Source organism: Oceanobacillus caeni (genome assembly GCF_019037185.1).
Classification (GTDB): domain Bacteria; phylum Bacillota; class Bacilli; order Bacillales; family Amphibacillaceae; genus Oceanobacillus; species Oceanobacillus caeni.
The window spans coordinates 1-57,671 of record NZ_JAHHXM010000018.1 but is presented as its reverse complement, the minus strand read 5'-3'; the positions used below and the strand labels follow the sequence as shown (position 1 = coordinate 57,671).

Annotated in this window: 48 protein-coding genes; 8 read left to right on the top strand and 40 right to left on the bottom strand. The window is 37.8% G+C overall.

The genetic code is table 11. From position 1 onward, the window contains the following. Positions 1-208 precede the first annotated feature (208 nt). The 3 genes from KM885_RS11055 to betB form a co-directional block, all read right to left on the bottom strand. A complete protein-coding gene (locus KM885_RS11055) occupies positions 209-394 on the bottom strand; it encodes a type Z 30S ribosomal protein S14 (RefSeq protein WP_145523593.1) in 186 nt (61 codons plus the stop codon). 670 nt (positions 395-1,064) lie between these two features. After that, positions 1,065-2,273, bottom strand: a complete 1,209-nt coding sequence (locus KM885_RS11050; protein ID WP_216883972.1) for an iron-containing alcohol dehydrogenase — start codon at positions 2,271-2,273, stop codon at positions 1,065-1,067. A 92-nt stretch (positions 2,274-2,365) separates the two neighbouring features. Further along, positions 2,366-3,835, bottom strand: a complete 1,470-nt coding sequence (gene betB, locus KM885_RS11045) for a betaine-aldehyde dehydrogenase (RefSeq protein WP_216883971.1) — start codon at positions 3,833-3,835, stop codon at positions 2,366-2,368. A gap of 232 nt (positions 3,836-4,067) precedes the next feature. On the opposite strand from betB, the gene cudC reads away from it, so the two are divergent. Both cudC and KM885_RS11035 read left to right on the top strand, forming a co-directional pair. Next, a complete protein-coding gene (gene cudC / locus KM885_RS11040) occupies positions 4,068-4,613 on the top strand; it encodes a choline uptake/conversion transcriptional regulator CudC (protein WP_204797717.1) in 546 nt (181 codons plus the stop codon). Positions 4,614-4,642: 29 nt separating this feature from the next. After that, complete coding sequence (locus KM885_RS11035) at positions 4,643-5,542, top strand: glycine betaine ABC transporter substrate-binding protein (protein WP_216883970.1); 900 nt, start codon at positions 4,643-4,645, stop codon at positions 5,540-5,542. A 379-nt stretch (positions 5,543-5,921) separates the two neighbouring features. On the opposite strand, the gene KM885_RS11030 is transcribed toward KM885_RS11035, so the two are convergent. The 18 genes from KM885_RS11030 to KM885_RS10950 form a co-directional block, all read right to left on the bottom strand. Then, complete coding sequence (locus KM885_RS11030) at positions 5,922-7,172, bottom strand: oligosaccharide MFS transporter (protein ID WP_216883969.1); 1,251 nt, start codon at positions 7,170-7,172, stop codon at positions 5,922-5,924. Positions 7,173-7,188: 16 nt separating this feature from the next. Further along, positions 7,189-8,175 carry a glycoside hydrolase family 43 protein gene (locus KM885_RS11025; RefSeq protein WP_216883968.1) on the bottom strand — a complete coding sequence of 329 codons (987 nt, stop codon included), beginning with the start codon at positions 8,173-8,175 and terminating at the stop codon, positions 7,189-7,191. A 720-nt stretch (positions 8,176-8,895) separates the two neighbouring features. Beyond that, positions 8,896-10,320, bottom strand: coding sequence for an L-arabinose isomerase (gene araA, locus KM885_RS11020; protein ID WP_216883967.1), 1,425 nt, complete (start codon positions 10,318-10,320; stop codon positions 8,896-8,898). Positions 10,321-10,358: 38 nt separating this feature from the next. Continuing rightward, positions 10,359-11,054 carry an L-ribulose-5-phosphate 4-epimerase gene (locus tag KM885_RS11015; protein WP_216883966.1) on the bottom strand — a complete coding sequence of 232 codons (696 nt, stop codon included), beginning with the start codon at positions 11,052-11,054 and terminating at the stop codon, positions 10,359-10,361. A gap of 22 nt (positions 11,055-11,076) precedes the next feature. Beyond that, positions 11,077-12,684 carry a xylulokinase gene (locus KM885_RS11010; protein ID WP_216883965.1) on the bottom strand — a complete coding sequence of 536 codons (1,608 nt, stop codon included), beginning with the start codon at positions 12,682-12,684 and terminating at the stop codon, positions 11,077-11,079. Between the two features lie 573 nt (positions 12,685-13,257). Continuing rightward, a complete protein-coding gene (locus KM885_RS11005; RefSeq protein WP_216883964.1) occupies positions 13,258-14,307 on the bottom strand; it encodes an aldose epimerase family protein in 1,050 nt (349 codons plus the stop codon). Positions 14,308-14,715: 408 nt separating this feature from the next. Beyond that, complete coding sequence (locus KM885_RS17915; protein ID WP_244986992.1) at positions 14,716-14,964, bottom strand: DUF6171 family protein; 249 nt, start codon at positions 14,962-14,964, stop codon at positions 14,716-14,718. Between the two features lie 6 nt (positions 14,965-14,970). After that, complete coding sequence (locus tag KM885_RS11000) at positions 14,971-16,134, bottom strand: family 43 glycosylhydrolase (RefSeq protein WP_216883963.1); 1,164 nt, start codon at positions 16,132-16,134, stop codon at positions 14,971-14,973. 27 nt (positions 16,135-16,161) lie between these two features. After that, positions 16,162-17,274, bottom strand: a complete 1,113-nt coding sequence (locus KM885_RS10995; RefSeq protein ID WP_216883962.1) for a GntR family transcriptional regulator — start codon at positions 17,272-17,274, stop codon at positions 16,162-16,164. A gap of 151 nt (positions 17,275-17,425) precedes the next feature. Then, entirely contained in the window at positions 17,426-17,635 is a 210-nt protein-coding gene (locus tag KM885_RS10990) for a hypothetical protein (protein WP_216883961.1), read from the bottom strand. Between the two features lie 116 nt (positions 17,636-17,751). Further along, positions 17,752-19,230 carry an alpha-N-arabinofuranosidase gene (locus tag KM885_RS10985; protein WP_244986991.1) on the bottom strand — a complete coding sequence of 493 codons (1,479 nt, stop codon included), beginning with the start codon at positions 19,228-19,230 and terminating at the stop codon, positions 17,752-17,754. An 11-nt stretch (positions 19,231-19,241) separates the two neighbouring features. Then, entirely contained in the window at positions 19,242-20,768 is a 1,527-nt protein-coding gene (gene arfA / locus KM885_RS10980) for an arabinosylfuranosidase ArfA (RefSeq protein WP_244986990.1), read from the bottom strand. Between the two features lie 40 nt (positions 20,769-20,808). Next, entirely contained in the window at positions 20,809-21,009 is a 201-nt protein-coding gene (locus KM885_RS10975) for a hypothetical protein (protein ID WP_216883960.1), read from the bottom strand. A gap of 400 nt (positions 21,010-21,409) precedes the next feature. Continuing rightward, entirely contained in the window at positions 21,410-22,045 is a 636-nt protein-coding gene (locus tag KM885_RS10970) for a YesL family protein (RefSeq protein ID WP_244986989.1), read from the bottom strand. A 24-nt stretch (positions 22,046-22,069) separates the two neighbouring features. Then, complete coding sequence (locus KM885_RS10965; protein ID WP_216883976.1) at positions 22,070-22,912, bottom strand: carbohydrate ABC transporter permease; 843 nt, start codon at positions 22,910-22,912, stop codon at positions 22,070-22,072. Then, the gene (locus tag KM885_RS10960) at positions 22,912-23,889 is read right to left on the bottom strand and encodes a carbohydrate ABC transporter permease (protein WP_216883959.1); all 978 of its coding nucleotides are present in this window, start codon (positions 23,887-23,889) and stop codon (positions 22,912-22,914) included. The genes KM885_RS10965 and KM885_RS10960 overlap by 1 nt, the downstream gene beginning before the upstream one ends. Before the next feature lie 415 nt (positions 23,890-24,304). Continuing rightward, on the bottom strand, positions 24,305-25,651 hold the full coding sequence (locus tag KM885_RS10955) for an ABC transporter substrate-binding protein (RefSeq protein WP_216883958.1): 1,347 nt from the start codon (positions 25,649-25,651) through the stop codon (positions 24,305-24,307). Positions 25,652-25,981: 330 nt separating this feature from the next. Continuing rightward, positions 25,982-28,552, bottom strand: a complete 2,571-nt coding sequence (locus KM885_RS10950; protein WP_216883957.1) for a LamG-like jellyroll fold domain-containing protein — start codon at positions 28,550-28,552, stop codon at positions 25,982-25,984. A 527-nt stretch (positions 28,553-29,079) separates the two neighbouring features. On the opposite strand from KM885_RS10950, the gene KM885_RS10945 reads away from it, so the two are divergent. Next, positions 29,080-30,078: an LLM class flavin-dependent oxidoreductase gene (locus tag KM885_RS10945; RefSeq protein ID WP_216883956.1), complete on the top strand. Its 999-nt coding sequence runs from the start codon at positions 29,080-29,082 to the stop codon at positions 30,076-30,078. Positions 30,079-30,168: 90 nt separating this feature from the next. Here KM885_RS10945 and KM885_RS10940 read toward each other — a convergent pair whose 3' ends face one another. After that, the gene (locus KM885_RS10940) at positions 30,169-30,435 is read right to left on the bottom strand and encodes a type II toxin-antitoxin system Phd/YefM family antitoxin (RefSeq protein ID WP_047185952.1); all 267 of its coding nucleotides are present in this window, start codon (positions 30,433-30,435) and stop codon (positions 30,169-30,171) included. Positions 30,436-30,767: 332 nt separating this feature from the next. Between KM885_RS10940 and KM885_RS10935 the strand changes: the two genes are divergently transcribed. Then, positions 30,768-32,126 (top strand): Nramp family divalent metal transporter, encoded by a 1,359-nt coding sequence (locus tag KM885_RS10935; RefSeq protein ID WP_186301041.1) that lies wholly within the window; start codon positions 30,768-30,770, stop codon positions 32,124-32,126. Positions 32,127-32,243: 117 nt separating this feature from the next. Here the strand turns inward: KM885_RS10935 and KM885_RS10930 are convergent, their stop codons facing one another. The 17 genes from KM885_RS10930 to cysK all read right to left on the bottom strand — a co-directional run bounded on the left by KM885_RS10930 (position 32,244) and on the right by cysK (position 53,742). Continuing rightward, a complete protein-coding gene (locus KM885_RS10930; RefSeq protein WP_216883955.1) occupies positions 32,244-33,038 on the bottom strand; it encodes an IclR family transcriptional regulator in 795 nt (264 codons plus the stop codon). 89 nt (positions 33,039-33,127) lie between these two features. Beyond that, the gene (locus tag KM885_RS10925; RefSeq protein ID WP_204797724.1) at positions 33,128-34,102 is read right to left on the bottom strand and encodes a hydroxyacid dehydrogenase; all 975 of its coding nucleotides are present in this window, start codon (positions 34,100-34,102) and stop codon (positions 33,128-33,130) included. 172 nt (positions 34,103-34,274) lie between these two features. Further along, positions 34,275-35,462, bottom strand: a complete 1,188-nt coding sequence (locus tag KM885_RS10920) for a thiolase family protein (protein ID WP_204797792.1) — start codon at positions 35,460-35,462, stop codon at positions 34,275-34,277. After that, positions 35,462-36,628 (bottom strand): acyl-CoA dehydrogenase family protein, encoded by a 1,167-nt coding sequence (locus KM885_RS10915; RefSeq protein WP_145542928.1) that lies wholly within the window; start codon positions 36,626-36,628, stop codon positions 35,462-35,464. The genes KM885_RS10920 and KM885_RS10915 overlap by 1 nt, the downstream gene beginning before the upstream one ends. 15 nt (positions 36,629-36,643) lie before the next feature. After that, positions 36,644-37,423: an enoyl-CoA hydratase/isomerase family protein gene (locus KM885_RS10910; RefSeq protein ID WP_145542926.1), complete on the bottom strand. Its 780-nt coding sequence runs from the start codon at positions 37,421-37,423 to the stop codon at positions 36,644-36,646. An 11-nt stretch (positions 37,424-37,434) separates the two neighbouring features. Further along, positions 37,435-38,280: a 3-hydroxyacyl-CoA dehydrogenase gene (locus KM885_RS10905; protein ID WP_216883954.1), complete on the bottom strand. Its 846-nt coding sequence runs from the start codon at positions 38,278-38,280 to the stop codon at positions 37,435-37,437. Next, the gene (locus tag KM885_RS10900) at positions 38,280-40,262 is read right to left on the bottom strand and encodes a TRAP transporter permease (protein ID WP_047185945.1); all 1,983 of its coding nucleotides are present in this window, start codon (positions 40,260-40,262) and stop codon (positions 38,280-38,282) included. Before KM885_RS10900 ends, KM885_RS10905 begins: the two co-directional genes overlap by 1 nt. 31 nt (positions 40,263-40,293) lie before the next feature. Next, complete coding sequence (locus tag KM885_RS10895) at positions 40,294-41,286, bottom strand: TAXI family TRAP transporter solute-binding subunit (RefSeq protein ID WP_216883953.1); 993 nt, start codon at positions 41,284-41,286, stop codon at positions 40,294-40,296. A gap of 54 nt (positions 41,287-41,340) precedes the next feature. Next, complete coding sequence (locus KM885_RS10890; RefSeq protein WP_047185943.1) at positions 41,341-42,009, bottom strand: 3-oxoacid CoA-transferase subunit B; 669 nt, start codon at positions 42,007-42,009, stop codon at positions 41,341-41,343. Beyond that, entirely contained in the window at positions 41,993-42,679 is a 687-nt protein-coding gene (locus KM885_RS10885; protein WP_060667711.1) for a CoA transferase subunit A, read from the bottom strand. The genes KM885_RS10890 and KM885_RS10885 overlap by 17 nt, the downstream gene beginning before the upstream one ends. A gap of 884 nt (positions 42,680-43,563) precedes the next feature. Beyond that, positions 43,564-46,767 carry an AAA family ATPase gene (locus tag KM885_RS10880; protein ID WP_216883952.1) on the bottom strand — a complete coding sequence of 1,068 codons (3,204 nt, stop codon included), beginning with the start codon at positions 46,765-46,767 and terminating at the stop codon, positions 43,564-43,566. Next, positions 46,748-47,458, bottom strand: coding sequence for a hypothetical protein (locus tag KM885_RS10875; RefSeq protein WP_047185940.1), 711 nt, complete (start codon positions 47,456-47,458; stop codon positions 46,748-46,750). The genes KM885_RS10880 and KM885_RS10875 overlap by 20 nt, the downstream gene beginning before the upstream one ends. After that, on the bottom strand, positions 47,403-48,827 hold the full coding sequence (locus KM885_RS10870; RefSeq protein ID WP_047185939.1) for a hypothetical protein: 1,425 nt from the start codon (positions 48,825-48,827) through the stop codon (positions 47,403-47,405). Before KM885_RS10870 ends, KM885_RS10875 begins: the two co-directional genes overlap by 56 nt. Next, a complete protein-coding gene (locus KM885_RS10865) occupies positions 48,803-50,113 on the bottom strand; it encodes a toprim domain-containing protein (protein WP_047185938.1) in 1,311 nt (436 codons plus the stop codon). Before KM885_RS10865 ends, KM885_RS10870 begins: the two co-directional genes overlap by 25 nt. Before the next feature lie 326 nt (positions 50,114-50,439). Further along, the gene (locus tag KM885_RS10860; RefSeq protein WP_060667714.1) at positions 50,440-50,799 is read right to left on the bottom strand and encodes a DUF779 domain-containing protein; all 360 of its coding nucleotides are present in this window, start codon (positions 50,797-50,799) and stop codon (positions 50,440-50,442) included. Between the two features lie 237 nt (positions 50,800-51,036). Next, complete coding sequence (gene exaC, locus KM885_RS10855) at positions 51,037-52,557, bottom strand: acetaldehyde dehydrogenase ExaC (protein WP_047186619.1); 1,521 nt, start codon at positions 52,555-52,557, stop codon at positions 51,037-51,039. 261 nt (positions 52,558-52,818) lie between these two features. Beyond that, complete coding sequence (gene cysK, locus KM885_RS10850) at positions 52,819-53,742, bottom strand: cysteine synthase A (RefSeq protein ID WP_060667715.1); 924 nt, start codon at positions 53,740-53,742, stop codon at positions 52,819-52,821. Positions 53,743-53,974: 232 nt separating this feature from the next. Between cysK and KM885_RS10845 the strand changes: the two genes are divergently transcribed. The 4 genes from KM885_RS10845 (at position 53,975) to KM885_RS10830 (ending at position 57,086) form a co-directional block, all read left to right on the top strand. Further along, on the top strand, positions 53,975-54,760 hold the full coding sequence (locus KM885_RS10845; RefSeq protein WP_060667716.1) for an ABC transporter ATP-binding protein: 786 nt from the start codon (positions 53,975-53,977) through the stop codon (positions 54,758-54,760). Beyond that, complete coding sequence (locus KM885_RS10840) at positions 54,744-55,511, top strand: ABC transporter permease (RefSeq protein ID WP_047186616.1); 768 nt, start codon at positions 54,744-54,746, stop codon at positions 55,509-55,511. The genes KM885_RS10845 and KM885_RS10840 overlap by 17 nt, the downstream gene beginning before the upstream one ends. Positions 55,512-55,530: 19 nt before the next feature. Continuing rightward, entirely contained in the window at positions 55,531-56,529 is a 999-nt protein-coding gene (locus KM885_RS10835; protein ID WP_047186615.1) for an ABC transporter substrate-binding protein, read from the top strand. A gap of 233 nt (positions 56,530-56,762) precedes the next feature. Beyond that, positions 56,763-57,086, top strand: a complete 324-nt coding sequence (locus KM885_RS10830) for a YolD-like family protein (protein ID WP_047186614.1) — start codon at positions 56,763-56,765, stop codon at positions 57,084-57,086. A 351-nt stretch (positions 57,087-57,437) separates the two neighbouring features. Here the strand turns inward: KM885_RS10830 and KM885_RS10825 are convergent. Beyond that, positions 57,438-57,671: zinc ribbon domain-containing protein (locus KM885_RS10825; protein ID WP_216883951.1), on the bottom strand; the 234-nt coding region annotated here is incomplete at its 5' end.

The following is a 57,671-nucleotide window of genomic DNA, read 5'->3' as shown; positions in this document are numbered from 1 at the left end:
AGCTGGACGTGGCCTTCCTTATGATAAGATTTAATAAGCTAAATTTTTATACATTCTTATCTCTTAAAAAATACTCAAGGCTTGCCTTCATCACCTAATTAAAAAGGGGTGTTCTGTCAAGCATCTAAAAAAAGCCTTGAAGACATATCAAGGCTTAACGAAATGATTTATATAAACATCCCTTATAGGGAAAAATTAATTCATTAAATTACCAGCTTGCTTTTTTTAGGCCAGGAATTTGACCCTTATTTGCATATTCACGAAGGCAGATCCGACACAATTCGAATTTTTTCAACACACTATGTGGTCTGCCGCAATGCTTACAACGACTATATTCACGAACTGCAAATTTTTGTGGCTTTTCCTGTTTTACAACTAAAGACTTTTTCGCCATGCGGCATCCTCCTTCTTTTTATGAATAAAACGTTATTATACCATGTTTTTCAATTTTATCTAGCGGCCAAATTATGGAAGCAACGTATTCATGGGAGAAGTCCTGCATCTAGCATTTAGTCACCTATCTATTTGGGAAATGAGTGACCCAATCCGGAAAAAGATCTCACTTTTGGTCACTCATCATGCGAATGAGTGACCGAACTCAGATAAAAAGTACCCTCTTGGTCACTCATCATGCAAATGAGTGACCGAACCCAGGAAAAAGGTACCCCTTTGGTCACTCATCATGCGAATGAGTGACCGAACCCAGGAAAAAGGTACCCCTTTGGTCACTCATCATGCGAATGAGTGACCCAATCCAGAAAAAAAGTACCCCTTTGGTCACTCATCATGCGAATGAGTGACCGAATCCAGAAAAAAAGTACCCCTTTGGTCACTCATCATGCGAATGAGTGACCGAACCCAGATAAAAAGTACCCTCTTGGTCACTCATCATGCAAATGAGTGACCGTATCTAGAAAAAGATCTCTCATTCGGTAAGTCATCAAAGAATGAATCCCATACTTCCGATCCTTATGGAAAGCATAAAAAAAGAAAGTGCAGTACTTCTAGTTCTCCCTAAAAGTACTGCACCATTCATTTAAAGTTCAACCTTATCCCCATGCGTCTTATAATGTCTTCGGCGTTAGATCAAAGCAACGTTTATAAATCCATTTGTAATTTTCTTCGGTTAGATCTCTCGGGTTCCCGATTGTTTGTGGATCTTTCATTGCCTCTTTTGCTAGACGATCAATCATCTCTGGTGAAACACCTTGTTCCTCTAGTGTTGGAACTTCTAAATCCTCAACTAGTTGATAAACCTCATGTACAGCTGCTTTTGCTGCTTCTTCGGTTGTCATTTCGAATGTATTTACACCTAAAGCTTGAGCGATGCGGGCAAACTTAGCTGGATGGCCTTTCCAGTTGTATTCCATAACTGGCCCCATCATTGCAGCAACACATTGACCGTGAGCAACTGGGATAATCCCACCTAATGTTTGAGACATCGCATGTGCTGCACCCGCAGATTCACTACCGTAAGATAATCCCGCTAGCATTGCCGCTTGTGCCATTCCATAACGTGCTTCAATATCTCCACCATCTGCATAGGCACGGCGAATGTATTTTCCAACGTACTCTATCGCAAGCAGTGCAACCGCATCTGTTACTGGTTGTGCATAATGCATGGTATAGCACTCAATTGCGTGTGCCAAAGCATCAATACCAGTCATTGCCGTAACATGTGGTGGCATGGAAACATGTAATTCCGGATCAATAATCGTTAAGTGAGCCGCAATTAATGGACCACCCGTATTGAATTTAAATTCGCGCTCTTCATCTGTGATAACTGCCCATTGTGTAACTTCTGAACCAGTTCCAGCAGTTGTTGGAATCGTGGTTAATGGTGGGATGCGATTTTCTAATGGTTTTTTTCCATCCGCTGCTTCGTAATCTAGTACGGAGCCTTCATGCGTTGCTTCTACACCGATTGCCTTCGCTGTGTCCATGGAGCTTCCTCCACCAACAGCAACTAATCCATCACAATTTTCTTCTTTATACACGTTAGATCCTTGCGCAATGAGACGTACAGGGGGGTTTGGTTCTACTTTATTGAAAAGTACCACTTCCACTCCAGCCTCTTTTAAGTGCTTTTCAATTGGTTTCGTTACGCCAGCATTATAAATTCCTGGGTCCGTTACAAGTAGTGCTTTTGTAACTCCAAGATTTTTAACTTCTTCCCCTACATACTTGATGGAGCCAATTCCGTGCTTAATTGCAGTTGGTAATTCAAATTGGTGAAATTTGTGCATATGTTCTACTTTCATGTTTAAACTCATGTTTATTCCTCCTAATAGTTACGAAATTCCGTATTCCTTTTGTGAACTTTAGCCTAATCTTCACGAACCCAATCTCAAACCCTACCAATCTTTTAAAACCAATTAATCGGCTGTGGGTCTAGATTTTGAAAAATATGTTTGGTTTCTTGATATTCTTCTAAACCTGTTTTGCCTAATTCACGACCGATACCAGATTGTTTATAGCCTCCCCATGGTGCATGTGGGAAGTAGACATTAAATTCGTTAATCCAAACGGTACCCATGCGCATCTTAGTAACACAACGTTCCGCTTTGGCAATATCTTTTGTCCAAACTCCACCAGATAAGCCGTAAATCGAATCATTTGCTAGTTTAATAGCTTCTTCCTCTGTTGAAAACTTCTCTACAGTAATAACAGGACCAAAACCTTCATTCTGTACGACATCCATGTCCGTTGTGCAATCAGTTAGAACAGTAGGTAAATAGAAAAATCCCTTTTGCAATTCTGGGTCAGTCGGACGTCCTCCGCCAACCGCTACTTTCGCGCCTTCTTTGATGCCATTTTCCACATAATTTATGACTTTATTTAAATGAGTCTCTGAAATAAGTGGTCCCATTTGGGTTGATTCATCAAAGCCGCTGCCAAGTTTGATGTTTTTCACGCGTTCCGCAAGTGCCTCAACAAATTTGTCATGAATCGATTCTTCGACAATGACACGAGTACCAGCTGAGCAAATTTGACCGGCATGGAAAAATACGGCATTTAATGCTTGATCAACTGCGGTTTCAAAATCGGCATCCGCAAAAATGATATTCGGATTTTTTCCACCGAGCTCAAGTGCAATTTTTTTCATATTGCCACTTGCCGCCCGCATAATCCCTTTTCCAGTTTGGATTCCGCCGGTAAAGGAAATAAGGTCTACATCGTCGTTAGCAGAAAGTTCTGCACCAACTTTATTGCCGGCACCAAGTACAAGGTTCACAACCCCTTTTGGCACACCAGCCTCTTCCATTAATTCAAAAACTTTCACCGTAGTGAGTGGAGTAATCTCACTTGGCTTCATGATTAACGTGTTTCCCGCAGCTAATGCTGGTGCTAGTTTCCATGAGGCCTGTAATAATGGATAATTCCATGGAGTTATTTGCCCACAAACTCCAACAGGTTCTTTCACTACTTTACTGATGGTATTTGGAATAGGAGAATCAATGATTTCTCCACCATCTTTATCAGCGAGCTCAGCATAGTAACGGAAGACACCAGCAATATCATCCATGTCACCACGACTTTCCTCTACTGTTTTACCAGTATCAAGGGATTCCATCTCCGCTAATTCCTCTTTATCCCTTTCAATTAACTGTGCAATCTTAGCAACGATACGCCCACGTTCTGTAGCGGACGTATTCGACCATTCGCCTTGATCAAATGCCTCCCTTGCAGCAGAGATTGCTAGTTTTGTATCTTCTTCCTTACTTTCCGAAACAACAGCAATGACTTCTTGATTATATGGGTTAATAATTTCTCTTACTTCACCAGAGAGGGCAGAAACCCATTCGCCATTTATGTAGTTTTTCTTGATATCCAATCTATCCCCTCCTCATCCATATTAAAATGATTAATTTTGTTAAGAAAAAATTTAACGTTCCGAACAAATTTAATTTAACATAAGCCATTTTCCTTTGTCAAAGGGAAAAGTTAATTTTTTTCAGATAATTCCCCAGATATAGCATTTGACATATTTTTATTTTTGTTTAACATTAAGTTTGTTAAGAAGAAATTTAATTTAATGAACAACGTTTTTATTTGGAGGATTTATATTGGATAAAGCACATAATGAGAGGGCAAAAGAAAAGTTAGAATATGCGCAAGATCAAGTGATAGAAGCAATTTCCGAAACAATGGATTTATATGGAGTTACTCCCGCAGCAGGAAGAATTTATGCCACGATGTATTTTAAAGATCAAATGAATTTGGATGAAATGCGTGAAGAATTAGGTATGAGTAAACCAAGTATGAGTACCAATGTTCGTAAACTACAACAAATTGAAATGGTAAAGAAAAGATTTCAACGTGGCACAAGAAAACATACGTATGCAGCGGAAAAGGATTTTTTCCATTCCTTTATGGCCTATTTTTGCCAAATGTGGGAACGTGAAGTGAAATTAAACATGGAAGCTATAGCAAAAGCAGAGAAACTTTTACTAGAGATTTATGAAGATGAGTCTATCTCTAATGATATTCGTAACGAGGCAAAGAAAGATTATGATTTATTGAATCAATCAAAAGTATACTACCGTTGGCTTGAAAAATTGGTAGAAAGTATTCGAACAGAGGAAATTTATACATTTATACCAAAAGAATAGAAATAATTTAAAGGGAGAGATGCTTAAACATGTATTTTAAAAAGGGGAAAATATGGCTTATCACAATCGTACTTATGATGCTACTTAGTGCTTGTGGAGGGGGAGACGGCACAACATCAGCAAAACAAAAAGATACTGCGTCAAAAAAGACCATTAATATTGGGCAAATCAGCTGGGCAGAAAATATAGCTGTTACGAATATGTGGAAAGTTATTCTTGAAGAAAAAGGTTATGAGGTCAATTTTCACCTGCTTGATATGGGGACCCAAATGGCTGCATTGGAAAATGATGCATTAGATATTAATTTGGAAGTGTGGTTACCTGTTCAAGATAAAGAATATGTGAAACAGTATAAAGATAAAGTTAACTTCTCTGAAGAAACTTGGTATGACAATGCAAAAGTGGGATTAGTTGTTCCAAGTTATATGGAGGATATCAATAGTATAGAAGATCTAAGGGAAAATCAGGAATTATTCCAAGGTGAGATTACCGGCTTTGACCCAGGTGCGGGTACCATGTTAACTACCGAAGAAGTAATAAAAGAGTATAATTTGGATTATGAGCTAATACCTAGTTCTGAACCTGCAATGCTAACAGAAATCGAGAAAGCTATGGAGGATGAAGAGCCGATTGTTGCACCGCTATGGAATCCTCATCGTATATTTTCAGAATTAGATTTAAAATATTTAGAAGATCCTAAAGAAGTCTTCGGGGGAGCCGAAAAGATTCACCATGCAACTCGTCATGGTTTTGAAGAAGATTTCCCAGAAGTGAATGAATGGGTAAAAAAATGGAAAATGGATGACCAATCCATCGGTGAGTTAATGAGCTATGTAAATGAAGCCGAAGAAAACGGAGAAGATCCAACGGTTGGTGCTGAAAAATGGATTGAAGATAACGAGGAATTGGTGAATGAGTGGGTGAAATAGAGCTGAGGTAACGGGTTCCTTGCCTCCGCTTTTTCTGTGAGAGCAGTTGCATTCAATTAAGTAGATAATCTTACCATAAAATAGTAGCTGATAAACGATGAATGTAGTACTAAAAGGAAGTAATTACCCCGTATTGTGAAGGGTGATTACTTCCTTTTTTTATGATGACAAGCACGATAAGACTGTTAATCCAGTTCAAACAAAACGAATAGAATAGTAAAGCGATTGCATCGTAAATCACCAAATATAATAGGAAATCTTTTAGCCTACTAATGCTTGATTCGACTTTTCCCAAAAGATTTTGAGCGCATCTTCATTGCTTAAAGTGCTCTATAATTTTCCACCTGTATCCGCTTTAATTAAAAGTTGGCAAACCTTATCATGATACAGATTGAAACTCTAATCTGCTATGGTGTTTCTTATCACTTACCATAATAATCCCACCAGCTATAACAAATACCAAAACCATGATAGACATTACAATATATGCATTTTGGAATCCCATAACTCTGTATAGTTGCCCCATAACAGAAGAGAAAATAGTTATACCAATCTGCTTTGCAAAGTTAAAACCAAGCATGTAAACTGTTGCCGATAGACGGACATCAAAAATACCAGTAATATATTTCATAATAGATACAAGCATTAAAGGCATTTCTATAGAAGCAAGTAATCTCCAAAATGCTAGCATCCAGATATCTGTAAAGAAAGCCGCTCCTAATACACGTACAAATAAAATTAAACCTGCTAAGATTAAACCATTTTTTGCTCCAATTTTATTAATAAACCATGGTGTTAACACCATAAAACCAGCCTCTAGAAATACCTGAACAGATGCAATTCGACTAAACACAAGTTCTCCACGTGATGAATCATTGAAAAAACTAGCAAAGTAATTTGGAAATTGCTGATCAAATACATCAAACATGGTAGCGCTACCTATTATTATAAGACAAAATCCCCAGAAACTCCTATTTTTAAATACATTCATTATATTTTCTTTAGTAACAGGGGATTCCTCTTCCTTTTCCACATTTGTTCTAGCCTTGGTGTCCTCATTCTTTACTTTAACTGTCCACAATAATACTCCAAGAATAATTGCCGAACAAGTTGCAGCCCAGAAAATACTAAATGGATTTCTAACAAACATGATTCCACCAATAAATGCTGCTGTTCCTCCAGCTAGTGACCCAAATAAACGAACATGGCCATATTCATAATTATTTTCACGTGTGGAACGTTCGATATACGCTTCAACAACACCTACACCACCGTTTAGACATAAACTTAAGTAGGCCCCACCAATAATCGCTCCAAATATTGCATTAAATTGCAGAAGTGGAAGAAATGCAAATTGAACAAACGGCCCTATAAATAAGAGACATAAAACAACAAAACCAAATAAATATTTTTTCAATCCTAGTTTATCTTGAATCACGCCATATATTGGTTCTAGAATTAGAGCGGTTACAGCCATAGCCGAGAAAACCAAACCCGAAACACTTGTATCTAAATTTGCTGTATTTTGTAGCCAAAATGGTAAAAAGGCAAATATTAATGCCCATATCATAAAGTAGAAAAAGTACATTCCGCCGAAATTCCAAAACTTAAGTTGTTTCAAGTTGTTCATTTCTATACACTCCTCATTATTTCAAAACTTCTGGTGTATCTGGTGTCCATCTTGTATCTGGTACTGGTTTTCCAAAAATCGGATTACCATTTTCATCCCAATGTAATTCCTGTGCCCTCGCATGGCGGTTCGGTTCATAGAGCGGATCTCCAACTAAGTCCGTGTAGTTACGCGCATGATAAACTAAAATGGTATCGTTACCATCCTTTGATACAGTAAAGCTATTATGTCCTGGCCCATATTGTCCATTTTCGGGACAGCTCTGGAATACTGGCTCTTGTTTCTTTTTCCAGGAATTCGGATTTAATAAGTCATCCTCTTCATTAGCTGTTAAAAGTCCCATACAGTAATCCACACCGGTAGCGCTACCAGAATAAGTTATAAATACCTTTCCATTCCTAATCAAAACGGCGGGACCTTCATTTACCCAAAATCCTTTGATTTCCCACGGAAGCTCAGGTTTTGTTAACATAACCGGATCTGTTGCAAGCGTCCAAGGATTTTTCATCTTTGCGATATAAAGATTAGAATGTCCCATAATATTTAAATCTTGTTGTGCCCATACGTAAAATTGTTCTCCCTTATGAAAGAATGTTGTTGCATCTAACGAGAACGTTGACATTCCAGTTTTAACTTCACCCTTTTCTTTCCAATCACCTTCAAGTGGATTATCAGACGCATTTTCAAGAACGTACATCCTGTGGTTAAATGTATCATCATCAATATTTTTATCAGGTGCTGCAGCAAAATAAATATACCATTTTCCATTTACTCGATGAATTTCAGGAGCCCAAATTAATTCACTTAAGTTCCCATTATCATGTTTCCACCAAACTGCTACTTCTTCCGCCTCTTGTAAATCATTTAGGCTTTTTGCCCTTCTTAAAACAATACGATCGTACAGAGGATAGGAACCTGTAAAATAGTAAAATCCATCTGAATGTTTATAGACAAAAGGATCTGCCCTTTGCAAAACGATTGGATTATTTATTTCTTCTGTCATAACTATCCACTCCTTAATTTCTATAAATGAGAAAGCGGTTTACATTTATGGAAAATAAAATCTACTAACACTAACACTATTAATCATTTTCCATTATACAATTAGATGTTGTAACCGCCTCTATCTATGAACTATATTAGCACTCGAACGTACAAGTGTCAACAACAATATAAATGATGTACGTACATATATAGATTTATTGTAATTATCTACTTCATTTTATATAAATATCCAAATAAACTTCCAATCATACAACTATATAAACACTTTTAAAGCACATTTTTAATATAAGTTACAATAGCATTTCGGCAAATTTGGATAACATCATATACGTATAGGTATTCATCGAAACATATAAACAGCAAATAATTCTATCTAAATCCAAAAAGCAGAGTGTGTTTTTATCCTTACACTCTGCTTAACAAACTATTTCTATGGAAACACTCTCATGATATCGAATAATCTTCTACCTACTTCTTCTAAACATTTTTCCTAAATGATGTTTAAATCATGCTCTAATTCATATTTACGTATGATTGCTTTGCTTATTTAATAGGTTCTTCCTCTAGAAAAATAGACCAAATCCAACGACCTTTATTATATAGCTTTGTAAATATATACAAGTAAAAAAAGCGCTATATCATATATAAGTTATTATATTGAAACACTATTTATATTCCCCCTCCAGGAAAGCATGACCTCCCCAGAGAGTGGATAACTTTACTTAATAACGACGTAATCTAAATCAACCAGTTTTGCATAGCTTACAATTTGATCCGTTGTTAAATTCAGTGATACGACTGTGTGATGACCACCGCCATTTTCGATCCAAGCTTTAACTCCATCATGGAAGTTTGGCTTCACTTCCCAAAGTACACGAGCAACCGGAAGATTTGGAGCTTGCGTAGTTGGCTCAAATGCAGAAACTTCATTAATTAGAAGTTTGAAATGAGTACCAAAGTCAGCCATAGAAACAACGACACCATCTCCAGCTTTTCCATCAAATACTAAACGGGCAGGATCTTCACGATCACCAATGCCTAATGGTGATACAATAATTTTTGGTTTGTTACTTGCTAAAGTTGGATCTACTTCAAGCATATGTGATTGTAGGATGGATTCTTGGCCTTCAGCTAATTCATAGGTGTAGTCTTCCATAAAGCCCGTAGATTGGTTATGACTCATCACTTTGAGTAAACGGTCAAGAGCCGCAGTCTTCCAATCACCTTCGCCTGCAAAGCCATACCCTTGCGCCATTAAACGTTGGACCGCAAGACCAGGAAGCTGTTTCATGCCGTATAAATCTTCAAAGTTAGAAGTGAAAGCATTATAACCTCCATCATCTAGAAAACGCCTGATAGCAATTTCATAGCTTGCTTGTACTTTTACACTAGACTCCCAGTCTTCCTTACTGTATGTGCCATAATCAAATTCATAAAGTTTCTCATATTCCGCGAATAAGGCATCAATTTCTTCTTCTTTAACAGCATTGACGTATTGAACTAAGTCTCCAATACCAAAGTAGTCTACAGTCCAACCAAATTGGATTTGCGCTTCAATCTTATCTCCATCTGTAACGGCAACATTACGCATGTTATCACCGAAGCGAGCAACTTTAATGTTAAAACTTTCGTTATAGGCTACCGCAACATCCATCCATTCGGCGATTTGCTGTTTCACTTCAGGACGTTCCCAATACCCGACAACAACTTTATTTTGTTTATTTAAACGGGCATTGATAAAACCATATTCACGGTCACCATGAGCTGCTTGGTTTAGGTTCATAAAATCCATATCAATCGTTTGCCATGGAATACTTTCATTAAATTGTGTCGCTAAATGAAGCAACGGTTTTTGTAATAACTTCGTTCCGCGAATCCACATTTTTGCAGGTGAAAAAGTATGCATCCATGTGATAACACCAGCAACTTCATCACGATAGTTAACTTCTTTCATCGTATTTGTAATTTGATCCGCATTTACAGCTAAATCTTTCAAGACAAGAGGATAAGGTAACATACCGCTTTCATTTAAAGCATCTGTTATTTTTTGTGCATTTGCTTTAACCTCTGCTAACGTTTCTTCTCCATAAAGATGTTGCGAACCAACAACAAACCAAAATTCTTTTTTCCCCATTGTTGACATACTAATTCCTCTTTTCGTAGTTTAATAGTTTAGTTGTATTATTTTTGCCCATAATAGGCATTTTCCCCATGTTTACGTAGATAATGTTTATCCAAAATTCTTTGTGGTAATTCTTCAGCAAAACTGTTTAATTCACGGGCAAATAAATTCATCTTGGCAACTTCCTCAAGCACGACACTATTCATCACCGCTGATTGAACATCTTTTCCCCATGTAAATGGAGCATGGCCATGAAGTAATACACCTGGAACCGCCAAGACATCTAACCCACGTTCTTCAAAGGTTTCGATAATGACACGCCCTGTTTCGATTTCATATCCACGGTCAATCTCCTCTTGCGTCAAGAAGCGAGCACATGGAACAGCCCCATAAAATGTGTCTGCATGAGTGGTTCCCATCGCCGGAACATCAAGACCGGCTTGCGCCCAGATCGTTGCCCAAGTGGAATGAGTGTGAACAATACCACCGATTTCGGGAAAATGTTTATAGAGTACAGCGTGAGTCGGAGTATCCGATGATGGGTTCAATTCTCCTTCTACAACATTTCCATCTAAATCAACAACTACCATATCGCTAGCTTTCATTGTTTTATAATCAACACCGCTCGGTTTGATAACAAATAATCCGCTATCTCGATCAAAAGCACTTGCATTTCCCCATGTGTATTTTACGAGTCCGTGTTTTGGCAGGTCTAAATTGGCTTCAAATACGTCTTCTTTCAATTGTTCTAACACATTAATTCCTCCCGTTTTCCTCTCATATCAAATTAGCTACAGCAACCTCTTCAATCACTAAACCTTTTTTGTATCGCTCGATAAATTCTTCAAATCCTTCAACGTCAACTCCATCAGGATAAATTTCCTTCCCTTCAACATCTTTAAAAACTCTCTTATCAAGGAAGTCCTCCAAACTTTCATTACTCTCCTTATTCAACATGTAAGAAGCAAGAAGCGCCATTCCCCACGCACCACCTTCCCCAGCTGTTTCCATTACAGAAACGGGAACATTCATTGCAGCTGCAACAATTTTTTGCCCGACTATAGGAGTTTTAAATAAACCACCATGAGCTAAAATGCCATCAATGGCAACGTTTTCTTTTTTCACCAAAATATCCATCCCAATTTTCAAGGCGCCAAATGCTGTAAAAAGATGAGTCCTCATGAAGTTGGCTAAATTGAAATTACTTTCTGGTGAGCGAACAAATAATGGCCGGCCTTTTTCTAAACCTGTTATATTTTCACCTGAGAAATAACCATAGCTAAGCAAACCACCACCATCTGGATCTGCTTCCAAAGCTTTGTTCAACATCACCTCGAATAATTGATTAGATTCCACCTTTTGCCCCATTGCCTCGGAAAATTCACGGAATAAACCAAGCCAAGCATTAAGATCACTTGAACAGTTATTTGCATGAACCATCGCAACCGGACTTCCATTCGGTGTTGTAACTAAATCAATTTCTGGATAGACCTTTGAGAGCCCTTTCTCTAATACGATCATAGAAAATACGGAAGTTCCTACTGAAACATTTCCTGTACGTTTCTTCACAGTATTCGTAGCAACCATCCCTGTTCCCGCATCACCTTCAGGAGGACAAAGCGGAATGCCTGGTTGTAAATTTCGTGATCTATCTAGAATTTTGGCTCCCATTTCAGTTAGTGTACCAGCTTGCTTTCCCCCGTTATAAACCTCAGGAAGAATATCCCTAAGGCTCCAAGGAAGACCTTTATCAGCAATTTTTTCATCAAACTGCTTAATCATGGATTCATCGTAATCCTTCGATGACTCATCAATTGGGAAAATACCCGAAGCATCACCTATACCAATGACTCTTTTTCCAGTAAGTAACCAGTGAATAAATCCAGCTAAAGTGGTCATAAAGTCAACACGCGACAAATGTTTCTCTTCATTTAATATTGCTTGATAAAGATGAGCAATACTCCACCTTTCGGGTATATTGAATTGGAACAAATCAGTTAATTCTTTTGCTGCAACGCTAGTTGTTGTATTACGCCACGTTCGAAACGGAACAAGTAGTTCACCAGTTTTGTCAAAGACCATATACCCATGCATCATTGCAGAAAACCCAATGGAACCAATTGTCCGAATGGTAACTCCATAATTGCGTTCAATTTCTTGCTTCATTTCACTATAGGCTGTTTGTAAACCAGTGATAATATCCACTAAGTTGTACGTCCAAAATCCATTTTCCAAACGATTCTCCCATTCATAACTTCCAGATGCAATTGTTTCAAAACGGTTATCTATCAATACTGCCTTTATACGTGTAGATCCAAATTCGATTCCAAGCGAGGTTTCTCCCTTAGTAATCGCTTTCTTGATGTTCACTTGATTTGTATTCACGTTAATCCCCTCTCTGATAGCAATTTCAAAACTAAATCAAAAGGAGCAGTTTCCCTTTTTTACTTAAGTTGTTTCATTTCTCTTTTTACAATTACAATTCTAGTGTAAGTATTGTACGTACATCTGTCAACTTAAGATGTCTCAATACTTATAAGTTCATGGTAACCATTCTTTCTTTTCTCCCTATATATAAACAAACAATTCAAAGTGGAGGCCAAATATAAATTCTTAATAAGACAGGTGTAATGTAGGAAGGTGTATAACTTTTAATTATTTTTACGGTTATAACATAAAATTTTTAATTGAACTGAGGCTACGGCAAAACATGTACATATAAGTACACAAAATAAACCCATTGAAATGCGAACAATACTGCAATTGATGTAATCACAACCTATATTTTGGATTACATTTTCCATTATTCGTGAATGCTTATTTGGTTTTCAAAAAATATTCTAAACGAGTAATAGAGGGAAAAAAGCTAACAAAACTTAAAGATGATTTTCCCTATTTTTTGTTAGCTTGATGCTATGGATCCTGTCCCTCCGGCTCTTTTACTCGCTACTAAAAAAACTATCGCTCTACTCCAAATTTGTATCTCGTTGCTGAGCTATATTTTTGGTCCTTATCAATAATTATTGAAGGAAATGCGGGGTGATGAATTGCATCAGGAAGACCTTGTGTTTCCAAACAAATTCCCAGATGCTTCCTCGCTGGAATATCTCGAATATAACCTTTATCACCTATTAAATTACCAGAATAGACAACAACTCCAACCTCGTCTGTTTCTACAATTAATGTTCGTCCGCTCTCAGGATCCTTCAGTACTATTTCTTCATCATGATTATTGCTTAAAAGAAATGGATGGTCATAGCCTTTCCCTACCAGAACGTTTTGCGGATGATTGGAAACTGTTCCTGATTTAATGGTTCTCTCTTCGGTAAAATCAAACGGGGTATTTCTTACATCTAACATTGCACCGGTTGGGATAAACTCTTGATCCAGTTCTAAGAATCTATCACTCTTTAGTTTTAGTGTGTGATTTAAAATATCCCGTTTAAGGTTACCGCTTAAATTAAAATAAGAATGGTTTGTCAACGCGATAGGCGTTTTTTTATCTGAAACAGCGTTATAAGTAATGACTAACTCATTTTCATTATTCAGTGAATAGGTAACCTTTATTGCCACATTCCCTGAATACCCTTCCTCACCATCTGGGCTTAAATACTTAAATTGAACACCAGCTTCATTTTCTTGTTCAAACACTTCGGCATCCCAAATAACACGATTGAATCCTTTTATCCCTCCGTGGAGGTGATTGTTTCCTTCATTTTTTGCAAGTGTGTGGGATTGTCCATCCAATTTAAACTGCGCACCTTTTATTCGCCCGCCAACGCGACCAATAATAGCCCCCAAGTATGTTGTATCATTTAAATATTCCTCTAGCGTATCGTACCCAAGGAAAACATTTTCAAAATTCCCCTGCAAGTCCGGTACTATCATTTCAGTTATAATGCAGCCGTAATTAATGCAGGTTAGTTCTACGCCGCGCTCGTTTTTGATTGTAAAAGAATATACAGTGTTACCATCAACTTCTCCAAACCTTTCTTGTTTTACTTGCATGTTTTCTCCTCTTTTCCTTAAATAATAAAAGCTATTGTATATGTACATAGACATGTCACATCCTGTTTTCCAATCTCCATCTTCCCAAGGATACAAGACCTATCCCATGACCCCCAACTTATTTTGTTAAAAGCTAATCTTACAACTATAAGAATGCCCGACTCCGACGCAGTTCCACCATTAATTGAATTAGGATCGCTGCTTAAAATTATTCTCTTAAATAAGGAAAAACAGACCTGTGTAGCATTTTCTTCTAACTTCTATTTTGGGTAATGGGACATCTTCGGCTCCTAGTACTTTTGCTAATTGGAATAATCCATTTGAGATTTACTTACAATCCCTCCATTTTATATAAAAAGGGAGCCGATAAGATAAACATCCTACCGGCTAAGATTTGTTAATTACCACTCACCATTTTGATCCCTCGGGATAAGGGCAAGTTTTATAAGACAACTTCGCTCTAAATTGAACAAAGCATCCGCAATGACTACAAGTATTCCCATAAAGAAGAGATGGACAGTTTTTACATGTTTGAAGTCTTTCATTATATGTTTGGTCATCAACCAAATCGGTTTCCAATTGTAATTGCTCCTTAATTAGCTGTTGGATATACTCATCTGATACGATGATAGATTGCAAACAACCTTTACACCTCATTGCCGCTTATTTCACAGTAACCGTAGCAACAATCTTTTTTTCTTTTAGATCTTTCGTCATACCTGGATAACCAAAGTATGGATTCCCGTGTTGATCCCAAAATAATTGTTGCACACGTGCGTGACGATTATGATCATATAAAGAGTTACCTACAATCTCCTTGTATGGACGAGCATGATAGACTAGTAAATCAGTAACTCCATCTTCCGCAACTGTAAAACTATTATGACCTGGTCCATATTCCTTCGTTTCCTCGCATGTTACAAAGACTGGTTCTTTTGATTTCGTCCACGCTTTCGGATCCAATAGATTACTATTTTCATCCGCTGTCAATATTCCCATTGCATAACGGTAGTCCGTTGCACTAGCCGAATAAGCAATAAACACTTTACCATTTCGTTTAATGAAGGAAGCACCCTCATTCACATAAAATCCTTCTTGTTCCCAAGGTAGATTAGGAGTGGAAAGAACAACTTGTTTGGATTTAATGGTCCAAGGATTTTCCATTTCAGCAATATACAAATTAGAAATGGTATCATTATCCACCTTTTGCGCCCAAACTAAGTATCTTTTTCCCCTATGTTCAAATGTTGTAGCATCTAATGAGAAACTTTGGAAGTCAGTATTAACCTGACCTTTTTCCAGCCATTCCCCTTCAAAGGGATCCTTAGATTTGTTTTCTAATACATAAGGACGTATAGCCCAAGCATCATCATGATCCCCTGCAGCAAAATGGACATACCAATTTCCATCAATATAATGAATTTCTGGTGCCCAAATATGTTCGGACATAATTCCTTCTTCATGTTTTTTCCAAATAACAATCTCCTTGGCATCTTTTAGACCTTCTATCGATTTGGATCTTCTAAGAACAATTCGGTCATATTCAGGGTAAGATCCTGTAAAATAATAATAACCATCTGTATGTTTATAAATATAAGGATCCGCTCTTTGTTCTACCAGAGGGTTGGGATATTCTTTTACTTTAATTTTCCCTTTTACCTGAAAAGTCCCGGGTTCTTCATATTTATCTTCTTGAAAGCACTCCCAAACGACATCGACATCTACCTTTACCCCTTCTTCCATTTCAAAGGCAACCCTGTTTGGCAATTCGGGTTTTAAACCAAGACCGGTCGTAACTTGAACACTATCCAACACTTTTATAGTCATAGATAACCTCTCCCATATCTATATTTTTCAAACTAACTCTCTTATATCTTTTGTTGAATTCCTTTTTATAAGTTCTGGTTCATATACGATGGATTCTTCCACTTCTTCCTTGTTAAGACCTTGTTTCCGATTAATCAAGTTTAATATCATTTTTGCAGCCGCTTCGCCCATCTCACTTTGCGGATGTTTAATCGTAGTTAATTTCACCTCGGATACTCTGGATAATAAAGAGTTATCATAACCTATTAAGGATATATCTTCCGGTACTTTGATGTTTTTCTTACGTAATACGTCCAACAATAACATAGCAAGTTCATCATTATAACAAACAATAGCAGTTGGCCATTCTTCGTTTGGAAGTTCCAATATTTTTTCCAATTCTTCCTGTGGTTTAGTCATTATTTCTTGCGTGTGGTATGTGATGATATTACTAGGTCTAATTTGTACATGATGGCTACGATGAGCCTTTAAATAGCCTTTCATTCTCCTAGTACCCTGTAAATCATCCGTTTTAAAGAAACCTAGAATATTCTCATGCCCTTGTTCAATAAGATGCTCTGTCTGGATAAATCCGCCTTTTTCATCATCTATCGTAATACTCAATGGTTCCAATTCATCATAATAAGCATTAATCATAATATAAGGGATATTGGACTTTTCTAGATTCAGATAGTAATTTATATTAGGATTTGAAATCGCACTCTGTGTTGGTTCTATAATGACACCGTCCACATTATAGGTTAGGATTTTCTCCAATATTTTCTTTTCATTTTCATGATCGTTATCCGTACTATATAAACTAACCTGATAATCATTTTTACTTAAAAGTGATTCTGCTCCCTGTATGATGGAAGGGAAAATATAATTTGAAATATTCGTTGTAATGATGGCGATATTCTTCCGGTTATAATCATTCGATCCCGTTTCATTTCTTTCCGCACAATATGTACCCGCTCCTTGCTTACGATACAACCAACCTTGATTTACGAGATCCCCAATGGCAAGACGAACGGTATGACGACTTACACTAAAGCGTTCCATCAGTTCACTTTCTGAGCTAATCTTTTGGTGCGGTTCATAAGTTCCATCTAGTATTTTAGATTGAATATATTCCCTTACTATACTGTGTTTCGTTTTCATGGTACACCTCTGTTTCTATATATTTCAAACTTGTCCGTATGAGGTATATTATAACAGTTTCTGTTACAGATTACATTAGAGCTTCTTTTTATAAATAATTAATTTAATAAAAACAGAAGGTATATTTATACTTAATCTTCATTTATCCAGACTAGCATTTCCCAAGGTTTACAACTACACTAGCATAATAAGGGACTGCTTTTACCTTTACTGGGATCTTATTATCATTGGTAGATTTGTATAAACTACCTGCCCATGAATTAGGATCTGTTCTTGTGGCATCTCCTTCTACCGTTACAACACCATCTAATAATTCTTCCTCAAATTTATCGTCAAAAGCAGTGTATTTGGATATGCGCATATCCTATATTCACAACTAAAGCTAAACAAACACTTTGTTACCTGAAATCGTCCCAATTTTCTATAGGTTCTTCTTAATGATGTATAGGGGGATACCCCCCATTCATTTAAGTATAATTATGGTTTAATAGACAATATTACAACAGATTTAGATGGAAGTACTATATTTAAATGGTTACCCACCTGTTTATATCCTGTAAATTCCATTGGGCTGACATTTTCAGGATCTTCAAACGTATTAATAGCATTCATTTCCTTTGCAGTTAATATACGACCATTTACTTTACTAACTTCCATTCCACGTAAATCAACGTTTAATGATGCTGACTGTTCTTTATCTAAATTACATAAACTAATATGCACGGTATCATCTTTCCTAGAAGCAGAAGCACTTATATGCGGATAACTTTGACCATTCTCTTGAATCGTATCTGCTTCTATGTTTAAACCTATTTTCTCTGCATCTTGGTGAACTTTATACATTTCAAACACATGATAAGTTGGGGTTAAAATCATTTTATCTTGTTCCGTTAAAATAACCGCTTGAATAACATTAACCATTTGAGCAATATTTGCCATTTGCACACGGTCATTATGCTGATGGAATATATTAAAATGTACCCCTGCAATAACAGCATCTCTAATTGTGTTTTGTTGATATAAAAATCCTGGGTTTGTACCTGGTTCGACATCATACCATGCACCCCATTCGTCAATAATCATACCAATCCGCTTTTCCGGATCATATTTATCCATGATCGTACTATGTTTGGTAATGAGTTCATCCATATACAGCGTTTTTTGCATGGCAATATCCCATTCTTCTTCTTTGAAGTATACTGCTTGACCTTTATTCCAAAAACCACCTGGATGTACATAATAATGTAAGCTTAAACCGTCCATTACATGATGGGCTTCCCGCATTAATACTTCTGTCCAGTGATAATCATCCACATTCGCACCACCTGCGATACGATAAATTTGATTATCCGCATAGTTTCTTACATATGTTTGATAACGACGGTATAGATCTGCATAATATTCTGGACGCATGTTACCACCACATCCCCAGTTTTCATTACCGACACCAAAGTATTTCAATTTCCAAGGATCCTCTTTGCCATTCTCACGTCTCCAGTTCGCCATTGGTGATTCACCGTCAAAGGTCATGTATTCAACCCACTCTGACATTTCTTGAACGGTACCACTACCGACATTTCCATTAATATAGGGTTCAGCACCTAACATGTCACAGAGCATCATAAATTCATGTGTACCAAAGTGATTGTTTTCAACAACTCCTCCCCAGTGCGTATTCACCATACGTTTACGATTTGACCGCGGACCTACCCCATCTTTCCAGTGGTATTCATCAGCAAAGCATCCGCCTGGCCAACGTAAAACAGGAATATCTAATTTTTTAAGGGCTTCCAAAACATCATTTCTAATTCCATTTGTATTTGGAATCGAGGAGTCTTCGCCAACCCATAAACCTTCGTAAATTCCTCTACCTAAATGTTCCGCAAAATGACCATAGATATTTTTATTTATTTTACCTTCAACGATATCGGTATTAATTGTTATTCTATTCCCCATTATGACACCTCTTATGAATTAATTATCTTTTTTTGTAAGCGAATCATGTTCCAAGAGAATTTCGGTAAAATACCAATTACTTTTCCTGCCTCTTTATAAGATTGTCCATTAGAGTGAGGCTTCACTTGTTCTTTCCCTAATGTGTTTTTAGCTTTTGCATCCTCATTTTCTAGAACAACATGTTCCACCACTTCAAAACCTTCAAATGAGCGTATATCTACATCAACATGTAATTCATTTTCCAAGTGACGATTAACAGCAAAGATGACAAGTTCCTCTTTTTCTTCATTATAAACAACAGATGTATCTAAATAAGGAACATCCGTAAAATCCTTACTATCGTATTTAGGAGAGGTAACGATTGGGTTTAAAGCGACTCCCCTTCCATAAACAGATGAATAGTAATATGGGTAAAAGATGGTTTGCTTCCATGCACCACCACCATTTTCCGTCATAATTGGTGCAATCACATTGACAAGTTGTGCCATACAAGCAATCTTCACACGGTCGGAGTGCTTTAGCATCGTATTTAACATACTACCAACCAACAATGCATCTTCAAACGTATAAATATCTTCTAATTGAGGGGGTGCAACAGTCCATGGATCAATCTGCTTATCTTGCTCATTCGAATGGAACCATACATTCCATTCATCAAAACTTAAATGTATCGTTTTCTTACTACGTTTTTTCGCTTTAATATAATCACATGTTGAAATTACTGTTTTGATAAAATCATCCATATCTAGTGATTTTGCTAAATAGTTAGCGGTATCATTATCACGATTGCCATAATATTGATGTAATGAAATATAATCTACATGCTCATACGTGTGGTCTAATGTTGTTGCCTCCCACTCTGGAAAGGTTGGCATATCCGAATTAGAACTTCCACAACTTACCAGTTCAATATTAGGGTCAACTAATCTTAATGCTTTTGCAGTTTCAGCAGCTAGTCGTCCATATTCATCTGCAGTTTTGTGACCAACTTGCCATGGGCCATCCATTTCATTTCCTAGACACCAAGTTTTTATACAATGAGGTTCTTCATATCCATGCTCTCTTCTTAAGTCACTCCAATAGGTACCACCTGGATGATTGCAATATTCAATAAAGTTACGAGCTGCATCAATACCTCTAGTACCTAAGTTAATGGCCATCATTACTTCGGTATTAGCCAATTTCGACCAATTCATAAATTCATTTGTTCCCATTTCATTTGTCTCAATTACACGCCAAGCTAACTCCAATCTTCTTGGGCGATTTTCCCTTGGTCCAACTCCATCTTCCCAATTATATGCTGATACCATGTTCCCACCAGGATAACGAACAATAGGGACTTGAAGCTCTTTTACTAATTCAAGGACATCTTTCCTAAAGCCATTTTCATCTGCCGTTGGATGCCCTGGCTCATAAATTCCTCCATAAACTGCCCTTCCTAAATGCTCAATGAAAGATCCATAGATTCGTTTATCTATTTCAGAAATCACATAATTTTTATCAACTACAACCTTTGCATATGATATTTCCTTTGCCATAATAAAACCCCTTTTTCATTAGGTATTTGAAGAAAGCTACTTATCTACTAACCCTTAATGCCTGATATTTTTTAGCAAATTCAACCCAAATCGTTTTATCTACTTCAAGCTGCCTTAATCCAATTATTTCATTATGGAACTGCCTTACCGTTTCTCTATGAATGACAACACATTCAATTTTTTCCATATCAACAAAACTGAACAGTTGATCTGTTTGTAAATTAATAGAATGTACTACCATCTAGCCAAAATTAAATTCACCGCTTGGTTTAATAGCTACTAATCCCTCTCCTTTATTGAAACCACTTACATTTATCTACGAGAATGTTACTAATTTAAATTTAGGAAGTACTAAATCCGCTTCTGTTTCAATTTTTTCACCAACAGCAATCATCTCCTTTTTCTAAACCCCCTCATACGTATATTTATACTATATAGGGACATTATATTCAAAAATGTACGTACAATCAAGGGCCCTTTAAAAAACTATAATAAATTATGGGCTAACAGTGGAAAGAATAGGTGAATTGCGTCAAATTAGTACAATTGTCTATATCTAAAGTGGATATATCAATGGTAATAAGGAAATGGAGAGGACATTCAATCATAGAGCCTCTCCTAATTTTCATGTTAGTAAAATTTTATTTCCTATCTAGAGTTATAAATATACGAAAGGAGAACCAAAACCAAATGAGCGCTGACAAACTAAAGATAAAAAATAGAATCAACGTTGGAATTTCTAATGATAGATAAACAACTGCGAAAAGGGTAATAATAGTTGCTATGGAAATACGAATCTTCGTTATACCTATAACTAATGCATTTTTTATATGTTGAAATACTCCTGCATGGTAATGTGCCTTCAACGGGAATGACCATATAATGATGATCGTATATAAGAACAGGAGCAGATAGAAGGCGAATGGAACAATAAAAGAAAGCTGTCCTCCGAACGCCTGGATTGCTTTATAATTAAGGTATAGGACTCCACCGATTCCAGTAAGTACCCACCCTAATCCATTACCTGATGTAAATTCTTGTTTATATATTTTTCTAAATGTTTTCCAAATCTTGATGTCTTGTTCGCCCATCATCCACTTCCTGACCACTCCAAGCGTTGCAATAGTCGCTGGAAAAACCCCAGCAATCAACAATCCTAGTAAAGAGTATAAAACCCATAACAGATTTAATAAAGCCATCCTAGTGATCCAAGTAGCAATACGATCTAATGTAGATACAAACCCATTGGCATACATATCCCATTCACCTTCATTCATCTTTTATTTCTATGTTTGTAACCTTTAACCTTTAACTCCTCCAGTTGTTAATCCTGCAATGAAGTAACGTTGGAAGAAAATAAACAATATAATAATTGGAATAATGGTTAAAACTGACCCAGCAATTAATACATCATAGTTATTTCCATACGGTGTAAGTAGTGTTGCTAATCCTATTGGTAGTGTGAACATATCATTCGACCTAAGTACAAGTAATGGCCATAGGAAATTGTTCCAACTACCCAACCCTTGTAAAATCGCCATTGCCGCAAGAGAAGGTCCCATAAGGGGAAGCATAATTTTGAAAAAGATTCCATATTCTGTGCTACCGTCTATCCTAGCTGCATCCATCAATTGGGTTGGTAATCCCAGAGCGTATTGTCTAAAGAAGAAGACGGCAACAGGAGCAACCACCATTGGAAGAACAACAGCAAAGTACGTATCCACTAATTGCGTATTAATCATTAATTGATAGAGTGGCAACATCAAGATTTCAAACGGTACCATTAAAATAAGTAATACTAAAAGGAAGAAGAAGTTTTTCCCTTTAAAATCGTAAACAGCTAAAGCATACCCGACCATTGATGAGAAAAATAAGGATAATACAATTGTTATTGCCGAAATTACTAAACTGTTACCGTACCAAGCCCAATACTCCGGGGCTTGGTTGAAAATATATAAATAATTATCTAGACTTAATTGACTGAAGTTAATACTAAAACTAATTCCTTGTCTCATTAACTCTGATGATGGCCGGAATGACGAAATCACCAAACTTATAATGGGAAATAAAGCAATAAGTGAAATAACTCCAAAACTTATGGTAGCAATCCATGTCAAAATTTTATTTTTACTTTTAATATTCATCAATTTTCACCTCTTTTAAAGGTTCCAGTTGCAATTAAATAAATAAGACTTATCACAGCGATAATCAACATTAAAATAACACCTATAGCAGAACCATAACCCATATCATTTTGACGGATACCTTCCTGATAAATGTACCCTACTACAGATAAACCAATATTACCCGGTGAACCAGCTTCCCAGAAGACAAAGCTTTCTTCAAACATTCTAAATCCATTAATGATGGTAATCGTACTAACAAATATGATTATTGGCTTTAATTGTGGTATTGTTATATATCTTAACTTCTGCCATTTTGAAGCCCCATCAATATCGGCAGCTTCATACAATTCTTCTGGGACATTTTGTAATGCCGCAAGGAAATACAAAATATTTACCCCAATCCATCTCCATGATGCAAGAATAACCATTAAGAATATGGCAGCCCAGCTCGTAAATCTCCAGTTTATAGCATCTAGACCAAATAGGCTTATGATTTGGTTAGCTACTGCTGTATCCTGCTCACCGAACATTAATCGAAAAATCATCCCTCCTACAATGGTAGAAGTTAATGCCGGTAGAAATAAAGAAGCACGGAAAAACGTTTTAAATTTAACAAACTTCGAATCTAGGAAAATAGCTAACAACATAGGAATAACAGTCAAAATCAAGACAGTAAATATTACATATAACGTTGTATTTAGTAATGCTTTATAAAATATAGGATTAGCTAATCTTTCATAGTTGGCCAATCCTATAAACGTAACTTGCCCCGGTAACACCTTTTGAAAACTCATAATAATACCTTGTACTGCGGGATATAGCGTTAAAATTAAGAAAGAGATAATAAAAGGTAATACAAATAAATAAGGGACTACTTTTTTCGAATTAATAAATCTAAAAAACGAATTCGGTTGTTTGTTCGAATTATTTTTTGGCGATTTTGGACTTTTAGATGGTTTTGAAGTTAGATTGGGACTCTTTGACAAAGATTCCATATTGCTTCCTCCTCAACAATTTATCATATTGGACGTACAAGTTATAAGCCCATTTTGTAGACTTTATTCATTAAATCATTTATTCCATATTCTTTAATAAATTAATCTAGTTTTCTATCAACTGTTTATCTATAATTACTTCCCATATACCCCACCCTTTCAACAGATTAATGATAAAACCATCCTATCATCTGTATACGTTTACAAATTACAGATTAAATAAATATAGACTCGTTATATCAGTGATTGATGTACGAATATATTATCAAATCTATCTAGAGGTCAATATAAATATACGTATAAGTTATTAGTATTTAAAGTATAACTTTATTGCCCTATTTTTTCAATATATTTTTAGAAAATAATTAATATATTCTATAATTAAAAATGGAAGCAGGAGTCCCTGCTTCCATTTTTAATTATTTTGCATTGACGAACGAACTGTTTCTGCTGCCTGTTTTAGTGCTTCTTCTGGTGTCTGTGTTTGTTGACGTAATACACTTTCCGCAATATTCGTATTATACTCTGTTACGATATCTGGAGTGTATTCTGTTAGATGTAGTTCATTAATTTCATCTTTCACATCTAATAGAACATCAAAGATTCCATCTCCAAAATACTGGGAATATTTATTATCTTCCCTTACCGCATCACTTTCCCACACATCCCAGCGCGGTGGATCAAACCCAAGTACTTTCCATAAATTAATACTACCCTCTTCAGATAGTTTCGCATAAGCTAGGAATTCTTTAGCAAGTTCGGCATCCTCAGATTGGTTCGTAACAACTGTACCCGTACCGCCCATTCCTGCAGAGCGGTCTCCGCCTTCTTCCCAAGCTGGTAATGGACGAATAGCGATTTTTCCTTCAAGTTCCGGCATACTATCAATAAATCTACCCATATACCAAATTGGTGCAAGAATAGTAGCTGCACCACCATCACTCATGTATCCGTAAAATTCTTCCGATTGGTTCATACCACCCGGGGTTAGCTCAGCAATTTTATGCTTATAAATAAGGTCATGTAAAAATTGCAGCGTATCAATATGCTTTTGACTGTCAACGATTAATTCGCCATTTTCATTAAACATGTCCGTACCTTGCTGCGAAATCATAGGCCAATAATCCATTAACCAATCTGTCGTACCAACATTCCACATGACGGAGTCCGTATTCTCAACCACTTGCTTTCCAGCCTCTATAAAATCATCCCATGTTTTAATAGAATCAATATCAACTCCTGCTTCATCCATAATTTCTGTATTATAGTACATCACTGTCGCGCCTACATGAGTGGGAATACCATAGTAATTACCATCTTTTGCATAAATTTTAAAGCGAGCTGGAATAACTTGATCCAATAGTGGCTCCACATATTCATTCATAGGCTCTAACTGCGGTTCACCTTGTAAGTAATTTGCAAATCTACCAAGCTCAATGTCTGCTATATCAGGTGCTCCTTTTCCAGATTGCAGAGAAAGTAAAAGATTATTATGCATTTGGTCAAACGGAAATGCTTCCGCAACTAATTTAATAGGTCTATCAGGATTTTCTTCGTTCCAATGAATTGCTGCTTCTTCAAATAAATCGATGTGCTGTCCTACAAAAGTCCAATATGTTAATTCCGTTGCACCTTCTATGTCATCACCAACTACTTTCGATTCATCTGCAGCTACTTCTTCAGAGCCACTCCCTTTACCACCACATGCCATTAACATCATGGACATAAGAGCAAAAAGGAATAGTACAAACACCTTTTTCATCGTATAACCTCCTATTAATACTTGTCATTTATTAAAGCACTTCCAAACAAATTACAGATTTGAACTATTTATTGACAAATTCACCCCCATAGAATAACGTTCTAAACACCCAGGCTCCTTTGGAAACGCATACATAATAAAGTTAAAAATAGTAAGTGAAGGCAGAAGCGATAGTTCCGAAAACCAAAGGTATTTATTTGATAGTTCCATAGTATCACCCTAAGATAAATTGGTCAATAAGTTAATCAAGGTTATTTCAATCTTATACGTACATTTGTATTTTCCAAGACTAAGTTACCGGGTAAATAGGTAACCTAGTCTTTTAATTTACTATTTTGTTGTTTTTGCTAACTCTTTTACATCTTCATCAGAGAGTACACCATGATAGACTTCTAATTCGTCCATTAATCCTTGATAAGGCGCATCCCACCAGTTTACGCCCAGGCTAAACTGACTATTACCTGAGGTGAATACATCGTTAAACCCAGACTGTTTCACAACTTCTTCTCCATTTATATAAACTACAATATCTCCTTCATCTACTGTAAATGCGATATGAGACCATTTATCTGTTTGAAGTTTTACCTCGCTTTTCGCATCTTTAAAAACAGACCCACCAGACCAAACAACAACCTGATTATCACCAGGAAAACCACCTGGTATCAAACTAACCCAGTTATTAGAATCCTTTGCACCAAAGAAACTAGTAGTATGGCCCGTTAGTTTCTTTGGATTTAACCAAAAAGATACAGAATAACTCGATTCGGAAATTAAATTATCTGGAAGCTTCACTCCTGATTGCCCATTAAAAACAGCCGCTTTTCCTTTTATTCCATTCTTAAAGGAAATCTCACCACCAGTATTATCTATACGATTACCAGTAATCTTCCCTTCAGAAAAATTCCCTGTATTGTCTACTAAATTATCTTCAAATGAATACTTAGCAACTAACTGTTTTTCACTTTTTGGTAGTACTGTAACAGTGAATTTCTTCTCTGTTATAACGTTATTTTTAACGATAGTGGCTGTCAATGTTACCTCTACACTAGGTTTTCCGGACTCAGGACGGGTTACTTCCCCCTTTTCAGAAATAACCTCTGGGTGAGAAGAGTTCCAAGAAATTGTAGTACCCCTCGCCCCATCTGTTGGGAGGATTAAATCCGTGTAAACGTTATTTGTATCTCCTAAACTCAAATCCCCTTCGACATCCTTAACAATATCTTCATCTGACTTTCCTTCTTCACGTTTACTTCCCCAAATGCTCTTTCCATTTTCCGACGATGCCGTGAAAGTCATGACGTAATGTTCAGAAACAGGATCATATTGACGGACAAATACACCTTTATATATTTCACCATCTACATTTAGCTCTGCCTGGTTATGGCCCGTCTTTTTCCATTTACCATTAACCGCTCCGGTGATTTTATTATTTTTGTTGAGCGTAATATGGACATCTTTGTGTATGTCATTAGTTATATCTAAGTCATGATTAATATACTGATAATCTCCCACCAAGTCTTTGCGATCCACCTTTTCTAATGTCTCTCCTCCATAGCGATATGGGGCTACGACAGGCCATCCATCCTCATTGAAAAACATTTGATGAATTCGAAGCTCATGCGAATCCCCTCTCTCTGGGAATCGAGAATGAAATACTAAGAAATGTTTCCCTGTTTCTTCTTCGAAATAAACAGAATTATGTCCTGGTGAGATATATCCATAACCAACACCTGAACCTGGATCCCCAACTTTTCTTTCAAATAAAAAATGCCCCATTAGCTTATTACCGTATGGAGAATGGTCTACATCTCCTGGAAGAATAGCATTTTGTCCATCTGCATCCAAATATGGGCCATCTGGATTCTCCGATCGGAATACTCTCATATTATATTCACCATCGGCACCTAACCATCCATATGTTACGTACAAATAGTAATAATTGTTTTCCTCATTATAGACGATATAAGGACCTTCTCCTGATTTACCATACCCTCCAGAAATCTTCGTTCCAAAGTATCTATCTATCATGCGACCATCAGGAGTCTCTCCGTCTTCTCCAGGATAAATTGGCTGTCCTGTCTCTTGATCCATCTCCAATAGAAAAATACCACCAGACCAAGAACCATATGTCATCCATAACCTGCCATTCTCATCATAGAATAACGCAGCATCGATAGCATTTGGGTACATCGTATTGTTATAAGAACCTACTTTATCGTCCCTAAACCAATTCGGATTGAGTTCCTCTACTTTTCCATCCTCTATTAACTCATCAATATGCGTGTTTTTCCATTGTTTATTGATATGACTATTTCCATCTTTTGCATCTTCTTTGGTGAAACCTGAATAAATAATGGTATCCACATATTCATATGGACCTTCAATATTTTTAGAAACAGCAAACCCTATTGCCGAACGAATATATGTGGAAGATGCACTATAATAAATCATATAAGCACCTTTTGAGCCATCCTCATTTACATAACTTTCATTCCAGATTGCTTCCGGTGCCCAAACTGCAAATCCACCTTTACTATCAGAATCATCTTCACCAGCCCATTTAAAAGATTCCGATAAGTTTTCGGACAAATCCCCGTATAAAGTGTTATTTGGAGTTGTATATCCGTTAGCAAAACTATCCCACTGGATTAAATCCGATGATTTCGCAGCCTCGATGTGAGTACCAAATACATAATACATATTACCTTCTTTTATAATCGAAGGGTCATGAACGGAAACCTCTTTAAAATCAGGACGTTCCCCTTCTTTCGTTATATCTTGTTTTTGCTGATTGTCACCTGCTTCCTTTTCATTTGCCAATAAAGGGAAAGGCAAAGCTAAAGTAGTTAGAACCAACGCTAGAATAATAACGGTAACTTTCCCCGTGTATTTTTTCATCATATACTCCTCCCTGATTAAATAGATATTAGTAAGTACATGTTATAAGGTTATTCTCTACTAGGTAATTTATAGATTATATAAAGCTAAAAGTACTGGAATAGCCTTAAATACTTTAGCCCCCCTTCTTTACCAAATCGAGCTTACAATCAGTTATTGAACAACCTAGTGCAGAAAGCGCAATCACTTACCACATAAACGTACAACATTTCATATGATAATTCAATGTTTTTTTAATTTTTGATTAATTCATCGAAGTAGGTAAAATTGATTTTACCAGTATCTAATAGGGCTATTGGAACTGGTATCTGTCATAAAGTCAGCATCCAATGCCAGATTCAGTATTACTAGATGCCAATAAAAAAGCTACCCATCCATTAATAGTTAGGATAAATAGCTTATCTATTTCACTAAACCAATCATTACATTAACTAGGACAAAGAGACTGTCACCATGGTTCTTTTTCATTGTCTCCCCTCTTTCCATGCGTTATCATAGAACAAAGCGATGAATAAAGGAGCTACGCAACCATGATTTCATTAAGCATATTGGATTATTCACCAATTGATGAAGGCAACAACGCACATGATGCATTATGGGAAACGACAGAACTTGCAAAATATGCAGAAACACTAGGATACAAACGATTTTGGGTATCCGAGCATCACTTTGTAGATTCTGTAGCGAATAGCAGTCCGGAAATGTTGATGATGCACTTGGCATCCTCAACGAATGACATACGCATTGGATCAGGTGGTGTCATGCTTCCACATTACAGTAGTTACAAAGTCGCGGAAAACTTTCGAATGATGGAAGCTCTTCATCCCAATCGAATGGACCTTGGAATTGGTAGATCACCAAGTTTTCGCATCGTAAACCAAGCATTGAATGAAGGGAAGACTAAGAAAACATCCTATGAACAACAAGTAATGGATTTGAAAAAATATTTTACCGATAATATAGAAGACGAACACCGTTTTCAATCCTTGATTGCCACTCCAAAAGTTCCTACAAAACCTGAAATGTGGATGCTCGGAACTGGTGAAAAAGGTGCGGAAGTTGCTGCGAAACTAGGCTTAGGATATGTGTTTGCACACTTCACAAAGCCTGGAATAAAAGGAACCCAAGTTGCAAAGAGCTACCGTGATCACTTTCAAGCTTCCACTTTTCTAAAACAACCAAAGACAATTGTTGCGGTCTTTGCAGTAGTTGGGGAAACAGAGAAGGAAGCGGAGGATCTAGCAAAAGCATTTGATCTATGGTTACATTTTATTGAATCAGATAACCAACCACCTTATTACCCATCTGTTCAAACAGCAAAGAAACGTGGCTTTAGCTCTATTGAAGCACAAAAAGTAAAAGGAAACCGAAAGCGAATGATCGTTGGAACAGCCAAACACGCAAAAGAAGAAATGATAAAAATTGCTGAAGCTTATGATGCCGATGAAATTATGGTGATACCGAATGTTTCTGGAATTAAAAATAGGAAGAATGTGGTGCGGTTGTTGGCTAAGGAGTTTGAACTTTAACAAAAGGACAGAAACAGTTCCTCCTTGTCAAAATCTAATCAATACAACTGTTAAAGAGCCAAACATGTTGATCGTGCTTGGCTTTTTCTCTTATTCTCCACCATGTTTTTTCTTCAAGTTCTTAAATACTGCTTCACCATTTAGAAGATTTTCCCCGTTTTCAATTTGTGCTTCTCCCTCAGCTAACTTTTGATATAATTCTAGCTTTCCTAACGAGTCTTCATAAGTTTCCATACTCATAATCACTAAATCACCATACCCATTCTTCGTAATGAAAACTGGTTCCTTGATTTGATGACACAGTTCAGATATTTCAGTTGTATTTCTTAATTCCTTTATCGGGCGAATTTCAGGCAAAAAAAGCATCTCCTCGGTTCATTTTTGTGCCTAAATTATAGCATCTTTATGTACAGTTAACAATATATGATCTACCCATACATATTTTTACGATAAGGTTATTATCATACGTTACCGTTGTCCTTACTCTTTCAATATTCCATCCTAAATCAAACGTTTTTTTGAATGATGACCGAAAAAAAGTATTTCGTAATAAAAATGATGTTGTGACTAATGCGGGATTTAATGGGTAAATTAAAGGGTATATATAATTTATAACTTTTAATTTTATAGTACTTTTGCCTTAAACAAACCTAATTAACATACTAGAACTTTTCTTAGAAGGGATAAATATGCGCAAGGATAAACAACAGCAAGAGAAAAAAGGCGGTTGGTTAAAACAAAGTTCAAATATTAGTCTGGAGGAAGTAAATAATAGCGTAAAGATTCCAGCAAATGCTGGATTTTGGCGTAAATTTTTTGCATTCGCGGGACCAGGTTCCCTTGTTGCCGTTGGGTATGTTGACCCCGGAAACTGGGCCACATCGATTGCCGGCGGTGCACGGTTTGGATATACTCTATTGTCCGTCATTTTGATTGCAAATTTAATGGCCATTCTGCTACAAACTTTATCAGCTAAACTGGGAATCGTGACAGGTCGTGACCTCGCCCAAGCAACAAGGGACGCGACAGGGAAAAAGACAGCCTTTGTGCTATGGATCTTAACGGAACTTGCTATTATTGCAACAGATCTAGCGGAAGTAATCGGTTCAGCTATCGCATTAAATTTGCTGTTTGGCATTCCTTTGACGGTCGGGATTCTCATTACAACGCTAGATGTACTCTTACTTTTACTTCTGCAAAAAAAGGGGTTCCGGATAATCGAATCCATTGTCATCGTCCTAATGGTAACCATTTTCGGTGTCTTTGTATTTGAAGTGATTGCGTCCAAACCAGTTATTGCCGATCTCCTGGAAGGCTATATCCCTAGCAAGGAAATTGTGACAAATCCGGGAATGCTCTTTATTGCATTAGGTATACTTGGAGCAACGGTTATGCCACATAATCTATACCTTCATTCTTCCATTGTACAAACTCGCCAATACAAGCGGGACGATAATGGCAAGAAAGAGGCAATAAAATTTTCAGTTATGGATTCTACTTTTTCCTTAACTGTAGCATTTTTAATCAATTCAGCAATCCTAATTCTCGGTGCTTCTGCATTTCACGGCTTAGGTAGTCAAGTCTCCGAAATTGAAGAGGCCTACAAACTCTTAAGCCCAACGATTGGCGTAGGAATAGCAAGTACACTGTTCGCAGTTGCCCTGCTTGCTTCGGGTCAAAACTCTACCATTACTGGAACGCTATCCGGGCAAATTGTAATGGAAGGCTTTATTCATCTGCGCATCTCACCGTGGCTTCGTCGGATCATCACTCGATTGATTGCTGTTATTCCAGCATTTATCGTGACATGGATTGCCGGTTCTCGCGGGACAGCTGACCTTCTGTTATGGAGTCAGGTTATTCTAAGCCTGCAGCTGCCATTCGCCATTGTACCCCTTGTTCTCTTTACAAACAGCAAGGAAAAAATGGGGATTTTCGCCAACAGTAACTGGGTAAAGGTTCTAGCTTGGATCATCACAGGTGTCATTATCGTATTAAACATTTTTCTTGTGGGTTATATTATCGTGACAGGACATGATTTAGGATAAAGAAAATTTCCATCAGTGGGGGGGTTCCCTCATCCCCCTCTGATGGTTAGTTGCACTTATCGGACCTTTACGACCTACCTTCTTTGTTCTCCAGAAGCGTGAGATGGGATAAAACCATTATCTATTTCCAAAAGTTAGCTTAGAGGGACAAGAATCCGGGTTCCACCCCATATCTTTCCATATATTTTGTGCTGCTTTTCTCGTCTTTTCTATAATGACTTTTCCACGTTCCTCTGAGTAGTCGTTTGATGAAATACTTACTCCGATTGCTGCAACTGTCTTCCCATTCCGATTATAAATTGGAAAGGAGAATCCCATCGTATTTTTAAAATGCTCGGAACGACTAAAAGAATAACCTTGTTCTCTAATTTTGCGAATTTCCTCTTTTAATTCAGCTACATTACGAATCGTGTTTTTTGTAATTTGTTTTATCGTTACTTTTTCGAGATATGAATCAATGACTGCATCATCCATACTTGCTAGTAATAATTTCGGTGCCGACCCAGCATAAAGAGGAGATCTTCTACCTTTTTCAATGACTAAACGAACCGGTTTGGTGCTATCTATTTTTTCTACATAGACAGCCTCTTCTTTTTCCACTACCGTCAAGTGAACAAGTTCATTTAATGTTTCATTTAGCTCCATCATGTGCGGTAAGGCTATTTTTCGATATTCAATTTGCTCGTTTACGTAATTACCATATTCCAATAGTTTAAGACCTAAGCGAAATTTAACATCGTGACTAGTATTTTTCACCTTTACCACTAACCCTGTTTCTTCTAATGATGATAGGAGGCGAAACACGGTCGTTTTAGGTAAACCAGACAATTCTACTAACTCGATAAGGGATAATTCAGCTTTTGTAGAGAAACAATCTAATATTTTTATCGCTTTTACAAGGCTCTGGCTCATACGGATTACCTCATTTCTTTCCTCTCCCATTGTATAAGGTGATAAAGGAGACTTTCATCAGAAGTTTTTTCTTCATCCCAACTGATAAATTAGAAAGCATCCATCCCCTTCATGATCAATTGTTTTTCATTCGCAATCGTAGGCACCCTATCCCCATTCAATACCTTTAAGAGATTTTCCACAATTACTGTTGATGTAGTCTTGGCTGCCTCCTCGCTAATTCCACCTATATGTGGTGTTACAATCACTTCTTCTAATTCAAAAAATGGATGGTTAGGTGAGGGAGGTTCTATCGAAAAAACATCCATCCCCGCACGGAGAAACTGCTTTTTCTTTAGCGCGTCCGCTAGATCCTTTTCGTGAATAATTCCACCGCGTGACGTATTAATCAAAACGGCACTTTGCTTCATCAGATTGAAATATTTTCTATCGATTAACTCATACGTTTCATCGGTTAACGGGATATGTAAACTAATCACATCACTTTCACGAAAAACCTTTTCCATGCTTTTAGTAAGTTCTACCCCTATTGTATCTGCGTTCTCCTGTCTTTCGGGTTTTATCGTACGAACATAAGCAGTGACGTCCATATCAAAACCAAGCTTCATGATTTTCGCTACCTTTTGAGCAATCGTCCCAAACCCAATCAACCCAAGTTTCTTCTTATGAACTTCTAGCGTATATTTTCCGTCACGATAATTATAATTTCCTTGTTTCGTTTCTTGATGAAAGGCTACGAGATTCTTCATGGTTGCTAAAATTAAACTTACTGTATGTTCTGCTGTTGCTTGACTATTAAGTTTTGGTGCATGTAATACTTTAATTCCTTTTTCTGTTGCATAGGCTACATCTATGTTATCAAGACCAACACCCGCTCCGGATATTGCCTTTACATTTTTACATGCATCGAGAATAGCTGGCGTAATTTGGGCAGGTGCTCTTAATATAATGCCTTCAACAGAATGATTCTTTAAAAAATGAATAATTTCCTTTTCATTAAAGTCAGCAAATTTAGTCACATTCGCTAAGCGATTTAATAATTTTTCCCCATCTGGATGATACATCGGGAGAATCTGAACAATATGTCTTTTCAGTTCGTTTTCCTCCTTTGATTTACGTATTCTTATTCATGAAAATTCTTCCCCTTCTCATTAGAAATCCGTAAAGGTTGTAAATTCCTCTATTTACTACCTAATTCATAGGAAGCTGGCAAAAAAATGCCAGCTTCCTCCCTTTTTATGGAAGATACTCAACTATAGTAGATATTCCTTGCCCCCCACCAATACATAGGGTAACAAGACCGTATTTCTCACCTCTACGTTCCATTTCATGAAGTAATTTTGTCATTAAGATGGCTCCTGTTGCGCCAATTGGATGCCCGAGGGCGATTGCTCCACCATTGACATTCACACGATTTATATCCATTTCCGCTTCTTTAATAACGGATAATGCTTGCGCTGCAAATGCTTCATTTAACTCGATTAAACCAATATCATTTATGGATAAACCACATTGCTTTAAAGCCTTTTGAGTGGATTCTACAGGGCCAATCCCCATAATTTCAGGAGAAACACCGCTAACTGCTTGAGCGATAATTTTCGCTTTTGGTTTCAAACCATACGCCTTCATTTTCTCTTCGTTCATCATTAATACTGCTGCTGCACCATCATTTCTGCCACTGGAGTTCGCTGCGGTAACGGAACCATTTTCTTTAAAGACAGGTTTAAGTGTGCTTATCTTTTCAACCGAAGAAAGTCGTGGATGTTCATCTTTTTCAAAAGAAATCGTCTTTTTACGTTCTTTTACCTCAAACGGAACGATTTCTTCCTTAAATTTACCTCCATTAATCGCTTGATCCGCTAATTCCTGACTACGATGGGCAAATTCATCTTGCTCTATCCGGGAAATATTATATTTTTCCGCTAAATTCTCTGCCGTTAGTCCCATTGTCAAATTCCCATATTTCTCCACTGGCTGTGAACACGGTTGACTTTCCGTATTTGGATCGAGCAGTAGCCCATTTCCTGCCCCGTAACCATAGCGTGCATTGCGAATATAGTACGGTGCAGTACTCATACTTTCTGCTCCACCTGCAACAACTACATCGGATAACCCCATCCTTAGTTGCATTTCCGCATTATTAATTGCTTGCAACCCTGACCCACATTGACGATGAACAGTGTAACCTGTAACAGATACAGGTAAATCAGCACGTAAAGCAGCTAACCTTGCTAAGTTTGATGTATCCGCGCTTTGTTTTGCTTGTCCAAGAATGACCTCATCAACTGCAACCTCTGGACCATATCTTTGGAGCACTTCACGAATAACCTTTTCCGCCAAGTGATCGACGGGAACGTTTTTTAACGTCCCTCCCATTTTTCCAATTGCCGTTCGGACAGAGCCAATAATATAGGAATTCTTCATCATGATTTAACCTCTTTCTTCTTTAGACTTCGGATTAATTCACTTGCGATAATATTCCGTTGTATCTCAGAGGTACCTTCATAAATTTTCGTAATTCTTGCATCACGATAATATCTTTCAATCGGATAATCTTTCATATAGCCAATTCCCCCATGAATTTGTACCGCGAGATCTGCAACTTTATTGTAAACCTCTGAACCAAATAGTTTGGCAATTGCTGCCTCTTTCACGACACGTTGGTTCTGGTCTGTCATCCAAGCAACCCGGTAAGTCATGGAACGTAATACTTCAATTTGCATGCTAATTTCAGCTAACATATTTTGCACGCTTTGGATTTCTAGTATTGGTTTTCCAAACTGTTCTCGTTCGCTAGCATAGGACAAACAATGCTCTAGCAATCTTTCACATGAACCAAGGTTGCGTGCTGCTAAACCCGCACGACCATTTGCAAGAATCTTCAAGGCATTAATATATCCATTTCCTTCTTCCCCTAAGACATTCTCAGCTGGAACTTCCATATCTTCAAAAAATAGCTCTGCAGAATGGGAACCCCTTAGGCCCATTTTTTGTTCCACACTACCGAGTTTAAATCCTGGAAAGTCCTTTTCAACAATAAAAGATGTAATTCCTTTTGCTCCTTTTGAAGGATCTGTTACGGCCATCACGGTGAAAACATGACCATCTACGGCGTTCGTGATATAGTGTTTCGAGCCATTTAGAATGTATTTATCCCCTTTTCGAACTGCAGTAGTTTTCAGATTAGCAGCATTAGAGCCCGCACTTGGTTCGGTTAGGGCAAATGCTCCAATCCATTCTCCTGATGCCATTTTAGGCAAATATTTTTGTTTTTGCTCTTCTGTACCAAGTTCCACAATTCCGACAGAACCTATCCCAGTATGTGCTCCGATTAGTGTTGTATACCCGTTATGTGTCTTACCAAGTTCTTCATAGATAGCACATTTTCCGACCATATCAAGGCCAAGTCCACCATACTCTTCTGGTATACTTAAGCTGAATAGCCCCATTTCTTTCGATTGTTCAACGATATGTTCCGGAATATGATCTTTTTCCTCGATTTCCATTGCTACTGGTTCCACAACTTCTCGCACAAATTTCCTTACATTCTCCTTTAAAAATTTAATATCCTCAGCAAATTCAAAATTCATATCCTGCATCTCCCCTTATTTATTTTGAAATTCAGCTTGCCTTTTTTCGATAAAAGCTGTTGTCCCTTCTTGCTTATCCTCTGTTCCAAAAGCTATCGACTGGGATAGTTTCTCTATCCATAATGCCGTTTCCATATCGAGGTCATAGCCTTTATGGACTGCATGCTTCGCTAATTGGATGGCGACCGGACCCTTCCTCATAATCTGACTAGCAACTTCTTCTATTTTTTCTTTCAATTCCTCACGCTCGACATAATAGGTAACTAGACCAATTCTTTCTGCTTCTTCACCATCAATCATTTTCCCTGTTAATATCATGTCCAGCGCCCGGCCTTTTCCAATGACTCTGGCAAGCCGTTGTGTCCCACCAGCTCCAGGAATAATTCCCAGATTCAATTCCGGTAAGCCAAACTTGGCATTTTTCGTTGCGATTCGTATGTCACAAGCTAATGCAAGCTCACATCCCCCGCCTAATGTATATCCATCAACGGCGGCAATCGTTACCTTGCTACAGTTCTCGATTTTCTGGTAAAGTCCTTGCATCCCCGGAACAAGTGCCTCTAGCGGTTTTCTGGCTTGCAACTGTTTAATATCCGCACCTGCAGCAAATGACTTCCCACCTGCACCTTGAACAACTATTACCTTCACATCTTGGCTTTTCTCCGCCTCATCTAATGCGCCTTCAATTTCGGCTAACATCTTAGCATCAAGCGCATTTCGTGCTTCAATTCGATTTAAAGTAAGAAAATAAATACCTTGTTGAATTTCCACGTCGACATAACTGACAGGTTCCATCCGTTTCCCTCCTAGCTATATTCATAGAATCCTTTTCCACTTTTCTTACCTAATCTACCTGCTTTGACATACTTCACTAAAAGTGGGCAAGGTCGATATTTCTCACCTAATGTTTCATATAAATACTCCATATTCCGTAATCGCGTATCAAGGCCTACTAGATCAGCTAGTTCCAGCGGTCCCATTGGATGGTTCAACCCTAGTTTCAGTGCTTTATCAATATCCCCTGCACTAGCCACGCCTTCCATCAACATGTTCATCGCTTCATTCCCAATTAAACAATTCATTCTTGATGTTACAAAGCCCGGAAATTCATTTACTTCCACCGATTCTTTATTTAATTTGGAAGCAACTTCTTTTACATAGGCGACCGTTTCATCCGATGTCTCCAAACCACGAATGATTTCCACTAATTTCATTTTGTGTACCGGGTTAAAAAAATGCATCGCGACAACTTTATCTGGTCGTGACGTTTGCGCACCAATTTCCGTTGGACTCATCGTGGAAGTATTAGTTGCCAAAATCGTATCTGGCTTACAAATTTGATCCAATTTCTTAAAGACATCAATCTTTAATTCTATTTTTTCTAATACAGCCTCAATGACTAGGCTAGAATCTTTCGCTACTGTTTCAAGATCCGCTTCATAATGAATATTGCCTAAAGCATGTTGATAGACTTCCTCACGTACATATCCTTTTTCAAAACTAGTTTCTAACAAATGCGTAATATCCTTCTTAGCCCTTTGAAGGATCTCTTCACTAATATCATTTAGGAAAACGGTATACCCGGCAATTGCACAACTATATGCAATTCCTTTTCCCATTACGCCTGATCCGACTACGGTTACTTGGTTCATTAATACATCTCCTTTGCATCTTCATATGTTTCTGTAATTAGTAGATCTTTTCGGAAGTTACGTTGGAATAGATATATAGCGACCATAATAATCACCCCAGCGACATCTGTATAAATTCCAGGAATGACCATTAGTAGTGAACCGATAAATAAGATGACTCTCTCATACCAAAACGAATGACGTAACAACCACCCTTCTATTGCGCATGCAATTCCAATAATCCCTATCGTTGCAGTGATGACCGATAGCAAAATTGCTGGTGCCGAACCAACTAATAAGAGTTCTTCCCCATACACGAATAGAAAAGGGACAATAAACGCTGCAAGCCCTAATCTTACTGCTGTTAACCCCGTCTTCATCGGATCAGAACCTGCAATCCCTGCTGCTGCGAAGGCCGCCAATGCCACCGGTGGAGTAATAGCTGATAATGCAGAAAAATAGAATACAAACATATGGGCAGCTAATGGGGATACTCCTAGTTCAATCAATGCCGGAATCGTCAATGGTACTTGAACTAGATATGCGGCAACCGTCGGAAGACCCATTCCTAAGATAATACTAGTAACCATCGTGAAAATAAGAGTTAAAATTAAAATCCCGCCCGATAGATCAATGATAATACTACTAAATTTCAAACCGATACCAGTTAAACTAATCATTCCAATAATTAGCCCTGCCGCTGCACAGGCTACTGCTGTTTCAAGGGATGCCTTAGCACCTAAATCTAACGCTTTAATAATCGTCTTAAATGAAAGTCTGCTAGCCTTACTAATCGCAGCAATTAAAACTGTTGCAATAATGGCATACAATCCTGCTTTCATCGGAGAACTACCAGCAACTAGCAAAACAACAATCAGTACAAGAGGAACAAAAAACATAAACCCCTTTTTGAATACTCCCCAAGTACTTGGTAACTTCTCTTTGTCCAAACCTACTAGACCATTCCGTTTCGCCCGTAAATCAACTTGAACATATAAGCATAAATAATAAAGTAGTGCTGGAATAATGGCCGCAATCGCAATATCCATATAAGGGACACCTAAATAGGCAGCGATAATAAAGGCGGATGCTCCCATGATTGGTGGCATAATTTGCCCACCAGTGGATGCCACCGATTCAACGGCCCCGGCAAAATCCTTCTTATATCCCGTTTTCTTCATTAGAGGAATCGTAAAAGCCCCAGTTGTTACCGTATTCGCCACGGCACTTCCAGAAATGGTTCCTAGAATAGAACTAGCAATAATTGCAGTCTTTGCAGGACCACCACGATATTTCCCCATTCCAGCAACAGACAGATCAATAAAGAACTGCCCTGCACCAGATACTTCTAGGAACTTCCCAAATAGTATAAATAAGAAGATAAACGTTGCGGATACGCCAAGTGGGGTACTAAAAACCCCTGTCACTGTATAGTACAAGTGATCAATGATCCACATCGTTGTAAATTCACGATGGGATAACGCACCAGGTAATAGATGCCCCCAGAAGCCATAAGCCAAGAAGAGTAATGCAAGAATGACTAGTGTATTTCCTATCACGCGCCTTGTTGCCTCAATCAGGACTAGACCGGCTATAATACCAAGTGCAATCTCGAATGGTGTCAGTGCTTCAATATAACTCATACGAGATTGAATCTCTTGGGCATTAAAGATAAAGTAGGAGTAAGATACGATGGTCAATAAAATTAAAATCCAATCATACCAAGGAACTCTTTCCCCTGATGAAGCTTTTTTACTAGGTTTATAGATAGCAAATACTAGAATCAAAGCAAATCCAATATGTGCGGATCGTTGCAAAATCGATTCGAATACACCAAATAATGCCGTGTAAAGATGAAAAATGGACATTCCAATGGCAACAATCGAAATAGCGGTACTAAAGGAGCCTTTTAAGTTTCTTACCTTTGCGTTGGGGATACCATCATCATCAAATTCTGAAGATGCTTGAGTCTCCGTGTTTTCAATTAAATCCTTTTCACTCATTTTTTCACTCTCCTTTCTTCGTTATATTTGTTTACTTCATGGCTCCAACTTCCTTGTAATATCTCTCCGCACCTGGGTGTAACTTACCAACATTATTTTCAACCGAATATTCTGGTGTAAAATCACTCATAATGGAAGAAATCGTTTCCCATGTATCACGATTCTCGAACATCATTTTTGTTAAATCATAAACTGCTTCTTCGCTCATTAAATCATCATTAACAAGTAATACCGTATAACCAGCAACGGTTCTCACATCTTCTTTTTGCTTCGGATAGGTTCCAGCTTCAACTGTATAATCTAGATATCCTTCATTTTTTTCATGTAAACCCGCAACAACTTCCTCATCAAGTGGGATTAAGCGAAGACCAAGTGTTGTATCTAATTCTTGAAAAGTAGAAACTGGTGCTGAAATCATCCCTGTTATTGCATCAATATGACCATCTCGTAATAAATCCGCTGCTTCAGATGTTCCGACATATTCCACACCACCTAAATCATCGTAAGTCATATCGTGAAGCTCTAACACATCCAGAAAGGCAAGCTCCCCGCTATATCCTTTAATTCCCGGACTTACTATTTTCCCTTTTAAATCTTCAACCGTGTAAATATCCGAATCTGCACGGACAGCGATATGAAATACATTCGGATAGAGTGTTGCAACTGTACTGACATTATCAATTGGCTCTTCAAAAGCTGCAATACCATTTAATGCTTCTGGAACCGTTTGACCATTACTAAATCCTATATGGTAGACCCCTTGACCAAGCCCAAGTAAGTTAGAAACGGAGCCGCCTTCAACAATCGTAGTAGATGAATCCGGAAAAACTTCTGTCATGACATCCGCCATTGCGCCAGATAATGTATACCAAAATCCACCAACCGTCGCTGAGCCAAACGTTATTTCGTTCGGCACTCCACTTTCTGTAGCTGCGGCATCCTTTCCAGTTCCATCAGACGAACAACCGATTAACATGAGCGACATAGCAGCCATACCTATAAACAAACCAAGTAACTTTTTCATCCTTTTCCTCCTTGTAATCTTATTTTTTAAGGGCTTTTAAAACTTTAAATTAACTTATTTGGTTATTTTGGAGGATGATATTTTCACATTGTCATATCCAAATTCAACTCCGGTTATTTCCTTTAGTTTCTCCATGCTAATATCCGATAAAATTTCAATTAATTCTGTTCCGGTATTGGTAAATTTAAATACCGCATGTTCTGTAACGAGTATATTCGCCCTTCTTGTTCCACTACTAGGAAAGGTTAATTTTTTAACAAGTTTTGATTTCCCATCCTTTGCTTGTAACGTGCATGCAATAATAATTCTTTTTGCGCCAGCTACAAGATCAATTGCCCCACCTACACCTAAAATGCTTTTTCCTGGTACTGCCCAATTTGCTATTTCACCATATTGGTCTACTTGTAAAGCTCCTAATACAGCTACATCAATATGACCGCCACGTATCATTACAAACGAATCTGAACTGTCAAATAAAGAAGCCCCCTTCTCCATCGTAATTGGCTTCTTACTTGCACTAATTAAATCCATGTTTACATTTTCATCATCCGGAGTAGGTCCCATCCCTAATAATCCATTTTCGGATTGAAGGAATACCTTCTTATCCCCAAGAAAATCCGGTATTAACGTTGGTATTCCTACACCAAGGTTTACAATTTGCCCCTCCGATAACTCCTCTGCTACACGCTTTGCAATTTTAATTCGTTCAGATTGACTCAACATATACACCGCCCTTCTTCACATATTTATTTAATACAACATGATCGACATAAACATGTGGTGTAACAATTTCTAATGGATGCAAATCCCCTACTTCTACGATTTCATCTACCTCCGCAATTACTATTTCCCCTGCCGTTGCCATCACCGCGTTAAAGTTACGCGCTGTGTGATCATATATAAGATTGCCTAGTGTATCCGCTTTCAAAGCTTTGATAATAGATACATCCCCCTTGATAGCTTGCTCAAGAATATACGTTTCTCCATCAAACACTTTTTGCTCTTTCCCGTCAGCAAGCGTAGTACCGATACCCGTCTTTGTATAAAAACCACCAATTCCTGCTCCTCCACAGCGAATAGCTTCAGCTAGTGTACCTTGTGGAACAAGTTCGATTTCAAGTTTCCCCTCTTTCCATGCCTCAACCGCATCTCTGTTCGTCGTAAAATAAGATCCTACCGCTTTCTTTAAATTACCAGATACTAACAACTTTCCTAGTCCTTTACCAACTTCCCCCAAATTATTGCTAACTACAGTTAGATCACGTATATTCGAATTTGCTAATTCATCTAGCAATGTAAGTGGTGTGCCAGATAAGCCAAATCCACCGACTAAAAGCGTGTCGCCATCCTTTATGTAGTTTAACGCATCCGAGCGATCAATTAATTTGTTCATAAGCCTTCTCCTCCCTGGAATGGTATACATTTAGCTTTTATCATCTTTCTACAACCAGAACTTTAATTAATGAGTTGGATTGTAGATATTCAATCCCCCTTCCACCTACTTTTTGGTCATTCCGTATTTCGGAATGAATATTCTGATTTATTATATTTAACATTCTAATTCAAATTTTCATAAAAATCAATAAAAATTTTTGGCGGATTTTGTAGGATTGATTTATTAAAGGAGGAATATGTGACCGCTAAAGCATTGCACACTGACAAAATGTTTGTATTAAAAAGTAAAAGCAGCCCCACTGTTACTAATAGTGAGAGCTGCCTTTTAAAACTTAAGGATCTTGAAGTTTTATTCTAGATTTATTGCAAAAGTAAACAAAATACATGTATAATATAAATACAATTATAATAAGCTAAAAATAGTCAGAGCGCTGCTAACACTCTGACTAGGCAACATACATGCCGCATGAAGAGCGGCTGACCTAAAGTATTGAAGTTTTATTTAAAAGTAGCCAATCTAACCTTTGGACTAGGGAGGACGGTTACTTTTTTCTTTGTAAGACTATCATCACAATAATTGTTACGGCTCCTATCAAAACAATGTTTGAAGTAAGTGCTATCATTATTGTGCTATGAACACCCTCTTTAGCAACATACATGCCGCAAAGAAGAGCGGCTGACCTTAGATATAAGTTTCAAAAAAGTAACTACCCATTTACCTTTGGTCGGGGCTGGGCAGTTACTTTTTTCTTTCTATGGTGATCACAAAGGATACTTTCTTTTCCAAATAAAACATACTCCATTTCCTTGTGAAAAGAAGGACTCCACTTTACGAACACCACCATGTATCTATTTGACATGAGTGGGACCTGTCCCTGCATCTCATTCATTAACTCGCATAACCTTAAATACTGTACTTTTTGGTATATTCGGGTTATGGTGCACCACATATGCTTTAGAAAAGCGATAAAGGTACTCCTCTTCATGTGACTTCGGTGTAAGAATAATCATTTTCCGCTTCAATTCCTGCTCATATAATTCAAACACTTTATCCTTTCTTCCCTCATCAAGTGCACTATCAAACTCGTCTAGAACAATATAGCCCGGAGATGCTTCGATTGTTTGTAGCAAGGCTAGAGCAAACAATAAGGAACTAAGAGATTCCTCTCCACCAGATACACCTTTTCCAACTTTTCCTCCTCGTGCTTTCACACTCACATCTTCTAATTTTCCACGGTGGCCTTCTTTCCGCGCTTTAATGAATAGGGTGTACCGAATTCGGCCACGTCGATCGGTGTTCATGTCCCACTCAATTTTCCCTTCAAATCCGAACATGGACATATAATGAACAAACTTTTGATTCACACCAATTATTTTCATGTTAATGGTATCTTCTAAATCTTCTTTAAGCCGTTCCATTCTATCCGTATATTCTTCCAATAAAAGTTTTGATTTTTTCACTTCATTTTCGGACCGATCGTATTCCTCTTTCATCTTCTTGTAATTCTCCGGTGCAGCTTCATCAATACCTGTTTCATTCACCGCGTTGTCATATTTCGTCTTTCCAAGGTCTCGCATTTCCTCTGCTTGTGGCTTTGTTGTTTCAGGTAACTGTTCCGCCTCTTCCTCAAACTTCTCGATTAGCCGTTGTGCAGTTTCCTGTAGCCTTATTACTTCTTTCCTTGTTCTAGAATAGGCCTCTTCACTCGTTACCCGCTCATCAGACTTATTCCTTATTTGTCTCTCTATTTGTTCAATCTCACGGTCTTGATAGATAACTTTATCTTCCAAATCCTCCAAATCTCTTGCTAACCGTCTCTCTTCACGTCTCTTCTCATCTAGTAAATCTTCCAGTTCATTTAACTGATTGTTTTTCTCTTTTTTATCTTGTTTTAGCTCAGCTACCAAACCTTTTAATTTTTGCACTTTAGCAACTTTTGCTTGTTCTTTTTGAAACTGAACATACGTTGCCTGAAATTCCTTATAGGTTGAAACCTTCTGCTTCCATTCAGCAAGCGACGTATTAAGCCTATTTATTTTAGACTGAATCGTATATTGCTCCTCTAGAATGGTACTCTTTTCACTATTTAACTTGTCAAATTGGTTTCTCCGCCATTCTCTTTCATTTTCTTTCGTTAAAAATGCTTCAGCATCCTTCAGTGACTCGCGCCGACTAAACAATATCGAATTTCTATTATTTAACTCATCAATTTCTTTCGTAAGTTGATCCATCTTATCCCCGATTGTGCCAAGCTCTTGTTCTAGCTTAACCTGATGGCTTTGCAACACTTTTTCACTTAAAATAATTTTATTTTCTTCTTGGGATCCTCTTATCCCCTGTTGATCCATTAACATCCCTTTTTCAATCACAGGCATTTCTTTGGTAAAAAAGGTTTGCGTCCACCATAGTGCTTTTACGGCAAATACATAAAGGTTATCACTTAAATTATCCTTAATCTTGATATGTTTGTCCGGAAGATGGGTAATTGTCTTTTTGGGAATTACGTTTGGCAATGGGACATGATACAAGTCATTTGGCGCTTGAAATACTTTTTTGTTAACAAATAATGTATATTTAATCGTATCAAATAACTGCTCATCACTTTGTTTTGCCGTCTCATCTAACTCCAGAAGCTCACGCAACGGATAGACTTTAATATTGTTTTCTTCAAAGTAATGAATCGACTCCTCCTGGCGAGGGCTGTATACCTGATTTTTTCGGAGGTACTCTAGTTCCTTAAATAACGCTTTTTCTTTCCCTACCAGTTCACGTAGCTCATCTTTATTAGAATCAAGCTTCCGTTCGTTCCTGTCCATTTCCGCTTGAACAGCACCGCTACTATGATACGTCTCAATTAGATCTCTCACTTGTTTTTGCTTCTCATTGTCTTGCTCGATTTCCACTTCCAATTTTGCCAATTGTGGTGTTAACTTGTCTAAAGTTTCCGCAAGGCTTTTACTCATTTCTTCCTTTTCACGAACAGAGACATCCAACTTAGCGTAGGTTTGTTCCGCTTCACTCAACGCCTCAGTAACTTCCTCTTCTGTCATGCCAATACGGTCTACTTTTTTAGTAATTTCTTCAATTTGATCAGAGATGGCATCTAGTTCTTCTTGCGTTGCTTTTAACTTTTGATTGGACTCCTCTAACTCATCCACCAATTCCTGTTTACGCACGTCAAGCAAGCCAAGCATTTCCGTAAACTCTGCATGCTGCTCTTTTTGCTCAACGTGATGGATGACTAGTGTTTTTTTCTCATCCATCTTTTCTTCCTTTGTATCAATCAATTCCTCAATCTGGCCTTTTAAGGAATCAATTTGCTTCAGATGATAATTTTCCAACCATTTCAAACCAAGATAATATTGCTTAAACCCTTCCTCAAGCCGACGGTTCCGATCGTGGTACCTATCGAGCTCCATCTTTTTTTGCTTCAGATGCATTTTGTTAAGCCCTTGTTTACTCTCTGCATCTTGCAGGCTTTGTTCCGTTTCCTTCACAAGCTCCTTACTTTGCTCCCAATTTTTCTGGATCTTATCAATTCCATTCATTTCACTAAAAATCCGGAACCGCTCTTCGGGATGCATAACCGCAAATTGATTCACTTCTTTTTGATACCAAATCAAATAAAACTCATCAGGATCAACCGCATACTTATATAGCACTTGGTTTTTATATTCGGAAAAATTAAGATTTCCACCAGAAGAAAATTTCGTTGACCGCTCCCATTCGTCCATCACATCTCCCTCTTCAATGTAAAACTCCTTCTTAATTGGATCCCCTGGCTTTTGCTCAATATCTAACCGAAATTGAACGAACTGTGGGGCATCGACCTTAACCTTTCCTTCATTTTTGAAAAGCAGTTCAATTTTTGCCCGCCATGTTTGATCTGATGGAAGATTATTAGACTTTAATCCTTCTAAATCAACCTTACTAGAATAAAGTACCCCACCCATACAAAAAGTAATGGTTGACTTACCAGCACCATTTGGTCCAGAAATGAGAATGTGATCATCTTTATCTGAAAAATCCATAACCGTCGGGGTATAATCACGAATACCAGAAAATCTAAGTCTCCATGGAATCATCACCCACACCTCCGTTCATGTTGTATCGTTTAAAGAACCGTAACACGTCTTCCATATGAAGCTGATTCGACTGACTAAATTCCGCATACCGCCGCAAATACGAATCGGAGAACATATGTACACCAATAGCCGTAAGTTGATACGCCTCTTCATCAGAATTCGTATCATAAACTTCAATTGCACCAATTTTTTTCAAAGGATCTAAGTTTGCTTGAATTTTCCTTGTCACCTGCAGAGATTCATGACCAAAACTATGAATCAATTGTGAGAAAAGCGTGTATTCATTTTGCAACACCTCTTGGTGATAAAAAATAAACATGAGAATCGCAAGGCTCTCCTTGTTCAAGACATTTCTCGCTTGTTTTGCGGGTACTCGCATTAGCGCTACAACTTGGTTTCTACGCTCATCATAAATCACCTTAAAATAACGGCTAAGCCCTTGATTCACCCGTTTAATAAATGAAGCAAAAGCTTCCTCATCATTCGTAATACCAAGTAATTTCTCCACTTCCTTACGTGATAGACCAAAGTTCCCCGTTCGGATGGTAGCAGAAGAAGAAAACAAGATTTGCATAAAGACAAGCTCTTCTTCCTTTGTCAAAAACCCCTGTATCGACTGCAAGGCTGACAAGGGATTAATATTTTGAATCTCTTCTTCCTCGTTTTCTAATTCCATAGGTTCCTTGTTCATCCTCTATCCACCTCCAATCTCTCTCCGTCTTATTGTCATCTAATTTTCGATTTGCTTTCTCATCGATATCTGCCTTTTTATTAGCAATGAGTGCAGACACACCAATTAGACCATTTAAGACGTCACTCCATTTATCAGATCCAGCCTGAACTACTAATTCATCTAGTCCTGCTTCGTCTACGTTATCGAGGTATTTTTCAATCTGCTCGGTATGAATCATTTGTTTCGTCATTTGCCATCTTGAGTCTCCCATAAGCTCTTCTAGTTGATCCTCCATCACTTCTTCTAATTCTGGAAAATCCTCTTCCACCGTTTCTTCGATTTCCTCCGTGATTGGTTCATAGTTCTCCACATACTCGATCCCCTCATCAATTGCCACCGGCGGCAAGGGACTAGCAAATTTGACCGGTACCCACATACCATCCAATTCCTCATCCTCATATTGTCCCTGTTCCATAAAACTAAGGATTTGATGAGCATTAGGTATATCCGAACCTATTGGTGGATCAAATGACTTCACAATAAAATTCCGGAAGAGTTCAGGATGGATTGTCTTGATAAAATCTGTCTCTTGCAGATGGGCAAACTTAAGAATCTTGTTTATCGTCCCAAGACTTATCTTTGTTCCTTCACTTATCGCTGTTGTTCCCCTTTGCTTCACAGTAGCAAAAACAAGTTCCTGGTCTAGCGTTTCAAATTTAGCAAGCCTTTCAACCATTTTTACTTCCAATTCTTTCATCAATTGATGGATAACCTCTACCTGGTTCAATGCGTTGCGATCGGACAAATACTCTAACTCTCTTTCGGTTAATAGCGAGACCGCTTCCTCCACATTTTTAATCATACTCATTAGTTTGTTCCCACCAGAAATGCCCTTATCATCATAAGCCTCACTTAGCTCCGCATCTCTTTTTGCTTGGAAAAGCGATCGTTGAACATCATCATTCAAATAATACGCAAGGGAATCATTAGCAAGCCGAATCAAGACATCCATCATTCGCTTACCAACATCACGCATCTTGATTCGCTTCCCCGTTTTTGCAATCCAGTTGTATTTTCCCAACACAAACGTCAAGTGTTTTATGAAGCCGATTGTCATCTCTTCGTCATAACCGAACGTATGACGGTAACGATAAAAAAGTGTTTCCTCATTCTCGATTGGATCCGTAATCCCAAGCGCCTCTTGATTAATAATATTTAACACTCGCAAAAAACGTAGGACGTGAATCGGCGATTGAAAATATTCCTTATCACTTAGTTCACTCAACACGCCAGATAATGCCGCAATATCACGCATGGACTGAAGAAGCTCTGGCTTATCTCCATCTGTATCAAAAATGGAAATTAAGGCTTTATCCAATTCTTCCAATACCTCACTCCTCCAATCTCTTGTTCCTGTTCTTCCTTCCCAGCTTGAATCGACTGTTTATACCGTATTTCAAACTCCTCTATATCAGTTACGATCTCTAACGGTGGAACCACCCACTTTGTAAGGACTTGCTCATTTTCAGTCAGCTGGAAAATTTCCTTAGCAATCGTTAAACCCGCTTCATCGACATCCGTCCAGATAATTACTTGTTTCACAAAGGGAACGAGATTTCCAATCAATTGTCGGTGTGCTGATCGCAACTGCCCATCAATTCCTAACACAAAGCTCTTGGAATCTAGTAAAAATTCTTCTTCATAGGCCATCCGCGTTAACACGCCTCTATTCTCCACCAACCACAACACTTCCGCACTCGTTTGAAAGTTGTCGGTAAAAACCGCTAAATCGGTTGTAGCGTGAACACTCCCATAGCTGTACGTTACTTTTTTCCCACTCATTGGTCCGGAAAAAAATATCGGCGTAATCGTACCCAAACTAGCAAGACCTAACAAATGTAACGGACGTTCGAGAAATCGTTCTGCCTCTTCAATGAAATCTTTTTTATAGGAGTCAAATTCCTTTGACCCTCCTATTTTCCGATAATAACGAGCGCCAATTTGCTTCCAGTCATAATGATATTCAATAGCAGCAATCTGGTACAAAGCTACTAAGAAATGTAAGAATAGGACTTGCTTTCTAAACCTCCAAGAAGGATTTACTGTTTCCATTTTATCAACTTGGCCTTCTAAAAACCGTTGTCCCTCATTGGCAATCAGTTGTAATCTATTTTCTAATAAGTCTAGTAATTCTAAGCGGAGCCCATCCTCCACTTTACCAGTGCCCCTCGTTTCTTCCCAGCGTGTTTTCCATTCATGGATAAGCTGCTTTTTTTCTTCTTCCTTTTGTTTTTGAATGAACTGTTGATATTGAAAAAGACCATAACCCATTCGATATTGCTCACTCTTCAAGGTCCGCTCATCTTTTTCAAAGCGATATTCCCTGATCAACCAACCATTACGAATCCAATCATACGTTTCATCTGATAGAGTCAAATGCTTCTTGACCTTTGAACTACTAAAAGCTTTTACTAGTTTTTCAGGTGGTGAGACCGTATGATCAGTAACGATTCCGATGGTTAACCTAGCAACTGTTCTTCTTGTTCTAGCAGTTCTCCTGATAACAGGGATATCCACGTTTCCGTTGTTTTCATTTATATCTATTAAATGAAGTTCTTCATTTTTTAATAAAATGTGCTCTTCTAAATACTCTTTCCATTCACTTGGAATCAAGCATTCTCCCCCCTCTACTTCCTAGTATATTTTATCACAGAGACGGGGGCTATCCTCCATCGTGTGAACTGACAAATTTATGTAATTGAGTTTTTACAACTACGACTTTCGAAATGGATTATCTCTTGTTAAATAAAATAAGACGGGTGCTATGAACACCCGCCTAAGTTAACATACATGCCGCAAGAAGAGCGGCTGACGTAAGAGATATAAGTTTCGTTTTAAAGAAGTAATTACCCTACACTTTGACCTAGCGGGGGCGATTACTTCTTTTTTCTATTGGTGACTTGTGCGATAATCGCAACAATTGCTGTCAGTCCTGTTCTTCATTGATTAAACAGTACTTTCCTCTCCTCCCCCGTAAACACCCGCGACCTCGTTAAAAATCGTTTGCCTTCAGGACCCTCCAGAGAAAACATTCCCCCGCGTCCATCGACAACATCAATAATAAGCTGCGTATGCTTCCAATACTCATATTGATCTTTAGCTATGAAAAATGGTGTGCCGCTAATTTCCCCTAAAAGGATGTCTGAATCTCCTGTACGAAACTCATCCCTTGGATAACACATCGGGGAACTCCCATCACAACATCCTCCTGATTGATGAAACATTAATGGCCCATGAAGATCTTTTAATTTGTCAATCAATTTCAAAGCCTCTTCCGTCGCAATGACACGTTTAACCATATGATGCCTCCTTTTTAATGAAAAAAGGAGCAACCCTTCACGATGGAATGAATGCTCCTTTGACAAAATCCGTTACTTACTACTGCTTAATACTGATATTTCTTTATTCATTACTGATATTCCGTTAATCTTTACTGATATCCGCTATTCTTTACTGATATTCCGGTACTGATTGCTGATATCCGTTACTCTCACTACCACCCAAGCTACAAATCTAATAAAATTTCCCGCAACCCATTAAAATAAACCAGTTGCCGTCTCACTATAATTTATCAATAAATTCTTCGTTTGTTGATAATGGCTTAGCATCATTAAATGATTTTCTCTTCCAATACCAGATTTCTTATATCCGCCAAATGCAGCATGTGCTGGGTATTGGTGATAGCAATTTGTCCAGACACGACCGGCTTCAATCTCCCTACCGAAACGATATGCCGTGTTAATATCTCGCGTCCAAACCCCCGCTCCTAATCCATATAACGTATCATTGGCGATTTCTAGTGCTTCCTCTTTATCCTTGAAGGTCGTTACAGAAAGAACCGGTCCAAAAATTTCTTCTTGGAAAATTCTCATTTTGTTATCGCCCTTAAAAATAGTTGGTTCTACATAATATCCGCCTGCCAGTTCTCCTTCTAATTTATTAACATTTCCGCCAACTAAGACTTCCGCACCTTCTTGTTTTCCAATACTTAAGTAGGAGCTTATTTTTTCCAATTGTTCATTTGATGCTTGTGCTCCCATCATCGTTTCTGTATCAAGTGGGTGACCAATTTTAATTTGGTTTACCCGTTCGATTGCTCTTTCGATAAATGCGTCATAAATAGATTCATGAACAAGCGCACGGGATGGACAAGTACAAACTTCCCCTTGGTTCAAGGCAAACATGACCATTCCTTCAATAGCTTTATCTAAGAAACCATCATCCTTATCCATCACATCTTCAAAGAAAATATTCGGCGATTTCCCACCTAATTCTAGAGTTACTGGAATAATATTTTCCGAAGCATATTGCATGATTAATCTTCCAGTAGTTGTCTCCCCTGTGAAGGCAACTTTGGAAATACCAGGATTCGTTGCAAGTGGTTTTCCGGCCTCTACCCCAAAGCCATTCACCACATTAACCACTCCCGCCGGCAATAAATCTTTCACAATGTCTAGAAGAACGTGAATCGATGCCGGAGTTTGTTCAGCTGGTTTTAAAACAACACAATTCCCAGCTGCTAATGCAGGTGCTAGTTTCCAAGTTGCCATTAGCAATGGAAAATTCCACGGAATAATCTGCCCAACTACTCCTAATGGTTCATGGAAATGATAGGCAACCGTATCATTATCCACTTGACTGATGCCACCTTCTTGCGCGCGGATAGCACCAGCAAAATAGCGGAAATGATCAACTGCAAGCGGGATATCTGCGGCAAGTGTTTCCCGAACGGCTTTTCCATTATCCCAAGTTTCAGCCACTGCTAAAACTTCCCTATTTTCTTCTATTCGATCAGCAATTTTATTTAGTATATTTGCTCTTTCTGCAACTGACGTCTTTGCCCATGCATCCTTCGCCGCGTGTGCCGCATCAACTGCTAATTGAACATCTTCTTTCGTGGAACGAGCAATTTCACAAAACACTTCACCAGTTACTGGAGTGACATTGTCAAAGTATTGCCCCTTCACGGGTGCACGGTATTCACCACCAATAAAATTATCATAACGTTTTTTAAATGAAAGGATAGAACCTTCTGTGTTTGGATTGTTGTACCTCAAGAATATTTCCCCCTTAATAATAGTAGAAATTGAGATGTTATGTATGATCCTGAAGAACCTCTCTAATAAACTTATTCTTGTTTTTCGGAAATATTCCAATGAATGATTGTTATTTCATTTAAAACGTATAGGTTAATTTCCCTTTGATTAACCAAAATGAATGTTGGATGAAAAAAAGAAATAATTACCCTACACTTTGGTCGCGGGAGGGCAATTACTTCTTTTTTCTAAAAACCAGAGGGATAGACCTGTCCTCCTGGCTCATTCTGGAAATAAATCTGATGATAAGTAACGTTCACCAGTATCTGGAGCAATGCATAAAACATTTGCAGAAGATGGGAGTGTTTTCGCTACTTGAATCGCAGAAAAGGCCGATGCTGCACTAGAAGCTCCCACAAAAATTCCTTCTTTTGCAGCAAGACTTCTAGCCATATTTTGTGCATCGTCATCATCGACATGAAGAATTTCATCATAAATTTCTTGATTTAAAATACTTGGAATAAATCCTGGCCCTGTTCCTGGAATCTTATGCGGACCCGGTTTACCGCCTGAGAGAACAGGTGATCCTTTTGGTTCCACAACGTAAATTTTCAAATGAGAAATTTGCTTTTTTAATTCTTCTCCAGTCCCTGTAACAGTTCCACCTGTACCTGCTGTTAACACGAATGCATCCAATTTCCCATCAAAGGCTTCCATAATTTCTACAGCAGTTGTTTCTCGATGTGCATCTGCATTTGCTTTGTTTTCAAACTGCATTGGAATGAAACTATTTGGTGTCTTTTTGGCTATTCTATCCGCTTCGTCAATAGCGCCTTGCATTCGCTGGCTTGATGGAGTTAAAACAACTTCCGCTCCATAAGCTTTCATAATTTTGATCCGCTCTTTCGTCGCATTGTCAGGCATCGTAACAATACAACGATAACCTTTTACGGCACTAACCATGCAAAGTCCGATTCCGGTATTACCGGATGTTGGTTCAATGATTGTGCTTTTTCCTGGAATCAACTTTCCTTCCTTTTCCGCTTCTTCAATCATATTAAATGCCGCTCGATCTTTGACACTTCCGCCGGGATTAAAAGATTCCAATTTCATAAAAACATTAGCACCGTTTGGATCAGGCAGTCTGTTTAATTGTACGATTGGTGTCTTACCGATAAGGTCGAGAATAGTTGAATATAATTTCATCCTGAGTACCACCTTTTGATTTTATTCTATCTGAAAGTACCAATTCCAACTAAAGTAGTATGTATACTAAATTTTAACGCATTTAGAGGTTATTAACAATGGAAAACCGAGATTTTTTGCCTAATTTTCTAAAAACTAATTGACTTTCCCTATTATCGTCATATAATCTAATTATAAATATTCCTATTATTATGATGTGAATTATAAGGTTATTAAAAGGTGGGAAAAACGCATGTTCCTAACGATAAAAAATGTACAGAAGCGTTTTACGAACTACGGGAAAACGGAACTAGTTTTAAAAGACATTAATTTAAACATAAAAGAAGGAGAATTCGTTTCTCTTCTAGGGCCTTCTGGATGTGGTAAATCAACACTCCTTAATATTGTTGCAGGTCTTCTGACGCCAAGCGAAGGAGAGTTACACTTGGACGATTGCTTAATTACAAAACCAGGAAAAGACAGGGGAATGGTGTTTCAGCAAGCAGCCCTTTTTCCATGGCTGTCTGTTGAAGAAAATATCATGTTCGCTTTAAAGAAAGAAATGAAAAAGAAAGAAGCAAGAGTCATTGTACAGAAATATTTACAGTTGGTGCAGTTAAGTTCCTATGCCAAACATTCCCCACATGAACTTTCAGGCGGGATGCAGCAAAGAGTTTCCATTGCTAGAGCCCTAGCCATGAATCCACGCGTTCTTCTAATGGATGAACCGTTCGGTGCATTAGATGAGCAAACGAGAAGAAGGCTTCAAGATGAACTAGAAAGAATTTGGTCCGAAACGAAAAAGACCATTCTTTTTGTTACACATAGTATCCAAGAGGCTATTAAATTATCAGATCGAATTATTGTATTAGGCACACACCCCGGTAAAATATTAAAAGAGATTCCTATAGATATCGATCGGCCACGAGAACAGCACATACAAGAAATTGTCTACTATGAAGACATGATTACGAAATTATTAAAAAATGAGATAGATAATGTCGTAGAAGAGGAGTTATACGATGCAGTTAGCTATTAAACGAATCCTCTTTTTTGTGGCATTATTTGGACTCTGGGAGTTAGCAATTAGAATCTTTCATATTCCAGCTGTCATTTTGCCATCACCGGTAGATGTGCTGTTAAGCCTTCGGGAAAGTTTAGCTGATGGTTCCTTAATAGAGGACTTAGGGGCTAGTTTTACTCGATTAATCATTGGTTTATCCATTGCACTTATTATTGGTGTTTTATTAGGCGTATTCCTAGCCAATGTGAAAACCGCGGATGAAACGTTGGGATCACTGATACTGGCACTACAAAGTATTCCTAGTATTGTTTGGCTTCCACTAGCGATCATGTGGTTTGGACTCAATGAAAAATCAGTCATTTTCATTATCGTACTTGGTGCCGCTATTGTTATGACGATTAATATGCGGACAGGGATTAAAAATGTTCAACCACTTTATATTAAAGCAGCCCAAACCATGGGATCTACTGGAATTGATTTATTCATCCGCGTTATGTTACCAGCGGCGGTTCCATATGCTGTCACAGGAACCCGCTTAGCATGGGCTTTTGCATGGCGCGCCTTAATGGCAGGAGAGTTACTAAGTACAGGGCCAGGACTCGGTTATACCTTGAAATATGCATCTGACTTTGGACGGATGGATATGGTGATTGCAATCATGTTCGTTATTGGTGTTATTGGGGTAACCGTTGATATTCTTATTTTTCAACGGATAGAAAAAAGAGTCTTGGTGAAATGGGGACTTGAACAAAAAGAAGCAGCATAATACACGAGGAGGAAGAAGGATGAAAAAATGGTTATTAATGACTATATTCGTGCTCATCATAGGAGTATTAGCAGCATGTGGTGGGGGGAATGAAACTTCCGGCGGAAAAGAAGGAAAGGAAAAAGTTGTTATTGGCTATTTCCCCAATATTGATCACGCACCAGCAATGATTGCACGTGAAAAAGGATACTATGAAGAAGCGTTGGGAGAAAATGTTGAAATTGAATATCGTACATTTCCTGATGGTGGAACCTTTATGACTGCATTAAAATCTGGTGAAATTGACACTGGGTTAGTTGGACCAGGGCCGGTTTTAAACAACTATTCAAATGGAGCTAATGTCAAAATCATCGGTGGCGCGTCAACAGGTGGCACAGTGGTTGTTGCCAGTGAACAAAGTGGAATCGAAAGCTTGGAGGACATGAAAGGAAAAACATTCATCACACCAGGAATTGGCTGTACACATGATGTTCAATTTGAAACCTTTTTAATGGAAAAAGACCTAGATGATTTAGCATCTGCACGTATTGGGGGTTCTTTAAAACATGTTACTGGTAATCCAGCAACATATCAAGGAATGTTTGAAACAGGTCAAGTAGACTTAGCGGCGGTTCCAGAACCATGGGCAACTATTTTAATTGAAAACGGTGCGAATGTAGTTGTAAGCACAGAAGAAATTGCATATGGAGAAAACCTTCCGAACGTAGTTTTAGTGGCCTCGGGTAACCTAATAGAAGAAAATAAAGAAACGGTTCAAGGCCTAGTGAAAGCACAACAAAAAGCTATAGATTTTATTCATAACAACCAAGAGGAAACGCAAGATATAGTGATTAAGGCGATTAAAGATTTAACGAAACAGGAAATGGACAAAGAAATCGTAGCAAAAGCAATGGACCGCATGACGTATACAACTGAAATTGATGAGGAAGTGCTGAAAGAGTTTGGTCAATCCTCTTTTGATTTAGAATTCCTTAAAGAAACCCCTAATTTCGACGGCTTGGTATTAAAATCTAATTAATTCATAACATTAAACTCATCCTAAAGAGTAGGCTTTTTAAATGGCTACTCTTTGGGTATCAATTATCCAGATACCTTATTTGCAAGAGCCTATTTACATTTTTTCCACCATTCCATATGGCCCCATACACTTTTCTGTATCTTCCACCAAGTCCCTTCTAAAACATATGTTTCATATGATAATATTTTTGTGTTATAATAGGAACAAACGTTCTAAGGGTAGGTGGTTTTATTATGTCAGAAGTAAATGATCGTGGATCGATTAAATGGACAGCTATGATGCTACCAGAGCATATTCAGATGCTAAATAAGATGTGGAAAGACAAGGAAAGGAAAGCTAAGCCAATGTTAGACGAGCAAGAATTAGAAGAAATAAACATGAAACTGCAACTCGCTATTCATCATCATTTACCCGTTCAAATTAAATATTATTCCGATTATGATTACAAAGTGATTAAAGGCAAAATAAAAAAGATTGATCTCGCCGATAAATATATACAGTTAGATGATTATACGAAAATAGGATTAATGGATATTTTAGATGTTGTTACGGAATAGCCCTAGCCGATAAGGTTAGTGGCTTTTCGCCTTTCTCGGGTATTTCATAACATATCAAAAATTAGGCGAGTCTTTTCGTTGCTGTTCTTATTCTATGTATTCATCACAAATCAAACGTTTGTCTGAATATGGATTGGTTGTTACTCAGCAAGGTTTCTAGCCATATTAAAACCCCTAATTAAGGAAATTAGAGGCAGCAACAAAATATATATCAATGTAATGTAAGTGAACTACCCCCACTTACCACTCTTACGGGTTGCTTGAAGTGGGGGCTTCTTGGGTAATCGCCACTTTTGGTAGCTGACGAATTTGACCAAGCTAACCCTCTTGTTCCAAGAGTTTATTTTTTTATCAGGCACTTTCTAACAATCGAATGCCTTCTTTTTTGATATTGAGTGCTGAATTGTAATCCCTATCAAGGTTTAGTCCACATGCACATTGATAAGTACGTTCTGATAATTTGATTTCTTTTACTGCCCCACATTTCGAGCAGGTTTTTGTAGAGGGAAACCATTTATCTATTTTGACAAGTCGTTTCCCTTGTTCTTTTAATTTGTAGTGTAAGAAAGAAGTAAACATCCCCCA

Excerpts from the sequence above, each read along its gene's own strand:
- KM885_RS10890 (WP_047185943.1), bottom strand. The coding sequence starts at position 42,009 with ATGTTGAGTCAATCTGAACGAATTAAAATTGCAAAGCGTGTAGCAGAG.
- KM885_RS10885 (WP_060667711.1), bottom strand. The coding sequence starts at position 42,679 with ATGAACAAATTAATTGATCGCTCGGATGCGTTAAACTACATAAAGGAT.
- KM885_RS10895 (WP_216883953.1), bottom strand. The coding sequence starts at position 41,286 with ATGAAAAAGTTACTTGGTTTGTTTATAGGTATGGCTGCTATGTCGCTC.
- KM885_RS11050 (WP_216883972.1), bottom strand. The coding sequence starts at position 2,273 with ATGAGTTTAAACATGAAAGTAGAACATATGCACAAATTTCACCAATTT.
- KM885_RS10925 (WP_204797724.1), bottom strand. The coding sequence starts at position 34,102 with ATGTATCATCCAGATGGGGAAAAATTATTAAATCGCTTAGCGAATGTG.
- KM885_RS10965 (WP_216883976.1), bottom strand. The coding sequence starts at position 22,912 with ATGAATATTAAAAGTAAAAATAAAATTTTGACATGGATTGCTACCATA.
- KM885_RS10945 (WP_216883956.1), top strand. The coding sequence starts at position 29,080 with ATGATTTCATTAAGCATATTGGATTATTCACCAATTGATGAAGGCAAC.
- KM885_RS10990 (WP_216883961.1), bottom strand. The coding sequence starts at position 17,635 with ATGCGCATATCCAAATACACTGCTTTTGACGATAAATTTGAGGAAGAA.
- KM885_RS10835 (WP_047186615.1), top strand. The coding sequence starts at position 55,531 with ATGAAAAAATGGTTATTAATGACTATATTCGTGCTCATCATAGGAGTA.
- KM885_RS10910 (WP_145542926.1), bottom strand. The coding sequence starts at position 37,423 with ATGGAACCTGTCAGTTATGTCGACGTGGAAATTCAACAAGGTATTTAT.
- arfA (WP_244986990.1), bottom strand. The coding sequence starts at position 20,768 with ATGGCAAAGGAAATATCATATGCAAAGGTTGTAGTTGATAAAAATTAT.
- KM885_RS11035 (WP_216883970.1), top strand. The coding sequence starts at position 4,643 with ATGTATTTTAAAAAGGGGAAAATATGGCTTATCACAATCGTACTTATG.
- KM885_RS17915 (WP_244986992.1), bottom strand. The coding sequence starts at position 14,964 with ATGAGGTGTAAAGGTTGTTTGCAATCTATCATCGTATCAGATGAGTAT.
- KM885_RS10875 (WP_047185940.1), bottom strand. The coding sequence starts at position 47,458 with ATGAACAAGGAACCTATGGAATTAGAAAACGAGGAAGAAGAGATTCAA.
- KM885_RS10960 (WP_216883959.1), bottom strand. The coding sequence starts at position 23,889 with ATGGAATCTTTGTCAAAGAGTCCCAATCTAACTTCAAAACCATCTAAA.
- KM885_RS11000 (WP_216883963.1), bottom strand. The coding sequence starts at position 16,134 with ATGACTATAAAAGTGTTGGATAGTGTTCAAGTTACGACCGGTCTTGGT.
- KM885_RS10985 (WP_244986991.1), bottom strand. The coding sequence starts at position 19,230 with ATGGGGAATAGAATAACAATTAATACCGATATCGTTGAAGGTAAAATA.
- KM885_RS10900 (WP_047185945.1), bottom strand. The coding sequence starts at position 40,262 with ATGAGTGAAAAGGATTTAATTGAAAACACGGAGACTCAAGCATCTTCA.
- KM885_RS10955 (WP_216883958.1), bottom strand. The coding sequence starts at position 25,651 with ATGAAAAAGGTGTTTGTACTATTCCTTTTTGCTCTTATGTCCATGATG.
- cysK (WP_060667715.1), bottom strand. The coding sequence starts at position 53,742 with ATGAAATTATATTCAACTATTCTCGACCTTATCGGTAAGACACCAATC.
- KM885_RS10830 (WP_047186614.1), top strand. The coding sequence starts at position 56,763 with ATGTCAGAAGTAAATGATCGTGGATCGATTAAATGGACAGCTATGATG.
- KM885_RS10935 (WP_186301041.1), top strand. The coding sequence starts at position 30,768 with ATGCGCAAGGATAAACAACAGCAAGAGAAAAAAGGCGGTTGGTTAAAA.
- KM885_RS11025 (WP_216883968.1), bottom strand. The coding sequence starts at position 8,175 with ATGACAGAAGAAATAAATAATCCAATCGTTTTGCAAAGGGCAGATCCT.
- KM885_RS10995 (WP_216883962.1), bottom strand. The coding sequence starts at position 17,274 with ATGAAAACGAAACACAGTATAGTAAGGGAATATATTCAATCTAAAATA.
- KM885_RS10915 (WP_145542928.1), bottom strand. The coding sequence starts at position 36,628 with ATGAATTTTGAATTTGCTGAGGATATTAAATTTTTAAAGGAGAATGTA.
- KM885_RS10840 (WP_047186616.1), top strand. The coding sequence starts at position 54,744 with ATGCAGTTAGCTATTAAACGAATCCTCTTTTTTGTGGCATTATTTGGA.
- KM885_RS10880 (WP_216883952.1), bottom strand. The coding sequence starts at position 46,767 with ATGATTCCATGGAGACTTAGATTTTCTGGTATTCGTGATTATACCCCG.
- KM885_RS10950 (WP_216883957.1), bottom strand. The coding sequence starts at position 28,552 with ATGATGAAAAAATACACGGGGAAAGTTACCGTTATTATTCTAGCGTTG.
- KM885_RS10970 (WP_244986989.1), bottom strand. The coding sequence starts at position 22,045 with ATGAATGAAGGTGAATGGGATATGTATGCCAATGGGTTTGTATCTACA.
- KM885_RS10920 (WP_204797792.1), bottom strand. The coding sequence starts at position 35,462 with ATGAAGAATTCCTATATTATTGGCTCTGTCCGAACGGCAATTGGAAAA.
- araA (WP_216883967.1), bottom strand. The coding sequence starts at position 10,320 with ATGTCAACAATGGGGAAAAAAGAATTTTGGTTTGTTGTTGGTTCGCAA.
- KM885_RS10975 (WP_216883960.1), bottom strand. The coding sequence starts at position 21,009 with ATGGTAGTACATTCTATTAATTTACAAACAGATCAACTGTTCAGTTTT.
- KM885_RS11030 (WP_216883969.1), bottom strand. The coding sequence starts at position 7,172 with ATGAACAACTTGAAACAACTTAAGTTTTGGAATTTCGGCGGAATGTAC.
- KM885_RS10845 (WP_060667716.1), top strand. The coding sequence starts at position 53,975 with ATGTTCCTAACGATAAAAAATGTACAGAAGCGTTTTACGAACTACGGG.
- KM885_RS11055 (WP_145523593.1), bottom strand. The coding sequence starts at position 394 with ATGGCGAAAAAGTCTTTAGTTGTAAAACAGGAAAAGCCACAAAAATTT.
- KM885_RS10860 (WP_060667714.1), bottom strand. The coding sequence starts at position 50,799 with ATGGTTAAACGTGTCATTGCGACGGAAGAGGCTTTGAAATTGATTGAC.
- KM885_RS10930 (WP_216883955.1), bottom strand. The coding sequence starts at position 33,038 with ATGAGCCAGAGCCTTGTAAAAGCGATAAAAATATTAGATTGTTTCTCT.
- KM885_RS10905 (WP_216883954.1), bottom strand. The coding sequence starts at position 38,280 with ATGAACCAAGTAACCGTAGTCGGATCAGGCGTAATGGGAAAAGGAATT.
- KM885_RS11005 (WP_216883964.1), bottom strand. The coding sequence starts at position 14,307 with ATGCAAGTAAAACAAGAAAGGTTTGGAGAAGTTGATGGTAACACTGTA.